The following is a 56,584-nucleotide window of genomic DNA, read 5'->3' on the forward strand; positions in this document are numbered from 1 at the left end:
AACAGCAGAAGTATTGATCCGCGGATTGGAACGAGGGGATTTTAAATGGAGAGACGTCGTTCATGAAAATGAAAAAAGGAACCGTTAATGTTTCGCTGTTAAAACTGGCATAGATGGTGATGATTTCATGCGGAAGTTGAAAATTGGAATTACTTGTTACCCATCCGTGGGGGGCTCGGGAGTTGTAGCGACGGAGCTTGGAAAAATGCTTGCAGAAAGAGGGCATGAAATTCATTTTATTTCCTCAAGCATGCCCTTTCGATTAAATAAAGTCTATTGCAACATTTATTTTCATGAAGTGGAAGTGAATCAATATTCAGTGTTTAAATATCCGCCGTATGATTTGGCGCTGTCAAGCAAAATGGCGGAAGTGATCGAAAGGGAAAAATTAGATATTTTGCATGTCCATTACGCTGTTCCACATGCTGTTTGCGCTTACTTGGCCAAACAGATGGTGGGCGGAAAAATTAAAATTGTCACAACTCTGCACGGAACAGATATTACAGTTTTAGGATATGATCCGACATTGTCCATCGCCATAAAATTTGGAATTGATGCTTCCGACAGGGTAACAGCCGTATCGAAAGCGCTGGTAGAGCAAACGTATGAACTTTTAGAGACTGAAAAAAAAATTGAGACTGTTTATAATTTTATTGATGAACGGGTTTATCAAAAAAAACATTTGCCATCATTGAAAAAAGAATTCGGCATTCAGGCCGATGAGAAAGTGATCATTCACGTTTCCAATTTTCGCAAAGTGAAACGTGTCCCGGATGTTGTAAAAGCTTTTCATCTTATTCAGCAAAAAATCCCCGCAAAGCTTTTGCTTGTAGGGGATGGGCCTGAAGTAACAGTCGTGTCAAAACTTGTCAAAAGTCTGGAACTTGAAGACAAAGTGCTGTTTCTCGGCAAGCAAGACAACTTGGATCAATTATATTCCATCAGCGATCTATTGTTTTTGCTGTCACAAAAAGAGAGCTTCGGGTTGGTCTTATTGGAAGCAATGGCTTGCGGTGTGCCGTGTATCGGAACGAGAGTCGGCGGCATTCCTGAGGTGATTGAAGATGGAAAAACCGGCTACATCGTGGAAATCGGTGATATTGAAGAAATTTCCAAAAAATCAATTCAACTGCTTGAAGATCAATCCCTTCATAATGAAATGTCGGAAAATGCTATAATGATTGCCCGGGAAAAGTTCCATTCGGAAAACATTGTGTCAAAATACGAACGTATGTATTATGAACTGCTTAGTGAAGGTGTTTAGACATGAAAGGTGAGTTCTTGCAAGCTCTTCCGATAATTGAAACAATCCAAGAGAATGGATATGAAGCTTATTTTGTCGGGGGCTCCGTCCGCGATTTCCTCTTGGGTCGTAAAATAGGCGATGTAGACATTGCAACGTCGGCAACTCCGGATGAAGTGCAAAAAATGTTTCCAAAAACGATTGATGTCGGTAAAAAACACGGAACCGTCATTGTACTTTTGAATGGCAAATCGTATGAAGTGACAACATTCAGGACGGAAGGACAATATGTCGATTACCGGAAGCCGCAATATGTTCGTTTTATCCGCTCATTAAAAGAAGATTTAAGACGGCGCGATTTCACCATCAATGCCATGGCGATGGATAAAACAGGGGAAATCATTGACTATTTTGGCGGAAAGAATGATTTAAAAAATCGGGTCATCCGAACGGTTGGCAATCCTTATGAACGCTTTTCCGAAGATGCGTTGAGAATGTTAAGAGCGCTGAGATTTGTCAGCCAGCTTTCATTTCAATTAGAGGAAGAAACAAAAAATGCCATCATCCGCTGGAACCCATTGCTAAAGGAAATTTCCATTGAGCGGATCACAAACGAGATGGAAAAACTTTTCGCCGGACAGTCATCCAATCAGGCCATCCGCTTGTTGGCAGAAACGGATGTATACCGTCATCTGCCAGGAATAAGCCATTTGCAAGATCGATTGTTAAAGATAACCGACTATCCTTTGCAGCAATTAACAGAACGGGAAGATTATTGGCTTTTTTTAACCTATATGTTGAAGATAGAAGATGTCCGCATGTTTTTACAGCAATGGAAACTTCCAAAAAAGCTTATTCAAAACGTTGCTTTGCAGCGTGAACGTCTTTCTGTTTTGTTGGAAAAAGGGTGGACGAACTATTTATTGTATCAAGCAGGGATTGATTCAGCTCTTCAATTGGAAAGAGTCAAACAAGTTTTGCAAAAAGAAAAAAATGTTTCTGCTTTTCAAACACTCAAAGATCAATATATCAATCTTCCGATTCGCTCTAGGACGGATTTAGCCATAACAGGAAAAGATATTCTTGACATCATTGAAAAAAAACCAGGGCAGTGGGTATCTAAATATTTACAAATAATTGAAGAGCACGTACTAAATAGGAAATTAGAAAATGACAGCGGAAACATAAAGGAGTGGCTGATCCATTGCAATCAGAAATTAGACGAAAATTGCTAGAAGCTTTTTCTAAAGCGGAGGGCGGATTTGTTTCTGGACAAAAAATTAGCGATCTGTTAGGTTGCTCCCGAACGGCTGTATGGAAGCATATAGAAGAGCTTAGAAAAGAGGGGTTTGAACTCGAAGCAGTTCGAAAAAAAGGATACCGCATTCTCAAGACGCCTGATAAAATCACCGCAAATGAAATTCAATTAGGGCTTGAAACAAAAACGTTTGGCCGCCAAATTGTTTATTACGATTCAGTTGTTTCGACTCAAAAAATAGCTCATGAACTGTCACAGAACGGAGAAAAAGAAGGGACAATTGTTGTGGCTGACGAACAAACAGGCGGAAAAGGGCGAATGGCGAGATCGTGGCACTCCCCAAAAGAAAAAGGGATTTGGATGAGCATGATCGTCCGTCCGAAAATTCCGATCCACAAAACGCCGCAGTTGACGTTGCTGACGGCTGTTGCTTTAGTGGAAGGGATTGAAGAAGCAACTGGACTTCAAGCCAGCATTAAATGGCCAAATGATGTATTGATCAACGGAAAAAAGGTTGCCGGTATTTTGACGGAACTGGTCGCCGAAGCGGATCAGGTGCATTCCGTCATCATCGGCATCGGCATAAACGTGAATCAAAGGTCAGAAGATTTTCCTGATGCTATTCGTTCTACAGCTTCTTCAATGGCTTTGCAAAAGGGGGAGCCGATTCATCGCGCTACCGTCATTCAAAAGTTTTTGAAGGCGTTTGAAAAATGGTATGAAACATATTTAAAACATGGCTTCAAACCGTTAAAACTCATGTGGGAAAGCTATACAATCAGCCTGCATAAAGAGATTCGCGCCAGAACATTAGCGGGAACAATTGTTGGCAAGGCGCTCGGCATCAATGAGGAAGGGGCGCTTTTAATTGAAACTCCCGAAGGAACCATTGAAAAAGTATATTCGGCGGATATCGATTTAAAATAAACATGATCGGATCGAAAATTTTTGTTATACTTAACATGAGCAAAAGGGCAGTATCTTCAATGAACTGCACCAAAAATCTTTGTGATATTTTGACAGTTTAATCTGCCTTGATCCAATCGGACTGGGACAGAGGGAGAATGAAACCGATAAATGGATACGTTTTTTCATCCTTCTTTCCTGGAGAAAGAAGGATTTTTCACATCGGTCAATCCTTCCCTCTGAAAAAAAAACGGGAGGGGATTTTTATGAAAACAAAAACTGATTTTCTGCAAATGAAAAAAAAACGTGAGCCTATTGTCATGTTGACTGCCTACGACTATCCATCGGCAAAGCTTGCCCAACAAGCTAATGTTGATATGATTTTAGTCGGTGATTCCCTTGGAATGGTTGTTTTAGGATATGATTCGACTGTCCCGGTGACGGTCGAAGATATGATTCATCATACAAAAGCCGTGAAGCGGGGGGCTCCCAACACGTTTATTGTGACGGATATGCCGTTTATGTCCTACCACATTTCTAAAGAAGATGCGTTAACAAATGCCAAAAGAATCGTGCAAGAAAGCGGAGCGGATGCATTAAAGCTGGAAGGTGCTGTTTTCGATATTATCTCCCTTCTTACCAATGCGGGCATCCCTGTTGTCGCTCATCTTGGATTAACCCCGCAGTCTGTTGGCGTGTTAGGTGGCTATAAAGTGCAAGGAAAAGATTTGAAAAGCGCGCAAAGGCTGCTGGAAGATGCCAAAAAATGCGAGGAAGCGGGCGCCCTCGCGGTTGTTTTGGAGTGTGTGCCTTCTCAACTGTCAGCAAAAATAACAAATGAGCTGTCAATTCCAACCATTGGGATAGGAGCTGGAAAAGATACGGACGGGCAAGTTCTTGTGTTTCATGATGTGATAGGTTACGGCGTCGAAAGAGTCCCGAAATTTGTCAAACAATATGCTGTGATCAATGATGACATCAGCCGGGCGATTAATCAATATAAAGATGATGTAAAAGCGCGCCGTTTTCCAACGGAGGAACACTCATTCCATATGGACGAGAATGTCGTTTCAGGATTGTATGGAGGAAGAACAGAATGAATATCATCACAACAATTGAACAAATGAAACAAGAAATCCGCAGCTTGAAAAAAGCAGGGAAAACGGTGGGTTTTGTCCCAACGATGGGCTATTTGCACGAAGGACATTTAAAATTGGTGGAGCGGGCAAAACAGGAAAATGATTTTGTGGTCTTAAGCGTTTTTGTCAACCCATTGCAGTTTGGACCTAGCGAAGATTTTGCCACATATCCCCGAGATTTGAAGCGGGATGAATCGTTGGCAAAGGAGAAAGGTGTCGATTTCCTTTTTGCGCCAACAACAGAAGAAATGTATCCAAAAGAGCCTGCTGCAACTGTTAAAGTGTCTAAGCGGGTTGATGTTTTATGCGGGAAATCACGCAAAGGCCATTTTGACGGGGTAGCGACTGTTTTAACAAAGCTTTTTCATATTGTTTCACCAGATCGTGCATATTTCGGCTTGAAGGATGCCCAGCAAGTTGCTGTCGTATCAGCTTTAATTGAAGATTTGAATTTTCCTGTCGAACTGGTGGCCGTTGAAACCGTAAGAGAAGAGGACGGCTTGGCGAAAAGCTCGAGAAATATCAGGCTTGACGAACAGGAGCGAAAAGAAGCGCCCCATTTATATCAATCGTTGTTAATCGCTAGAGACATGATTGAAAAAAATGATTACCAGCCAAAGGAAATCATGGAAAAAATGAGAGCGTATTTGGAGAAAAATACAAGTGGTGAAATTGATTATATAGATATTTTAACGTATCCTGATCTGGAACCGGTCAGCTCGTTTCATGGCAAAATCATCGTTGCGCTTGCCGTCAAATTTAAACAGGCACGATTGATTGATAATATTATCATCGATTTGGATTAAAAAGGAGGGTCTTCGATGTATCGGATTATGATGAATGGGAAAATTCACCGGGCAAGAGTAACGGAAGCGAATTTACATTATGTTGGATCCGTCACGATTGATCAAGACATATTAGATGCCGTTGGAATCCTGCCGAACGAAAAGGTGCAAATTGTCAATAATAATAACGGAGAACGGTTTGAAACGTATGTCATTCCCGGTGAAAGAGGCAGCGGAGTCATTTGTTTAAACGGTGCGGCGGCAAGACTTGTCCAAGTCGGTGATGTGGTCATTATCATTTCTTATAAAATCGTTCCGGAAGATACATTGGACAAACATAAACCGACTATTGCCATCATGAATGAAAAAAACGAAATCGTTGACTTGATTCAAGATGAGCCGGCAAAGACGGTTCTGTAAAGGTAAATGGGCCAGGTCCTGATACCCGCCTCCAACCAAAAAGGGCCTTGGCCTTGTTTCTTTCTTGCCTTCATTACGTTTTTCTTATCGAAAAAAAGAGGAGCAAATGAGCGATTCACTCCTCATAAAAAAGGTGTGGACTAGGAGAAATTTTATTTAGAGAAAGCTGCAAAAGCTGTTATAATGGGAACTGAGTACAACAAAAAATTGTTGTGATTTTATTGTTTCCGCACATGTTTGAACTATGAGTTACAATTTTTGCTTGATGAAGGAGGATTTCTGCCATGGATAACAAGATTGAGGTCATCTCATCTGTAAAAATAGAACACTCAGATGAATTATATAAAATTGTCGATCTTCTCAATCGCACATTGAAAAGAGAGCATTTAATGTTTGGGCTGGCTCTCGATCACGAAGATGCAACAAAAGCGGTTTTTACGATATACCGTACGTAACGGTGATCGAAAATGAAAGGAAAATTTATCATTTCAATCATTTGTTTTCTTCTTTTGGCAACAGCTTTCGTGACACACATTTATACAAGCGCTGAAGAAGATAAACGAAAAGGACATCATACCGCAAGCGAGATCGCCCAAAACAACGGCTTCGAAAAAGTTGACAATATTTCGACTTATCACAGCAGGCATACGTATTATGTCGTACAAGGAAAAAATAAAAACGGAGAAAAAATCATTGGCTGGATGAAAAAAGGAAATGACAACATACTTGTGAAAAAAGCAGATGAAGGCTTGTCAAAAAAAGAAGTCCTGCAGCTTGTACAAGAAGTGGCGGGTGAAAAGCCGAAAGAAATCAGGAAAATAATGTTAGGTTTCGATGATTCAAAACAGCCGACATGGGATATACCGGTTTGGGAGGTACAATTTATTGACCAACAAAACCGTTATACATATTTAATCGTAAGTTTTACAGACGAAAGAGTTTATAAAATTTACAGCATTAAGCAGTAAGAAAGGGGCACTTTGACATGAAATTAGCAAAACGCGTTTCCACTTTAACACCATCATCGACACTGGCCATCACTGCCAAAGCGAAAGCTTTAAAAGCGGAGGGGCACGATGTGATTGGTCTTGGCGCGGGGGAGCCTGATTTTAACACACCTGAGCATATTTTAGAGGCTGCGATCAAAGCAATGAAGGAAGGACATACAAAATATACGCCGTCCGGCGGGCTGGCGTCGCTAAAAAAAGCCATTATTAAAAAATTTCAGCAAGATCAAGGATTGGATTATCAACCGTCGGAAATTATCGTCTGTACAGGAGCCAAACACGCTTTATATACATTGTTCCAAGTCATTCTTGATGAAGGGGATGAAGTGATCATTCCGACTCCTTACTGGGTAAGCTATCCGGAACAGGTAAAACTTGCCGGGGGCGTGCCTGTCTTCGTAGAAGGACGGGAAGAAAACCAATTTAAAGTGGCGCCTGAACAATTAAAAGAAGCGATTACAGATAAAACGAAAGCCGTTATAATTAATTCCCCGAGCAACCCGACAGGCATGATTTATACAAAAGAAGAATTGCAAGCATTAGGAGAGGTTTGCCTTGAACGAAATGTGCTGATTATATCGGATGAAATTTATGAAAAATTAACATACGATGGCCATCAGCATGTATCAATCGCCGAAATTTCGCCGCAATTGAAAGAAAATACGATTATTATTAATGGAGTCTCGAAATCGCATTCGATGACCGGATGGAGAATCGGCTATGCGGCTGGTGATGAATGCATTATTAAAGCGATGACAAATTTGGCAAGCCACAGCACTTCCAATCCGACGTCTATTGCTCAATATGCTGCGATCGCTGCCTATGAAGGGTCGCAGGAACCGGTGGAAACGATGAGAAAGGCCTTTGAAGATCGTCTGAACATCATTTATGAAAAACTTGTAAATATTCCAGGTTTTTCATGTATTAAGCCGCAAGGGGCTTTCTATTTATTTCCAAATGCGAAAGAAGCAGCGGCTAAAACAGGTTTTGATCATGTTGATGATTTTGTGAAAGCGATACTTGAAGAAGAAAAAGTAGCCCTTGTTCCCGGGAGCGGCTTTGGCGCTCCGGATAATGTAAGACTGTCTTACGCTACATCACTCGAGTTGCTCGATAAAGCGATAGAACGCATCAAACGATTTGTCTTCAATCATCAAAAATAAAACGGCAAAAAGCCGGGCTGCAACCGGCTTTTTGTCATTTGTTGAAATGAAATGATTATTCCCTGTATAATAATAGGCATCTGGGAGTTAGGCTTATGGAGGGAAAAACAGTGAAAACAACCATTTCAAATGTTCGGCAATATGTCGACAAAGAAATAACGATCGGCTGTTGGCTTGCGAATAAAAGGTCGAGCGGAAAAATTGCTTTTTTGCAGCTTCGTGACGGAACCGGTTTTATCCAAGCGGTTGTCGAGAAGTCCACTGTCGGTGAAGAAGTGTTTAAACTGGCAAAGCAGCTTACCCAGGAAACTTCTTTATATGTTACTGGAGTTGTCCGCGAAGATGAGCGCTCACCCTTCGGTTACGAGCTTGGGGTTTCTGACATTGAAATCATTTCCGAATCAGTCGATTATCCGATTACGCCAAAAGAACACGGCACCGATTTTTTAATGGATCATCGCCATTTATGGCTTCGATCAAAACGGCAGCATGCGATCATGAAAATTCGCAATGAGTTGATTCGGGCTACATATGAATTTTTCAATGACCATGGGTTTGTCAAAATTGATCCGCCCATTTTAACAGGAAGTGCCCCTGAAGGAACGACCGAATTGTTTCATACGAAATATTTTGATGAAGATGCCTACCTTTCGCAAAGCGGTCAACTTTACATGGAAGCAGCTGCAATGGCTTTCGGAAAGGTGTTTTCCTTTGGACCGACGTTTCGGGCAGAAAAATCCAAAACCCGCCGCCATTTGATTGAATTTTGGATGATTGAACCGGAGATGGCATTTTACCAGTTTGAGGACAACCTCAAATTGCAGGAACAATACGTGTCCTTTATCGTTCAGTCCGTGTTGGATCATTGTTCGCTTGAGCTGTCGACGCTCGGAAGGGATACGGAAAAACTTGAAAAAGTGAAAGCTCCTTTTCCGCGCATTACGTATGATGAAGCGGTAAAACTGCTCCATGAAAAAGGGTTCAGTGACATTTCGTGGGGGGATGATTTCGGTTCTCCTCATGAAACAGCAATTGCCGAAAGCTTTGACAAACCGGTGTTTATCACCCATTATCCGGCAAACTTAAAACCTTTTTATATGCAGCCTGACCCTAACAGGGATGAAGTTGTCTTATGTGCGGATTTAATTGCGCCTGAAGGGTACGGTGAAATTATCGGCGGTTCAGAACGAATCCATGATTATCAACTGTTGAAAAAACGCCTTGAGGAACACAATCTTGACAAAAAAGCATATCAATGGTATTTGGACCTTCGAAAATATGGTTCTGTACCCCATTCAGGATTTGGTTTGGGGCTTGAACGCACTGTTGCATGGATATGCGGGATTGAACATGTCAGGGAAACGATCCCATTCCCTCGTTTATTGAATCGTTTATACCCGTAATAAAATAAAAGCCTCCTACGTGCAGGAGGCTTCAATTTTTTGAAAAACACATGGTATACTTATGATGGAGGTGTCGAAAAATGAAAAAAGAGCAGTTTACCGCTTTACTAGAACAAGGATCGTTATCGATTCCCAACCTCCTGTTAACAACTTATTCCCGACTCGGCCTGAAAGAGGAGGAGTTTTTGCTCCTTTTGCATGTCTATGCGAATATTCAGAAAGGCCATTTTTTTCCCACTCCTAATGAACTTTCCAATCATATGTCGATTTCGGCTGCGGAATGCACAAAGCTGTTAAGAAATTTAATTCAAAGAGGGTTTTTATATATAGAAGAATCTGAACAAAACGGAATTATGTATGAAAAATATTCTTTAAAACCGCTTTGGGAAAAGCTGTATGAATTTACATTGATAACGCAGGAAGAAGAAAAAGAAAAAAATTTGTATACGATTTTTGAACAGGAATTTGGTCGTCCGCTATCGCCAATTGAATGTGAAACACTGGCCTATTGGATTGATCAAGATCATCATGATCCGGACATCATCCTTTCTGCTTTAAAGGAAGCGGTCATTTCCGGAAAGCTGAATTTTCGATACATTGATCGGATTTTATTCGAATGGAAGAAAAATGGAATTAAAACATTGGAACAAGCAAAAAAACATGCACAAAAATTTCGGGAATATCAAGTACGGCAAAAACATGCCCAGAAGGCGGAACAGGAATATAAAAGAAAAGTTCCATTTTATAACTGGCTCGAAAACCATTGAGCCAATATCTTTTTGCCTTTGCATGGAAAGGAGATGAAAAATGCTATCAAAAAAACAAGTCCGGGAATGTTTAGACCGAATTGGCGAAATGTTTCCAGATGCCCACTGCGAACTTGTTCATGACAATCCTTTTGAGCTTGTCATTGCCGTTGTATTATCGGCGCAATGTACAGATGCTCTTGTAAACAAAGTGACAAAGAAGTTGTTTCAAAAATATAAGACACCTGATGATTATTTGTCCGTGCCATTAGAAGAATTAGAGCAAGATATACGCTCCATAGGCCTTTATCGGAACAAAGCGAAAAATATTCAAAAGCTTTGCAGGATGTTAATTGATGAATTTGATCGGAAAGTTCCTGAAACGAGGGAAGAATTAATGAAGCTCCCCGGGGTGGGCAGGAAAACGGCAAATGTTGTGTTGTCTGTCGCTTTTGGCAAACCGGCAATTGCTGTCGATACTCATGTAGAACGTGTATCAAAACGGCTTGGCATTTGCCGCTTAAAAGATTCCGTCTTGGAAGTAGAGAAAACGTTGATGGAGAAAGTACCGGAAGATGAATGGGGGATTACCCATCACCGGCTGATTTTTTTTGGCCGCTATCACTGCAAAGCCCAATCACCGAAATGCGGAGAATGCCCACTCCTTCATTTATGCCGGGAGGGAAAAAAACGCATGAAAGGAAAAGAGGCAAATGCATGAGGAAAAAGAATTTCATTTGCCCACACCATTTCAAAATCCAGCCTTTTTTGACCGAGAGATCGTACGCTTAAGCCCGGACGATTTCTTTTATTTTGATCTTGTCTACTTGTCAGGGATGAATGGAAAAAAGCCTTGGGAAATGTGCGAAAAGGAATTGCCGCCGCTTTTTGTAAGATGGAAGGAAATGGCTCATGAGATCGAAAACACGATGAAAAAACCGTTTAAAACGGATCAAAAGAAAATGATGGCAGGGCTAGGACTTTTTATGGAAATTCTTTATTGGATGAACGGACAGCCGGTTCATTCTTTGCAACTGGACGAAGTAAAGAAGCTGGAAATGACTCCTGCCAATATTGCCGATCGGCTCGAGTTTATTTTGGCAAGGCCAACTCAATATCATGCATTTATTCAATTGAAGGAATTGTTTGCAGAAGCTGAAAAAATGTTTTATAAACAGCTGGCCATGAAAAAAGCCAAAAAAAAGCGGTCGCCTTAAAAAGGCGATCGCTTTTTTATGAGTGAGGTTGAGATTGCGGCTTTATTTGCCTGTTATCTTGATTACCAGGCTGCTGTCCCTGACCGTTTGAAGGTTTTCCCTTTTGGTCATTACCGGCAGGACTTTCAGGTATTTCTTCGTTCGGATTTTGCGGCTGTCCACTTTGCGGTGGGGTCGCTCCTCCTTGTTCACGTTCATCATCAGATGGCTCGGCATTTTGATTATCCTCGGCTTGACCATTGTCTTTATTGTTGTTTTCATTGCTTTCTTGGTCTTCCGGGCTCATTTCATCTGTTTGATTTTGTTCGTCATCTTGCCCATCATTTTCTACTTCTTCCTCCGCCGGAATTTGGATCATGGCGCTTGCCGGGTCGCTGCGCATATCGTCATTGAGTGCCACGACAGTGAACTGATAGACGGATCCCGGTTTGACATTTGTATAGGTATAGGATGTTTCATTCGTTGTCGTCAACACTTGACTGTTGCCACCGTCAACCGCCACGCTCAGTTCGAATGAAACGTCGGAATCGCTGTGGCTCCAGTTCAATTGAATGGCGTTCGCTTCTTGATCATATTGGATGGATAAGCCGGATGGTTTATCCAATTTATCATATTTTGTCGAAACTTTTGTCGGTTCTTCTCCGCGGACAAAGTATTCATATGTGATCATGTTTTCCGGCGTATATTTGCTTGCCAATCTCGGCGGATTGGAGCCTTTTTCAATCGCTTTTTTCACAACGCTTTTCGGCTGTTTGAAATCGGAAGAATCGCCGTTAGAAACATGTCTGATCAGTTTTCGGAATATATCTCTGGCAATTTTTTGCTCTTCTCTCGTAATGAACATTTTCTCTTCATTTTGCTCATAACCTGTCCAAACAGCCGCTGTATATTTCGGTGTATAGCCGACAAACCAGTTATCTTTCGCTGACCCTTTCGTTGGGTGATATTTTTCCTTTTCTTCTTCAGTAAAGTTAGTAGATCCTGTTTTGCCGGCAATGTTTAAACCGGGTACACGCGCTCTTGTTCCTGTTCCGCTTTCAACAACGGTTTTCAACATATCGGTGATCATAAAGGCGGTATAATCGCTCATCGCTTCAACTGGATCCGGAGATAAATCAGCCTCAGTCCCATCATGAAAGACAACCTTTGTCACTGTATGCGGCTCAATGTAGATGCCGTTGTTGCCAAACGCGCTGTATGCGCCAGCCAATTGCATCGGCGAAATGCCGTATTTAAAGCCGCCGATCGCATAGGCTTCAGAGATTTCATCAATTTTTATGCCCAATCCAGCCGCAAACGCTTTTGCTCTTTCCGGGCCAACCTCTTGGAACGCTTTTAATGCCGGGATATTTCGTGAATCGGCCAGTGCTTCGCGGATTGACATTTGTCCTTTATATTTGCGGTCATAATTGTTGATTGGCTTTCCGCTTGAGTACGTATAAGGTTCATCAACAATTTGATGGTAGGTCGACCATTTTAAATGTTCAATGGCCGGTCCATAATCCAGTATCGGTTTGATAGTAGAACCGGGCTGGCGTTTAAGGTCAACCGCATAGTTAAACCCGCCGACAGGCTGGTTTCGGCCCCCTCCGATAGCCCGCACTTCGCCAGTTGTCGTATCAATAAGAGCAACGCCGGCCTGGAAATATTGGCTAGGATAATACATTTCGTCTCCATTTAAAAGATCGTTGACATAATCTTGCGCATCCGTATCAAGAGTTGTATAAATTTTTAATCCGGCCGTGCTCGGATCGACACCGAGCTTTTTCCGCACTTCTTCAATGGATTGCTCGATGAAAGCATAATACTTATTTTGTTGTTTTTTCGGCTTTACTAATGATTCCGTCACGGACATCTGTTTTGCTTTTTCTGCTTCTTCATTCGTGATGAAGCCGTGCTTAGCCATTAAATTCAAAACAACATTGCGGCGCTTTTCGGCTTCTTCCGGATTTTTTCTTGGATTGTAAAGATCAGGATTTTTGATCATTCCGGCAAGCATTGCCGCCTCAGGAAGCGTAATGTCTTTCAAATCTTTTCCATAGAAGGCTTCTGTTGCTCTTGCGACGCCGTAGTAATTGCCCGGATAATAAATTCTATTTAAATACATTTCTAAAATTTCATCTTTTGAGTATTTCTGTTCGACCTGTAAAGCAAGCCAAGCTTCTTGAGCTTTCCTTTTTACCGTTTTATCGAGTGATAAGAATGATAGTTTTACAAGCTGCTGTGTGATCGTACTTGCACCCTCCGCCCCAAATCCTTCTTTAAAGTTGGCGATGACGGCGCCGCCAATGCGGATGGGATCAATACCGTGATGTTTGTAAAATCGAACGTCTTCTGTCGCGATAAAAGCGTCTTTTACCACTTTCGGGATGTCGTTGATTTTCACATATTCCCTTTTTTCGGAACCGACTTCACCTATTTCTTTTCCGTTCATGTCATAGATGGTCGATGACATGTTGCCTTTTAACAAATCATCATTTAATGGAGGAGCGGTGGCAGCAAAATAGGCGAAGGTGCCTGTCCCCCCGATGATGGCTGCAAGCGCCAGCAAAAGAACAGTTAATAAGAGTTTATGGAAAAATCCTCTTTTTTTCCCTTTTTTCTTCTTCTGTTGATAGGCTTTCCGTCTTTCTGCTCGAGATTTATATTGTTCACTCATGGATTTTCCAACCTTTCATTATAATGAAAAAGGCATTAATGAAAATATAATTGATCTATTATACTAATATAATCAATTCTTGGACGATAGCCAAGGGGAATGCGATATCCGTTTTCTTCTATTTCCTGCAATGATATCGATTTTCTTCCTCCATTTTTTTGCCTTTCCCAAAATGTCATTAATTTTTCTGCTTCTAAAAAAAAGATTTTATGGAGCTTGGTGAAATAAATGATCACAAAACATAACCCTTCCTGTTGAAGAACTGCTTTCATATGCTCAATTTGATGATTGTGAAAATTTTTTAAAGGAAATGACTTATTTTGCGTTTCCTTAGCTTCAAAATCAATATATCTTCCTTTGTACACCCCGTTATAATCGGTTGTGGAAGCTTGTTTAAAATAGGCCTCTTTTATGACGGCAGCGCTTCTTTTCGGATAATCGACCGAAACAATCTGCACGGGAGTTGGCTTTTTATGAATAACTGCAATACCCTGTTCCCGATAATATCTGTTTGTTTCGTTTAAATCTTCCTCTAAGGTCATTCCACGGTTTGAATGTTGCATTTCGATCGGCTTGTTCGTTTTTAATTTTGGCTGAAAAGCTTTTCCGTTCGGATAACGAATGGCCAAGCTGATCTCCTCCTTTATCTGGATGTTTCTATCTTATCAAAAAATAGATCTCTTTTCTTGAATGGAATGCCTTTCTTTTTTATAAAATTCATTCCGTATAATTTTATTAGACAGGCACACTGTCAACATTGCATCAAAAAGAAATGGAAAATGTTTTGATTGTGCTGTTTCAAACGATATAGACGAAAAAAAACAAGATAGGTTTCATTGATAGTGAAGAGAAGTTGTTTTCGCAGCCAAAAACATTGAAATGAATCGGGGATGAGGGAGAAAACAATGATAAAACGCCAGGTGGAATGCCCGGCGATGTTTAAGTGGATGGTCTATTTGGCCCTTTTAATTTTTTGTCTCCAAAACCGGTTTTTTTATCTTGCACCTGCTCCTTTTGTTTTGTTTTGGCATCTTTTTTCATTCCGCTTTCACCTCCTTCCGTTAGTTTTTCAAAACAGAAAACATTGCATACGTCAAAAATCATTGTCGAATGCTTATAAAAAAATGAATGAATTTCAACTTTCTCTGCCGAAAAGAAACTAGTTTTGTCGCCTTGGAAGGATTCAGAAAAAGGAGAAAGAATTGGTTAGCAAAGAACTTGAAAAGAGGGATGATTTATGAATTCTTTTATTGGCTCACAAGAAGTATTGAAAAAATTAATGGAAATGGAGCTACAAATCGAACGATTGGAGAACGAGTTGAAACAGAAAATTGAAAAAAAAATTGACAAGGAAGCTGAAAAAATTTCCCGAACCATGGCTGAACATACGGAAGACTTGAAACGTTTTCAAGCACAGCTTATTAAGTGGCAACATGAAAGCAATCGAGAGAAAAAAGCGGCATCATACTGATTGGGAGGGAATGTTCGAATTGGTGCTGACGAGGCAGATTTGTTATGATGGTATCGGGGTGAACAACCTTGAAGGAAGATCAAATGAAAATTCTCACCGAACAGCTGTTATCTGTCATCCGAGAAAGCGCCAATCGAATGGCAAAAACAAAAAAAGAAGAAAAAACTTTTGATTTCTATGCGGAGGTGAAACCTTATGTTGATGAAATCTCTGCTTTGTTAGATGAATGGGAAGTGTTAGCGAAAAAATGGATCAGTACTTGCCGCCCGAAATATCTATATCCCCAGCAGATTGAAACAGCAAAAGACCACATTGAAAACATTGCGATTCAATCTTTTTTTCACGATACGAGCCAAACAAGATTTAATAATAGGAAGCAATCAGCAGAATATACGCTGAAACACTTGCTTAGCGAAGTTCAAAACAAGGTTGCGGAAAAAAAAGAAAAAGCAGAGAAATGAAAGCCTCTCTGCTTTATTTTCATGAATCATTTATGAAATCGTATATTCTGGTGCAACGGCGCCTTCCTGCTCCAACGCTTTCATGATATGTCGATAATCTTTAATATTGATGGTTCCGTAGATGTAAAGTTTGCGAGCAAAATCCAACAGTTCGTTGGCGCATTCAGCATCGTAATTTTTTTCCCGTTTAAATTTCTCCCTTAACAATTGCACTGTCATAAAACATTCCCCCTTATTCCCTTATATTAATATGTTATCATCTATTAGACAATAATCAATTGTAAAAAAATGAGAACTTCCGACATGATTTGACAGAGCACTTTTTGGCCGGAAAAATCATAAAATAAGATTAAGAGCCAGCAAATGAAGAATCGATTTAAAGGGGGGATTCACAATGTATTATGATGCAAGATATGGGTGGATGAGGCCTCTTCCTTACAACCAGTATTCAACGGTGGAACCATTTTATTTTTCCTCCTTTCCAACCCCATTTTTTTCGCCGCAGCTTCCAATTATGACGCCATATCCAAAGCCTATGCCCATTATTATTCCAAATGGAGGGAATTCACCTTTTATGACTTCTTTTAAAAAGGAAGATGGGCAGCTCGATTTCAATAAAATGATGGATACGGCTGGACAGGTTGTAAGTGCAATGAACCAGATGTCATCTTTGTTAAAAGGTGTTTCGCAAATATTTAAAACGTAATGCCGGAGGGGAAAGATGGGTGGACTTGAACTCGTTTTGCGCGACATTGTCATCGATCCGCAGCTTGTCATTGTCGTACCGGCTTTAATGATTTTAGGATATGCCCTAAAGAGAACGCCGTTTATTCCGAATTGGCTCATTGTATGGATCATCATTTTCGGCGGAGTCGTTGCGAGCGTTTTTACATTAGGGTTTACGGTAAACGGTGTGGCGAATGGAATTATCGCAGGAGGGTTTGCCATAACGTCTCACCAAATGATAAAGCAGACGAAAGAAGGCAACAAAAGAAAAGACTGTTAAAGGGTTCAGAGCAATGATTCTGAACCCTTTAAAATGAATCTGCAATCGGTATGTTCTTTTTTCGGGAAGGAATGACAATGACGAGTTTCTCATTCTCAAAAGACGCTTTCATTTTTGTTGTATCTGCATAAGGAGGAAGATAAAAAGATTTTGAACATGTTCCCTGAGATGCGAACATCTCGACGATCTGCTTTTGATCGTTTGCCTGTTCGTATTGCTGGCGATGTTGAACGGAAACAGTTAATACATTGTCAAACAACCCAATCTGTATTTGCTCTTTTTTGACTCCAGGGAGCTTGCCCTCCACAATCAATTCTTTGTCCGATTCAAAGGCTTCTAATTGAAATAATGGGAGAGACATTGTCTTTTCAAACAAATCTTGAAAAGGTTTTAAAAGCGATTGGAAATAGGAAGGTTCAAAAAAGTGATGAAGATAATTGGGAAAGTGAGCAGACTGTGAAGATGGCAAGATGTCTCCTTTTTCCTTCTTGTCCCTATCCATCGTTTCGCCTCCTTTCTTCACCATTTATATGCAAAAGATTTTCAAAAGGTTTTTCCATCATGGCAAAGTCGATGAAACTACCTTTATTGACGAACGTTTATTCGTTACAATAGACGTAGAAACAGAGGAGGAATGACAGATGTTTCGGAGGAAATCATTAGAGGAAGTTATCGAGAATTTTAGAAATGATGAACGTTTTCGCAGCCAAATTGTTTACTGGCATACAATAGAGGGAAAAGAAGCAACCTCCGTCCCCTTTCCTGATGAAATGGACGGCCGGCTGAAACAGGCTTTGTTGAAAAGAGGAATCAATTCTTTATACAGCCATCAGAAAGAAGCGTTTGAACTGGCGTTAAAAGGAAACAATATCGTAGCCGTGACGCCGACGGCTTCCGGAAAGACGTTGTGCTACAATTTGCCGGTTTTAAACGAAATTTTAAAAAACAGAAATGCAAGAGCGTTGTACCTTTTTCCGACAAAAGCATTGGCTCAAGATCAAAAAAGCGAATTGAACGAATGGATTGAAGAGTTTGGGGGTGAAGCCATCCATTGTTATACATATGACGGGGATACATCTCCTTCCATACGGCAAAAGGTAAGAAAAGCAGGGCACATTGTCATGACAAACCCTGATATGCTCCATTCGGCGATCTTGCCTCATCATACAAAATGGGTGGCTCTATTTGAAAACTTAAAATATGTCGTGATCGATGAATTGCACACGTACCGCGGTGTTTTTGGCAGCCATGTTGCAAATGTGATCAGACGTTTAAAACGAATTTGCCGTTTTTACGGAACTGACGTTCAATTTATTTGCACCTCTGCAACGATTGCCAATCCGAAAGATTTTGCAGAGACGTTGTTAGGAGAAGAAGTTTTCCTGGTTAACAAAAACGGTGCGCCAAGAAGCAGAAAGCATTTTATTTTTTATAATCCGCCCGTCATCAATAAACCGCTTAACATTCGCAGAAGCGCAACACTGGAAGTGAAAGAAATTGCAAAACAATTTTTGCAAAACGATATTCAAACGATTGTTTTTGCCAAAAGTCGTATGCGGGTGGAAATCATTTTGACATATCTTCAGGAGCTTTCGAAAAAGGAAATCGGCATGAAAAAAATTCGCGGCTACCGCGGCGGCTATTTGCCAAAACAACGAAGGGAGATCGAAAAAGGCTTGCGGGAAGGGGAGATCAAAGGAGTAGTCAGCACAAATGCTCTTGAGCTGGGAGTCGATATCGGCCAGCTGCAAGTATGCATTATGACAGGATATCCCGGAACGATTGCAAGCGCTTGGCAGCAGGCGGGGCGCGCCGGCCGGAGGGAAGAAGAATCGGCCGTTATCCTTGTCGGCGGATCGAATCCGTTGGATCAATACATTTTGCAGCATCCGGAATATTTCTTGGAAAAAAATCCGGAAAGCGCGATTGTCCATCCAGACAATTTAATTATTCTTGTTGACCATTTGAAATGCGCGGCGTTCGAACTTCCTTTCCAAACAGGGGAAACATTCGATGGAGTGGAAATCAACGAAATACTTGATTTTCTAAAAGAAGAAGGATTGCTTTATAGAAATGGAAACAAATGGTATTGGATGAGTGATTCATTTCCGGCTCATGATATTAGTTTAAGATCAGCCTCTAAGGAAAATGTTGTCATCATCGACAGGTCTGAAGGTGCACGAGTGATAGGTGAGATGGACCGTTTCAGCGCAATGACGATGCTGCATGAGGAAGCCATTTATTTGCATGAAGGCAAGCAATTTCAAGTGGAAAAGCTTGACTGGGAAGAGAAAAAAGCATACGTTACGGAAGTAAATGTTGATTATTATACAGATGCCAATCTTGCCGTCCAATTGAAAGTGCTGGAAGTGGATGAGGAACATAAGCGAAAAAATTTTGAAGCCGGATTCGGCGATGTCATGGTGCTTGGAAAAGCGACGATTTTTAAAAAAATAAAATTTGGAACGCATGAAAATATCGGGTCGGGGCCGATTCATCTGCCTGAAGAAGAACTCCATACAACGGGTGCTTGGATCAGCTTCAATGAAGAAATTTCCGATCGTTTTTCAAAGGAACAGATGGAAAAAGGCTTGATCGGCCTCAGCCATGCTTTGAAATATGTCAGTTCGCTGGCGGCCATGTGCGATCCGAACGACCTTCATGTCGTCGTCCAAGTAAAGTCGGTTCATAACGCGAAGCCGACGATCTTTTTGTATGACCGCTACCCCGGGGGAGTCGGGTTGTCAAAAAAAGTATTTGAAGAAATCGATGAACTGCTTTTAAAAGCGGAAGAGATGATTTCAAGCTGCACTTGTGAGGACGGCTGCCCATCATGCATTGGACTTGACATTGCGATGAACGGCCGCAAAAAAACCGCTGTCCAGTTACTGCAATTTGTCAGAAAGGACGAATCATATGTCCATAAAACATAAGTTAAACCGTTTGAAAAAACATCTTGTTGATGAGGACAAGAAATCCGATGCTCAAAATCTGGAAATTCCTTATTTGGAAAAGTGGCAAGAAAGCGGTGTAAGACCTTTTTTCTATGATGGCCAATACATCCTTATTCGCGAAGTGGAATATCCTGTACATGTTCGCCACGGATTATATGAACTGCGGGAAGTGCTTGATGCCGTTTCTTCCTGGAACGATTCTGATTTGGTGCATCCTTTATCGGCAAAAGGGCACAAACCATCCGAATTGTTTTTTTTCGATACGGAAACGACAGGCTTAAAAGGCGGTGTCGGTCACATGATTTTTTTGTTAGGTTATGCCCGAGTCTTTGCCGACAAAGTGGTGCTAAAGCAGCTTTTTTTGCCTAAGCCGGGGAATGAAGTCGCGTTTTATCAATATTTTTTAAGCGAAGTCAACATTAAAACGCTAGTCACTTATAACGGAAAAGCGTTCGATTGGCCTCAAGTGAAAACGAGACATACGTTAATACGTGATATGCTCCCGCAATTGCCGGATTATGGCCATTTCGATTTATACCATGCGGCAAGACGGCTATGGAAGAAAGGGATGGATTCTGTAAAGCTGGCAAATGTCGAGAAAAAAATTTTGCAAGTTGAACGGACGGAAGATACACCCGGGTATTTAGCGCCTATTCTTTATTATCAATTTTTGCAGAATCCCAATCCTGATCTTGTTCTTAGCGTTTTCAAACATAATGAATGGGATATTCTTTCCTTAATTACACTTTATACTCATTTGTCAAAAAAACTGCTGTTTCCCGAGAACATACTTTACGAAGAAGAACTGTTTGAGGTGGCAAAATGGTTTCAGGCGGTTGGAAACGATGAACGCGCTTTTGATTTTTATGCCAAGGTAAATGAAAAGACGAACGGAGAGCATTTGCAAGCAAAATTTGAAATGGCGATGATGGAAAAGCGGAACGGACGATTGTCCGAAGCAAACCGCCTGTTTTATGAGATTAAAGAACAGGGTAGAGGTTCATTAAAAATCAAAGCTTTAATCGAACTAGCCAAATATTACGAGCATTATGAAAAAAATTTTGCTGCCGCGCTGATGATGACCAATGAAGCAATCGAAACCATTAAAATGGTGGAACGTCTGAAAGTCTCAACCAGTGCAGAAAAAGAAGCGCTGTTAAAAAGGAAACGAAGACTTGAAAAAAAGAAAAGCACAAATATGAAGTTAGACAAGTGAAACGTTTCCTAAACCGAATTCGTCTAGATTCATTGAGGAAAATAAATATTGAAAATGCGAAGATGTGAAGAAGCATGGACGTGAACATTTATTTAAATTTACGAATATTGGCAGGACCTTCTATATCTTGAAGGTCTTTCGTATTGTCATGAAGAATTGGAAATGATTTGATAAAAATTATGAAGGAGGAATAGGATAGGATGTATAAAGGGATGCTTTATTTATTTTTTCTTGTCCTATGTGTCATTTTTTTTGTTTTTACCACCTTTCAAGATGCTTTATACGCACTGCTGTAAAAAATAGGTGTTTCAATTAGTACATGTACACCTTCCTGTTCATAGGCTGTTATTGAAAACAACTTATGATTAGGAAGGGGAAATGAAGATTGATGATGAGGCCGAATGTATTTTCGCCGATTGTTCATCCGACGAAGTGTTGTGTCAACCACACCTTTTCGAAAACAATAGTTCCACATATTCATCCAATTCATACAACGAATGTCAATCACCATATGTATCAGCATATGCACTATTACCCGCACACTCAATCGATGGCCAATGAAGTATTCCATCAACATTTTCAATGCGGCAGACCATATTGCTGATGAAGCGGAGGGAGCTGTTTCCATCGGCTCCTTTCTTCTAACAAAAGCAAAGTTCATGCTAGAAAAAAGGGTTTGACAAAGATTAAATTGACATTAATCAGGAAGTTTGAAAAAATAGAAATTAAGATTTCCCACAAGTTGAGGTGAATCGAAATGATTTCAGATAAAATCAGATTAACGGCAAAAGAAATTTTGGAAAAAGAATTTAAAACATCCATGCGGGGCTACAAACAAGAAGAAGTCGATAAATTTTTAGATGTGATTATTAAAGATTACGAAACGTTCCACCAAGAAATTGAACAGCTTAGGCAGGAAAATATGCGGTTGAAAAAACAACTTGATGAAGCTTTGAAAAAACAACCAACGATTCAAGCGAACACAACCAATTTCGATATTTTGAAACGCTTGTCAAATTTAGAAAAACATGTTTTTGGCAGCAAACTATACGAGTAATGCCAGTTTTCTTCACTTGAATTTTTTCGGCATTTTCACTATACTACATAGTGCGGTTTGAGGATAACGTTCGGGTAATCGCTGCAACGGTTTTCCGTTGTAGAGGAAAGTCCATGCTCGCACGGTGCTGAGATGCCCGTAGTGTTCGTGCCTAGCGAAACCATAAGCTAGGGCAGCTTCAAAAGCTGACGGCGGGGAAAGTGCCTAAACCTCTTGGAGGCATGGCATGATTACCCTGAAAGTGCCACAGTGACGAAGTCTTGCGAGAAATCGCAAGAGTGGAACGCGGTAAACCCCACGAGCGAGAAACCCAAATGATGGTAGGGGCACCTTCTCTGAGGAAATGAACGAGGAGAAGGACAGAAGCAAAAGCTTCTGTAGATAGATGATTACCACCCATATTTTTCAATATGGGTACAAAACATGGCTTACAGAACGTTATGGATGAAACCGCAATACTTGCTCTCCAGACGGGGAGCTTTTATTTTACATAAAAGACGGGTGAAAAAATGGCTAAACCGTTTACCATCGTTGCAACAGCCGCTATGGGAATCGAAGCTTTGGTCGCCAAAGAAGTCCGCAATTTAGGATACGACTGCAAAGTGGAGAACGGAAAAGTTGTGTTTGAAGGGGATGAACTGGCAATTTGCCGGGCAAATTTATGGCTGAGAACAGCTGACAGGGTAAAACTGAAAGTGGCCGAATTTCCCGCCGCCACTTTTGAACAATTGTTTGCAGAGACGAATACTGTTGATTGGGCCGCTTTTTTGCCTGAAAACGTCCAGTTTCCAGTTATCGGAAAGTCTGTTAAATCAAAGCTTGCCAGCGTATCGGATTGTCAAAAAATTGTCAAAAAAGCGATCGTCGAAAAATTGAAGAGGCAATATCATAAAACTTCTGATTGGCTTGAAGAGAGTGGACCAGTCTATAAAATTGAGGTCGCTTTGCATAAAGATATTGCAACGATCACGATTGATACAAGCGGCAGCGGATTGCACAAGCGGGGATACCGAATCCGCCAAGGGGAAGCTCCGTTGAAAGAGACGCTGGCTGCCGCGCTCGTTCTGCTGACGAACTGGAACCCAAACAGAACGTTAATCGATCCGTTTTGCGGCTCTGGCACCATCCCGATCGAAGCGGCATTAATCGGACAAAATATAGCCCCTGGCTTTAACAGGGACTTTGCTTCGGAAGATTGGGAATGGCTTGGGGCAAAATATTGGAAAATGGCAAGAGAAGAAGCGGAAGATTTGGCGCGCTATGATGAGAAGCTTGATATCATCGGAGCAGACATCGACCATAAAATGGTTGAAGCGGCAAAAGAAAATGCCATGGAGGCGGGACTTTCCGATGTCATTGCATTTAAGCAAATGCAGGTAAAAGATTTTCGCTCAAAAAAAGAATTTGGAGTGATTATCGGCAATCCTCCATACGGCGAGCGGCTTGGCGAAAAGAAGCATGTTGAAGAACTGTATCAACAGATGGGAAAAACGTTCTCTCTTTTAGACACTTGGTCTGTCTATATTTTAACGAGCCATCCAAATTTTGAACGGTTATACGGGAAAAAAGCAACTAAAAAACGCAAGCTTTTTAACGGGTTTATTCAAACAAACTATTACCAATTTTGGGGTCCTCCCCTTCCAAAAGCGTATAGAAATGATCCACCCCGCATATACTGAAATGTATGCAATTTTTCATTGGGGTTGGTTAATTGATATGACAAGGGAAGAATTTTTGTTAATTTCGCAAGCATTAAAAAATACATATGAAATTCTTTCTCAAAGCGAAATGAATGAAAAAGCGATTCATCAGCTTTATGAAGCGGAAGGGCTCTTGAAAATGGCTGTTTTGCACGAATCGTCTGCTCCGTTTTCGCTTCAGGCTAAAAGGCTTTCCTGAAAATAGGAAAGTCTTTTTTCTGTAAATTTTTGACGCCATATATCTTGACGTTGCAAGATAAAAATGAAATAATATCTACTTTATGGACTGCGTTTTTCAAAACAAAAGATTTCTAGGAATGATGCATGGGGGTTAAGTGGATGGCATTAAATGGGTTGCCTTTTCATATCTCAAAGGATGAAAATTTTTACGATGCTTTAAGCGGCTGGATTGGAGACGTATTGTATGACATTTTGCCGGAAAAAGGTTTTGAATTGCGCGATGAACAAGTTTACATGGCGTTTCAGCTTGATCGTGCTTTTAAAGACAAGAAAGTAATGTTTGCTGAAGCCGGTGTCGGAACGGGAAAAACGATTGTTTATCTGCTATATGCGGTTGCTTATGCAAGGTACACTGGGAAACCTGCTGTCATTGCCTGCGCAGATGAAGCATTAATTGAGCAGCTTGTCAAAGCAGAAGGAGATATAGATAAGATTGAGAAAGCGCTTGGATTAAACATTGACGTCCGTTTGGCAAAATCGATGCACCAATATTTATGTTTGGACAAGCTCGAAAATGCACTTGGCGCGCTTGAAGATGATATGTATTATGAGCTATATGAATCATTGCCTACATTTGTTCATGACACAAGCGGGATGCAGGAGTTCCATCGGTACGGAGACCGAAAACAATATCCGCATTTTTCAGATGAACAGTGGCGGAAAGTGGCGTGGGATCCGTTTCAAAATTGCTTTTCATGCGAAAAACGTCATCGGTGCGGGATGATGCTTTCTCGGGATTACTATCGAAGAGCAAAAGATTTAATTGTTTGCTCCCACGATTTTTATATGGAACACGTTTGGACAAAAGAATCGCGGAAAAGAGAAGGCCAGCTACCCCTTCTTCCTGATCATTCATGCGTGATTTTTGATGAAGGGCATTTATTGGAATTTGCGGCTCAAAAAGCGCTCGCCTATCGCATAAAAAAAGACACATTAGAAGCGCTGTTGGAAAAAATTTTGCAAAATGATATACGTGAAGAACTTGCAGAGTTGGTTGAGAAGACACTTGAAATGAATGAACGGTTTTTTCATAACTTGAAACAGCATGCTGAAAAAACGGCTGGATCCAATCGGTTGACAATTAGAAAAACGAAAGCATTGATGGAAGAAACGGAGCAATTTTATCAGAAGCTAACACAATTGTCCGAAGAGCTTGTTTTCGAAAGTGAACTGTATACGATCAATGAATATGAACGGAGAATTGTTGAGGAATATCTAGATCAAATGGAATTTTCTTTTGGCCTATTTTTACAAAACAAAGAAACGATCTATTGGCTCGAAAATGAAAACCATTTAACATTTGTCATCATGCCGCTTTCCGTTGAAAAAATTTTGCGGGAAAAGGTATTTTCTAAAAAAATACCTTATATTTTTTCTTCGGCAACGATGTCGGATCAAAACGGGTCTTTTGCCTATTTAGCGAAAAGCCTTGGAATTATGGATTATTATTCATTTTCTGTGGACTCACCGTTCGATTATGAAAAAAACATGAAAATTACGATCAAACAAGGGGATGAAGAGGAAAAGCTTGAACGGGTGCGGTCGGTCATCCAAAAATATAAAGGCCGGACGCTAATTTTAACTAGAACGGAAGATGAACTGACGTTTTTGAAAAACCATTTGCCTGCTCTTTGGGATCATTGCTTGTTTGAAGGAGACAAGGAAATTAGTGAACTAGTGAAATCTTTTCAACATGATGAAGCAGCTGTTCTGTGCGCTCTTCATCTTTGGGAGGGACTTGATATACCCGGTTCATCACTTGAGCACGTCGCCATTTGGTCTTTGCCGTTCCCGCCCAATGATCCTGTTTTTGAAGCAAAGCGGAAATCTGCGGAAGATCCGATCTTGGAAGTTGATTTGCCTTATATGATTTTGCGGTTAAAGCAAGGGGTGGGACGCCTTATTCGGACGAAGGAGGATCACGGTGAAGTGACCATTTTGATTAACAAAGAAACAGATGAATATATCTTAAAAGAGGTTCTCAAAGCATTGCCGGTACAACCTGAAGTGGAAAAATAAGGCTTTGTTCTTTGTAATTTTTTTATTTTTTAGTAATTGGGGTGATGGCGATGGATGTCAAACAGAAGGAACGCGATTTTTTGCAATATGTCAGAAAGATGGAAAGTTATCAAGAAGCGTTGAATTTGATGTACTGGGATTTGCGGACGAAAGCACCGAAAAACGGGATGGATCACCGCGCCGAGACCATCGGTGTACTGTCGGCCGAATGGTTTCAAATGTCCGTTTCTGACGAAATGAAGAAATTTCTTGATGAATTATCAGAAAGCGATGTTTTTGTGAAGCTCTCTAGGGTGGCGCAAAAAACTGTCCAACTTTGCAAAGAAGATTATGTTAAAAATGTCAAGATTCCAAAAGAGGAATACCAGGCATATGCCGTGCTTCAATCAAAAAGCGAAACTGCTTGGGAAGAAGCGAAAGAAAAGGCGGATTTTGAAAGGTTTGCTCCTTATTTAAAAAAACTGATTGAGTTTAACAAAAAATTTATTTCGTATTGGGGATTCAAAGATCATCCTTATAACACACTATTAGACCATTATGAACCGGGCGTCACAGTCGAAATGCTTGATAAAGTGTTTAACCAACTGAAAGAGCGGTTTATACCGTTTGTCGGCCAAATTGTCGAATCGGAACATAAACCGGACACCTCATTTCTTTATCAAAAGTTTCAAAAGAAACAACAAAGGGAGTTTTCCAAGTTTTTATTGAAAGAAATCGGCTATAATTTTGATGCAGGCCGTCTTGATGATACCGTTCACCCGTTTGAGATTAAAATTCATCACGGCGATGTTAGAATTACTGCAAAATACGACGAATATGATTTCCGCACCGCTGTTTTTGGCACAATCCATGAAGGCGGGCATGCGATATATGAACAAAATATTGCCGGTCATTTGGCAGGGACGCCGCTTGATGAAGGAGCTTCCATGGGCATCCACGAATCGCAATCTTTATTTTATGAAAATATGATTGGGAGAAACTATTCCTTTTGGAAACGATATTATGAAAAGCTGAAGCAATATTCGCCAGGCCAATTCGAACATGTGGCGCTCGATGATTTTTATCGAGCCGTCAATGAGGTGAAACCGTCCCTCATTCGCATTGAAGCCGATGAATTAACTTACAGCCTCCACATCATAGTCAGATATGAAATGGAAAAATTATTGTTTGAAGGGGCTCTTAGTGTTGAGGAGCTTCCGCACGTATGGAATGAAAAATATAAGCAATATCTGGGAATTGCTCCTGATCATGACGGCAACGGCATTTTGCAGGATGTGCACTGGGCTGGAGGGAGTTTCGGCTACTTCCCTTCATATGCACTTGGATACATGTATGCAGCTCAATTCAAACAGAAAATCGAGACGGATCTCTCCGATCTTGATCAGTTGATCGAAAATGGCGAATTTGCAGCAATACGAAGCTGGCTTTCAAAGCATATTCATCAATACGGCAAGATGAAGAAGCCTTTGGAAATTGTAATGGAGGCCACAGGAGAGCCGCTCAATCCCACTTATTTTATCCAATATTTAGAACAAAAGTATAAAGACATTTATCGGCTGAAATAAAAAAACTCGCGAAACACGCGAGTTTTTTTAACCCTTTTTTGCCCTTCCGGCAAGGAGAACAAAATAACATAAAAGACCGAACAAGCACGATATGATGAGTGCATGAGTCAATGCAAAATAAAGATTTAAGTTGGACAGGATAATGGAAATACCCGTGACGGCTTGCAGAATAATAAGAAGAAAGGCGATGATCCATCCCCAATAGATGACTTTTTGTCCACGGTAATGTTTCATAGCGTGAATCATGGCGATGGCGATCCAAATAAAAAGCAAACCAGCAGCCAAGCGGTGACTCATCTGCACCCATTCATGTATGGTTTGCGGTGCAAGGCGGTTATCGCTGCAAAACGGAATGCTTGGACAGGCAAGGCTTGCCCCTTTATGGCGCACATAAGCTCCCGTATAAATGACAATATAACTGTAAATAATGATTCCGTAAATATGGAAGCGCATTGTTTTTCCTATAACAAGTGAATCTGCATCGAACTTGTTGTCAACTTCAAAAATCAACAATGTTAATAGCAGCACCGCAGCGAACGAGATGAGCGAAATGCCGAAATGAAGCGCAAGAACGGCTTTTGATTGTCCCCAAACAACAGCAGCTGCGCCAATGAGAGCCTGTAAAATAATGAAAAAGATGGCGAGAAAACAAAGCAGCTTTGTCTCCCTTTTATGTCCGATTGCCTTCCAGGCCCAAATGACAAGAGCCAATACAAGCACCCCCGCTACGCCGCTTACAAGACGGTGGGAAAGTTCAATAATCGTCTCAATTGTAAGCGGATCCGGGAGAATTTGTCCGTGGCAAAGAGGCCATGACCGGCCGCATCCCATGGATGATCCAGTTTTCGTCACCAATGCACCGCCGATTAAAACAAAAAGCATAACGATCGTTGTCAATACCGCAAGCCATTTTAATAAATGTCGCATATGCTTCACCTGCTTTCAAAATAATATGTTTTTTTGATAAGGGCATTTTAAGATAAAATTTCCCCCTGCACGAGAAAAAGCTTGAATATTAAATTGGAGTTTGCTAGAAATATAAAGGGAAGGTTTTTTGTCGAACATCGCACTTATTTATTATAATAAGAATAACATTTGATTTACATTGCTTCACAATTTCGACAAACTTTATTCGCAAAATGTACACAAAAGTTTGACGAATTATGGTTAAATACTATATGTACGTTTCTTTCACTCCTTTTTTTTCTTAAGATGGAGGTAAATGCTTTTCAGCTGCAGTTTTGTGCAGTTGATTCAGAGGAGGTAATATGTATGGCCAATACAAGGGGTGAAGTTGTTTACAAAGAGCCGTTAGAAGAGACGACCTCTTCTTTCAAAGACTTTTTGGCTCTTATAAAAGTTGGGATTGTCAATTCGAACTTAATCACCACTTTTACTGGTTTATGGCTGGCATTATATTTCAGCGGAAAAAGTTTTTTAGATTATATAGATATCATTTGTTATACGATTATTGGCTCAGGCTTGATCATTGCCGGGTCGTGTGTAATCAACAATTTTTATGATAAAGATATTGATCAAATAATGGAAAGAACGAAAACACGGCCTACTGTAACCGGAAAAGTTACAATGTTCCAAGCATTATCCTTGGGCATTGGCTTCATAGCTTTGGGAACCATCATGCTTTTGATGGCATCTGTGACAGCCGCGGTAATCGGATTGATTGGTGTGTTTTCTTATATTGTATTATATACAATGTGGACTAAACGCCAATACACTTTAAATACAGTTGTTGGCAGCATTGCCGGAGCTGTACCGCCATTGATTGGATGGACGGCGATTGAAGAGTTGAATCTTATTCCATGGATTTTGTTTTTGATCATGTTCATCTGGCAGCCGCCCCATTTTTTGGCTTTGGCGATGAAACGTGTAGATGATTACCGGAAAGCCGGTGTTCCGATGCTTCCGGTTGTACACGGATTTAATATTACAAAAAGACAGATCATCGTTTGGGTTGCGTGTTTGCTGCCGCTTCCATTTTATCTGTTCAGTTTAGGCATTGGCTTCGTCGTTTTGGCGACCATTTTAAATGTAGCATGGCTCATTTTGGCGCTCATTGGACTGAAAATGAAAAATGATATAAAATGGGCTAAATGGATGTTTGTTTATTCCATAAATTATTTGACGATATTATTTGTAGCAATGGTTGCGTTTTCCATTATTTAAGATCGGTTGCAATTCTTTCTAAAGTTTATGTATAGAAGGAATTCTTCATTTTTTTAGGAGTTTGAGACATTTAACAATGAAAGAGGGGTTGTTTAGCAATGAAAAAGCTGAAATGGCGTCTTTTTTTACTTTTTGCAATCATGGCGCTCGTTCTATCCGGCTGCGGCGAACCGTTTATTTCCACGTTGACGCCAGCGGGAACTGTTGCCGATGAACAATTTTCGCTCATGATGTTGAGTACGGCAATCATGGTGATCGTCGTGGCGGTTGTCACCATTATTTTCATTTACGTGTTGTTAAAATTCCGCCGGAAAAAAGTGGGTGAGAAAATACCAGTACAAGTGGAAGGCAACCATAAACTTGAAATCATTTGGACTGTTATTCCTATTTTATTATTGGTTGTCTTGGCAGTACCTGTGGTAGCTTCCACTTTCCATTTGGCGGATGTTGATCCAATGGAAAAGGCGTTGGCCGATGAGAAAAACAAAGGGAAAGATCCACTTGTTGTCAATGTAAGAGCCAACCTTTACTGGTGGGAGTTTGAATACCCTGGATATGGTGTGATTACAAGCCAAGATCTCGTTCTTCCCACTGATGAAAAAGTGTATTTCAATGTAAAGGCTTCTGACGTTAAGCACTCATTTTGGATTCCTTCAGTTGGAGGGAAAACAGATACAAACACTGAAAACGAAAATAAGTTTTGGTTAAAAATTGATTCAAAACGTGCTGAAGAAGCCGGAAACATTTTCTACGGAAAATGTGCTGAACTATGCGGACCTTCGCACGCATTAATGGACTTTAAAGTTAAAGCCGTTTCCCGTGATGAATTTAATTCATGGATCGATAAAATGAAAAACGTTAAGGCAGAAGCAATTGCACAAACAGAATCAGCCAAAAAAGGCGAGCAAATATTCCAAGATAAAGGGTGCATCGGCTGTCATGCAGTTACACCTGCGGATAATCGCCCTGAACAAGCACGCACCGCTCCAAATTTAGGGAATTTTGCTGATCGTGAGCGCGTTGCCGGTATCTTGGAACATAACGAAGAAAATATTAAAAATTGGCTGAGAGATCCTGAACAATATAAACCTGGAAATAAAATGACAGGAACTTACGATAAACTTACAGAAGAAGAAATCAATGCATTAACGGATTATTTGGAAAGCCTTTCAGTTGAAAAGTAATGGATGACTAATGAAAAAGGAGGTTACATCGTGAGTACGTTAGCTCGAAAAAAAGGGTTCTGGCCAACAGTTTGGGACTATTTAACAACTGTTGACCATAAAAAAATTGCCATATTATATTTAATAGCCGGGGGACTCTTTTTTGCCATTGGTGGTCTTGAGGCGCTGTTGATGCGTATTCAATTGGCGGTACCGGAAAATGACTTTGTCAGTGCCGGAACGTTTAATGAACTTATGACAATGCACGGGACAACAATGATTTTCCTTGCGGCAACTCCGCTTTTGTTCGCTTATATGAATGCTGTTGTTCCGCTGCAAATCGGAGCTCGTGACGTGGCATTTCCGTTTTTGAATGCATTAGGCTTTTGGCTGTTTTTCTTCGGGGGTGTTTTCTTAAATTTAAGCTGGTTTTTAGGGGGAGCTCCCGATTCAGGTTGGACGGCATATCCTTCAATCTCTTTAGACTCTCCTGGACACGGAGTTGATTTTTACATACTCGGTTTGCAAATTTCAGGGATTGGAACATTAATTGCCGGGATCAACTTTATCGTCACGATTATTAACATGCGTGCACCCGGAATGACTTATATGCGCATGCCGTTGTTTACGTGGACGACATTTGTTTCATCAGCGCTCATTTTGTTTGCTTTTCCTCCTTTAACGGTGGGCATTACATTGTTGATGTTCGACCGACTGTTCGGAGCAAACTTTTTCAATCCGGAATTGGGCGGAAATACAATCATTTATGAACACATTTTCTGGATCTTCGGACATCCTGAAGTGTATATCCTAGTATTGCCGGCATTCGGAATATTTTCGGAAATCATTCCTACATTTTCACGGAAGCGTTTGTTCGGATATACATCAATGGTGTTTGCAACGGTTTTAATCGGATTTTTAGGATTCATGGTTTGGGCTCACCACATGTTTACGACAGGTCTCGGCCCAATTGCGAACGCAATTTTTGCGGTTGCTACCATGACAATTGGTGTACCGACCGGAATTAAAGTTTTTAACTGGCTGTTTACGATGTGGGGAGGAAGTATTCGCTTTACAACGCCAATGCTTTATGCAGTAGGTTTTATCCCTTCTTTTGTCATGGGTGGCGTGACTGGTGTCATGCTTGCAGCAGCCCCGGCGGACTATCAATACCATGACACATATTTTGTCGTTGCACACTTCCATTATGTTATCGTAGGCGGAATTGTCACTGCAATCTTGGCTGCTGCACATTATTGGTGGCCGAAAATGTTTGGAAAAGTACTGAATGAAACGCTCGGCAAAATTACGTGGTTGCTATTTTTCGTCGGTTTCCATTTAACTTTCTTTATCCAACACTTCTTAGGGCTAATGGGAATGCCGAGACGTGTATTTACGTTCCTGTCAGGACAAGGATTTGACACAGGCAACTTAATCAGCACGATCGGTGCCATTTTAATGGCAGTTGCGGTTGTTCTCCTGTTGTTCAACGTAGTAATGACTTCTATTAAAGGTGAAAAAGTTGGAGCAGATCCTTGGGAAGACGGCCGTTCTTTAGAGTGGGCTGTAGCTTCGCCTCCACCTGAATACAACTTTAAACAAACACCGCTTATTCGCGGATTAGATCCTTTATGGATTGAAAAAATGGAAGGAAAGAAAGGCTTTACGCCGGCTGAACCGATCAGCGATATTCATATGCCGAATTCTTCCATTCTGCCATTCTTTATCTCATTAGGATTGTTTATTGCAGCATTCGGGCTCATGTATCACAATGACTATTCATGGGGCGTACCGGTGGCCATCTTCGGCTTCATCGTCACGTTCTTTACAATGCTTTTGCGTTCGGTCATTGATGATCACGGCTATCATATCCATAAAGAAGATCTTTTAAAAGATGATGAAGATGGGGGGGTTCGGGCATAATGCATGTTGAAGAAAAATTGACGGCTGAAACGTTTCCGGCTGAGCCGGAAAAAGCAACCCTCGAAGGAAAAAACAAATTTATTGGATTTTGGGTATTTCTTGGTGGTGAAACTGTTTTATTTGCCACATTATTTGCAACATTCCTTGCTTTGAGAAACTCTAATGCGGGCGGTGCCACAACACAGGAATTGTTTGACATTCGCCTAGTGTTTGTGGCGACCATGCTATTGTTAACAAGCAGTTTGACGAGCGTATATGCAATTTATCACATGAAAAATTTCCAATTTGGAAAAATGCAGTTTTGGTTGGGCATCACCGTGTTATTAGGCGCTGGATTCCTTGCATTGGAAATTTATGAGTTTTACCATTATGTGCATGAGTACGAATTTAAAATGACAAGCAGTGCTTTAGGTTCTGCCTTTTACACGCTTGTAGGCACACATGGGGCACACGTTGCATTTGGTCTTATGTGGATCTTGGCGCTTATGATTCGCAACGCGAAACGCGGATTAAACCTATACAATGCACCTAAATTTTATGTTGCAAGCCTCTATTGGCATTTTATCGACGTTGTTTGGGTATTCATTTTCACAGTTGTATACTTAATGGGAATGGTGGGATAGGCAATGGTAAGTGAAAATTCACGAAGCCCAAAAGTTGATTTAGCGTATCGCCGCAAAAAAAATGCGGAAGAAATGAAATATCAAGTAGTTTCATTTGCATTAATGATCTTTTTAACAATTGTTGCATTTATTACAGTAGGTTATGACGGCATCAGTGAATGGTTGAAGGTGCCGTTCATCGTCCTCTTGGCATGTGTACAAGTAATTTTCCAATTATATTATTTTATGCATATGAATCACAGAGGACATGAAGGACCGCAATTTTTCATTTGGTCAGGCATTTTCGTTACGTTTCTGACAGTTCTTGCTTTTACAACAATTGTTTGGTGGTAAAAACGGAAAGAAGCAGCTGGATGTAAACCGGCTGCTTCTTTTTATGTGTCATAAAACGTTCATTGAAATGTAAAAAAAAGAACAGGTATAATAAAATGAACAATAGATGTTTTGAGGGATATTGGTAAGGAGCTGATTTGCATGGATTTAGAAATTTTCGGGTTTAGAGCATTGTGGAGTCCTGTTTTTTTTGTTTTTTGTTTCGCTTTAGTCGTTCTATATTACGTTATGATAAGTTCTTTACGGCAATATTTTCATCATTCCCGACCAGTGAGCAGAAAACAGCAGCTGGCATTTTTGGCAGCAATTGTTCTTCTGTATATTAGCAGAGGGAGCCCGCTTGATTTATTGGGACACATTACGTTTACGGGTCACATGGCATCAATGGCCATTTTGTTTTTAATGGTTCCACCGCTCATCATTATTGGATTGCCAGACTGGTTTTGGAAAACGATTTTAGAAAAACCGATAATCAAACCGATCATGAATTTATTTACAAAACCGATTGTAGCAATGCTATTCTTCAACATGACTTTTTCTTTCTATCATGTTCCTTTTATCTTTGATATTGTTAAGACGAATTCCTTTTACCATGAGACCGTAACGGCTGTCATTTTCTTTGCCGCCTTTTGCATGTACTGGCCGTTAATCGGCAAAGGCCAACTTTTTCATTCCATTGGCGGACTTAAAAAGATTGTTTACATTTTAGGAAACAGTGTATTAATTACACCCGCTTGCGGCTTGATTATTTTTGCAAATGCTCCGCTCTTTGAAACATACTCAAATCCCGAAGCTTGGGTGCAAACGCTAAGCTTATGCGTTCCGGCTGACACATTGTCGCAATTATCTTTGTCAGGTCCTGAAATGTTCACCGGCATGCCGCTTCTTGAAGACCAACAACTTGGCGGTGTGATCATGAAAATATTGCAGGAAATTGTTTATGGAACGTTTTTGGCTCACGTTTTTTTTGAATGGGCAAAGAAAGAACGGGAAAAAGAAGAGGTTGACATTCGCTCATATTCTCCAGAACCTACAAAATAAAAAAACTGCAGATATTTCTGCAGTTTTTTATTTTTCTTGCAAGCTTTCAATTGCTTCCTTGGCTTTTTTCAGCAATTCTTCACATGTTGAAACAATAGTGGATGGGAAATGTTCATCCTCGCCATATTCGACGCCGTGTGGATAGTAATGTTTTCCAAGGATTGGCGTCAACAGTTTGATAAGTGCATAGCGGCTGCCTACATCACCTTCGATCGCATAGCCTTGAATTCTTAAATAGTACACATCGCCTTTATGTTCGAATTTTCTGTCGAAGGTGACGCGTTCGTAATCCCATTGTCCGGCAAGAACAAACCCCAAGTCTTCCAAAATATCTTTTAGCCTTGACAATTCAGCTGTCAGCCCTCCAAGACCAATCTGTTCAAATTTCATATGTATTCCCTCCTAAGCGCTTTCACCAAAACTTTATTATTATACTGTTTTAATAATAGTATGAATGACCAAATCTTGCAATGTTCTATATGAATCATTTGTTTCTGAATGTTGAACAATGCCGAATAATTTGTATGCGAAAGCATCATAATAGAGCAATAAAAAAGGTTAACGAGAGGTGTCCGTTTTGAAAAAAGTGAAAGACATCATGTCAAAAAAATTCAGTTATTGCACCCCGCTTGACAATGTATATGAAGCAGCCGTCAAAATGAAAAAATTCAATGTCGATGTCATTCCGATCATAGAAAATGAGCAGCTCATTGGAATGGTCACAAATCGGGATATCGTCATAAAAGGAATTGCTGAAAAACACCCGGGATCCACAAAAATAACCGACATCATGACAAAGGAAGTCGTGGAAATCGCACCTGAAGCAACAGTTGAAGAAGCAGCACAATTATTTGCAGTCCATCCAATACAGCAATTGCCAGTTGTCGAAAACGGTCAGATGATCGGAATGGTGAATAGGACTGATGTAAAACAGCAGGCATGAATGTTTTTGTTTTTCCGAACTGCTTTGCTTCTTCTGAAAATCGAACTGATAGAAGCGGAAAAAAAGCTCTATTGATGAAATATTTGCAAACCACCTTCATTTTTGATTAAAATTTTATTATAGAAGCAATGACAGAAAAGGGGAATTGAACTGAGAAGAATTGGAAGAGTTTTATTTTTGCTTGTGGTGATTACGTTAACGTATATTGCCTACATCACCTTTTATGAAAAACCTGAACATAAAACAGATGAGACGATTGTTTCTGAAAAAGAACAAAAGAAACTTGCTGTAGATTCAGGAATAATTTCGTTTGTCGGCAAATCGTCTAAAGCGGTGATAGATGCGTTCGGAAAACCTGATCGCATCGACCCGTCAAGATATGATTATGAATGGTGGATATATAATAAAGATTTGAATCACTATAAACAGTTTGGCATTTTGGACGGCAAAGTTGTTACGGTTTATGGCATCGGCAAGGACGTGAATTTAAGCCCATTTAAAATCGGCCAAACATCTGATCAAATTTTTCACCTGATTTCTCCTGTTCCTTATATTTCTGTCAAAATCGGATTAAATTCTTACCGGTTTGAACTGTCGGAAAGCGATATGAATGTCAGGCCAACCGTTCCGTTTACCCGAGACGTATATGTACAGCTGTATATCGATAAATATAACGGAGCACTTTCAAGTGTAAGAGCATTTAACGCACATACTTTTGTCAAACAACGTCCCTATGAAATGGCCTATAGAGGAAATTTGCTTGAAGCAGAACCGATACCGGAGGCAAAATGGCGGAAAATTGAGCAAGGAGAAGAGCGGCAAATATTTGATATCACCAATGTGATCCGGAAAAGAACCGGACTTGCAACTTTAAAATGGAACGGAAAAGCTGCAGGAGCCGCTTATTTGCATAGTAAAGAAATGAGCGATAAAGGATATTTTTCACATGAATCCCCCGAAAAGGGCACATTGTTGGATAGATTAACGTTAGCGGAGGTCAGCTTTGAACTGGCAGGTGAAAATATAGCTCAAGGCTACATGGATGGAATTGATGCCGTAGAAGGCTGGTTAAATAGCCCCGGCCATCGGAAAAACCTTCTTGAAAACCGCTTTACGCAATTAGGGGTCGGCGTATACAGAAATTTTTACACACAAAATTTTATTAAATAATCACGAGGCAGCTAGCCTCGTTTTTTATTGAACTCACAAATTTTCCAATCTTTTATATATTGATAATAGAAAAAGAATACGAGGTGGTTACATGAAAGGGATTACGTCCTCGGAAGCGTTCAATCAATTTAAAAGTTTTATAAAAAAACATCCTGCACTCATTAAAGAAGTCCGCAAACAAAATAAAAGCTGGCGGGAAATTTATGAAGAATGGAAAATACTAGGGGATGATGATCCGGTTTGGCAGAAATACAGGCAGGAAAATCAAAATATTATAAAGAACAATCAGCCGCAAGATGTCCTAAAAAAAATGGTAACTGTATTTTCCCGTTTAGATGCCGAGAAGGTGAACGAGCATTTAGAGCGAATGAATGAAGCGATATCGACATTGCAGTCCATTTTGTATGAACTGGATGACATGAAACAACACAATCACAACCCACCTCTTTTTATCGATCGGAAGGATTAGTAAAAATGTGAAAAGATCTATATGCATACATTGAAGACAATTCTCTTTTCGCAAAAAACCTTACTGGAATCGGGCGTTGTCTAGGAGACCGGAAGTTCTTGAAATGGAAATGAATAACGATTATGAAAAGACAATCCGCACAAAATAGAAAAATTCTCCAATTCCCTGGCGATGTTGTTGATGGTTATGTCCCCGTTGCGGCTTTCAATCTGGAGGATGAGAGTGGAACTTGGCAGTTTGCCAAGTTTTTTGTTTTTTATGCTCATGTTTTCATCGATTTTGTTAAAAAATACATGTAAAAAAGGAGTTTTCGATCATGAACCATCGATGGGTTACGATGTTGCTGTTTTTGCTGATCACGGCTTGTACAAATGATAAACCTGAACCGGAAGGATTTAAATTCCATCAAAAGGAAAACAAGCAAGCAAAAATGGTTGTGGGAGCAATGAAGAATGAATCTAGAAATTTTCAAGTCCGCCATCATGTCAACGGAAATAATGTTTATGTGGAATGTTACATCCCGAATTTTACCTTCAACGGACAAAAGCAAAGCAAAAAAGAAGGAGAGGGGCATTTAATGGTGTTCGTTGATGGAAAGAAAATGAGCGACATTTATTCAGCAGCATTTGTGATTAAAGGATTGGCAAAGGGGAATCACCTCATTAAAGTTGAATTAGCTTATAATGATTCCACCAGCTACAAATTAAGCAAAGAATGGAAAGTAAACATAACGGGGGCGTCATGATCTTTCAAAGTCAAGAGTGAAAATGCATTCGCATTGTAAAGGAAAACACGTTCATGATAAAATGAATTTGGAGGTGTCCACTCTATGGTAGCTTCATTGGAGAGCGTACGCGTTTTGGATCAAGCCGAAGATTTGGCAAAAATGATCTTGGAATCTGATCTCGCAGATGAATACCGGCGTTCATTGGATCATTTAAAAAAAGATCGAGAAGCGCAAAAAATCATTCAACAATTTGTAAAAACAAAAGAGCTTTATGAAGATGTTAGAAGATTTGGGAAATATCACCCTGATTATAAATCGATTTCAAAGAATATGCGCGAAATTAAGCGAAAACTTGATTTAAATGACAGTGTAGCAGCTTTTAAGAGAGCGGAAAAAAACTTGCAAAGTTTGTTGGATGAAATCAGCATTTACATCGGCAAAGCTGTTTCAGAACAAATTAAAGTTCCGACTGGGAACCCTTATTTTGAAATGGCCGGTTGCGGCTGTGCTTCAGGAGGGGCATGCGGCTGTTCGGTTTCATAATATTGCACCAGCTAAAAGGGGAATTGGTATGTTTGAACGGAGGCAAGGATTGATCGTTTGGCTATATTCATTAAAACATGTGAAAAACTTAAGGAAGTTTGGGAATATCCATTATGTTTCCAAAAAAATGAAGTATATTGTGCTTTACTGTGAAATGGACAGAATGGAACAATTAATGGAAAAAATTTCTTCGTTCTCTTTTGTGAAGCGAGTAGAACCATCGTACAAACCTTTTCTGAAGTTGGAATTTGAATCAAAAGTTGATAAAGCGAAAGAATATGATTATAAAATGGGGTTATAAAAAGGGCAGCCTTGAAGTCTTGGCTGCCCTTCGTTTTTAAAAAGAAGGAATATATCGATTCATTCTCAAAATCCCGATTAAATGTTGATAATATAAAGCAACTTCAGAAAAACTGTTGGATGGTTTGACGAATAATTCAATGATCTCTTTGCCTGTTTCGTTTGCCAAGCTTTGAAAAAGTTCAAATCGTTTATTTGGCTTCTTCGTTGGATTAGGGATTCCTTCCCGGCAAATATAAATCGGCTGGAAATCTCCCGGATCAGTAGGTTTCAAAACAACGGCAAAAGAACATACCTCCTGCTGATCTTTAACTGTATAAAAAACCATGAGATGCATAAGACGGTCTTGATTTCTTTTGGCAATTTCAATCAGTTCATAAATATCCGAATAACCTTCTCCTATTTCGATAAAACGTTGAATCATTTGCCACTTTTCCTCCACATGCCAAAACAATGTATTGAATTTATCCGTAACTTAATGTAACACAAAAACGAATTCAATAAAATAAAAAATAAAAAAAACCTGCAGATTCGCTCTGCAGGCACCTTCCGATCTTTGAAGCAATGCTTCAAAGAAGAAGGGAAAGGGAGAGGAGAAACCGGAGGAAGAACTTATGGGGAAACGTAAGTCTTCTCCGCGGTTGGCAACAACACCATCACTGTTGATGTTGTCATTCATCAGTATGGCCATCTTTTCTTTCGTTATACATAGATTTTTCAAAATAGGAAGTCGAAAATTGCCACAACACCTGTCCTATGATAAGATTATTGCGAAAAAACGCAATTTAGAAAAACAGTGGTGAAAACGATGAGAGTGGTTTCCGGTGCTTTAAAAGGCAGAGCATTGAAAGCTGTGCCAGGGACGACGACCAGACCGACAACCGATAAAGTAAAGGAGGCAATGTTTAATATCATCGGACCTTATTTCCGCAGCGGAATGGCTTTAGATCTGTTTGCTGGAAGCGGAGCTTTAGGGATTGAAGCATTATCAAGGGGAATCGAGCGTTCAATTTTCGTAGACCATGACATCAAGGCGGTTCAAACAATTCGGGCCAATTTAGAAAATTTAAAACTTACAGATCGGTCTGAGGTCTATCGGACTGATGCTCATCGAGCATTGAATGCCGTCAAAAAAAGGGGGCTTACGTTTCAAATCATATTTCTAGACCCGCCTTACAAAAAACAAAAATTGGAATCATTATTAAATTTCATCGATCAATATCAACTTTTGGCAGCTGGCGGGGTAGTTGTTTGCGAACATAGCGATGATGTTATGTTGCCGGAAAAAATCGGAAGACTAATGAAAGCGAAAGGTGCTGCATATGGTATAACAGCTGTTTCTTTTTATGAAAATGGTTAAAGCGGATGGGGGTATACAATTTGGCAAGCATAGCAGTATGTCCAGGGAGCTTCGATCCCGTGACACTAGGGCATTTAGACATTATTAAACGGGGAGCAAACGTGTTCGATAAAGTATATGTTTGTGTATTGAACAATTCTGCCAAACAGCCGTTATTTACAGTAGAAGAACGGTGTGAACTGTTGAAAGAGGTCACACATGATTTAACAAACGTTTTTATTGAGTCCTTTCAAGGGCTGCTGGTTGATTATGCCAGAAGCAAGAAAGCGAACGCCATCTTAAGAGGGCTTCGTGCAGTCTCCGACTTTGAATATGAAATGCAAATTACTTCCATGAACAGATTGCTGGAAGAAAACATTGAAACTTTTTTTATGATGACAAATAATCAGTACTCTTTTTTAAGCTCAAGTATTGTAAAAGAAGTGGCAAAGTACGGGGGCAATGTTTCCGAGCTTGTCCCCTCTGTCGTGGAAATGGCGTTGAAGAAAAAATTTCAAAACGATTGAAAGAAGGGGCTGTTTGAAAAGCCCGATTTAGTGTCACATGTTTCCAAATAAAAGACCAAAGAATGTTGATTTAATAGCATTCTTTGGTCTTACTTTTTTCATGATTGGGCTGAAAAATCATTTTTCGGACTACCCCTTTTTCTAATGTTTTATCATACTCTGCCAACGAAGGAAATAGAGGATTGTATATAAAGCCAGCGTGAAAATGGTGATGACAGGACCGGCCTCAAAGAGAGCATTCCAATAATTTGAAACGAACATCGGCGTTTTTTCAATAATAAAGGCAGGTATAAATGCTTCGTTATGGCCTTTTAAGTCAGCAAGGAGAGGTTTGAATAAGAAAACAACAGCAAGGCTGGAAAAGATTCCTTGCAGAAAGCGGGCGAGAAAAAAAGGTTTGAAGCGAATATCCGTTTCTGCCAAAATGCTGGCCACTTGCGCCTGAACAGAAAAACCGCTGAAAGCCAAAATAAAACTTGTGATGATGGCTTTGTCCAATAAGCCAGCTTGTGCTTGGCTCGTTAATCGGCTCCCAAGCGTAATTTCAAATAGACCTGATACAAACGGAGCACAAAGTGTTGTCGGAATGTGAAGCACCAGAAACAAGCCGGAAAATATGGAAGCGGCAATCGTTGTGGCATGGACAATGTTTAAGATTTGATTGAGCACAGAAAATAAAATAATAAACCCTCCGATACTGAGCAATGTTTGAACTGAATGGAGAACGGCGTCGCCCAACATTTCCCCAAGCGGCTTTTCGTTTTTCATTCTTGTTTCATGCATAAGCTGAAAGGCTTTAGTGATTGAAGGATGTTGAAGCTGCGTTTTTTTCTCCATTGCTTCTTCACTATTCCCCCAAAATCTCATGACCAGCCCGACGCAAATGTTGCCGACATAATGGGAAGCTGCTAAGAGCACCCCGAGTTGTTCATTTTGAAAAAATCCGACAGATACCGCTCCAAAGATAAATAAAGGGTTTGAAGAATTCGTAAATGATACAAGCCTCTCAGCTTCCGTTCTCGAAATTTGTTTTTCTTGTCTTAGCCTGGCAGTTAATTTGGCGCCAGCCGGAAAACCGGAAGCCATTCCCATTGCCCAAACGAAACCGCCAACTCCAGGCACCTTAAAAACAGGCCTCATAAGCGGTTCTAAAAAGACACCGATAAAACGGACAACACCGATTGAAATCAAAATCTCCGAAACAATGAAAAAAGGAAGCAAGGAAGGGAAAACTATATTCCACCACATTTGCAATCCGCGCTCGGAAGCTTCAAGAGATGCCTCGGGAAAAAAAAGAAGCGAACAGCTTAAAAACAATACTGCCACTGCATATAGAGCAGTTTTGACTTTTGCGCCTTTCAATGGTCTGCCCCCTATAGCTTTAAAACTGCTAACATTTCACAAGCATGATAAAATGAATTTGATGTTTGTACCATCTTCACTTCATATATACGTGTATGGGGTCGCCTTTTAGACCATAAGATTAAGTAACAAAATAACTAGGGGGCGGCACCGATGTTGAAAAGGCCTCGTATTGGGTTGGCATTAGGTTCAGGGGGGGCAAGAGGCTTTGCTCATCTTGGTATTTTGAAAATATTGCAAGAGCATCATATTCCAATCGATATAATAGCAGGTTCAAGCATGGGAGCTTTAATCGGAAGCTTCTACGCAGCCGGTCTGCCCATTGACCAAATGTATAAATTGGCAACGGCTTTTCGACGAAAATATTATATCGACTTGACGGTTCCGAAAATGGGTTTTATTTTAGGAGAACGAATTAAACATTTCGTCCAAGTTTTTACCCGCAATCAATTGATTGAAGAATTGCCGATTCCATTAGCCGTTGTCGCAACGAATTTGAATAATGGAAAAAAAGTTGTGTTTAAAAGCGGACCGGTCGCAGAAGCTGTCAGAGCAAGCATTTCCATTCCCGGGATTTTCGTTCCTGTTTCCTTGAACGGGTCGCTGTTAATTGATGGAGGTGTGATAGAACGGGTACCGGTTGCGGATGTGAAAGAAATGGGGGCAGATCTTGTGATTGCGGTAGATGTTTCCTATGTTGAGGAGGAAGAACGGATCGAGTCGATTTTTGATTGCATCATTCGCAGCATGGACATCATGCAAAATGAGTTGGTCCGCTATCGCACCATTGATTGTGATGTAATGATCCGGCCGCGCGTCGAGCAATTCAGCACTGGAGCGTTTGCGAAAGTCGAAGAAATCATAAAGATCGGTGAAGATGCGGCATTAACGAAAATCAAGGAGATCAAAAAAAGGATTGAGAAATGGGAAGGAGACGTGTCATGAAACGGAAACAATGGATTTTTTCTCTTTTCATCACAATTGTCCTTGCCTCTATACTTTCTTTTATCAAGCTTCCCTATTTTATAACGAAACCCGGAATCGTTGGGAATCTTTCCGATATGATTCAAGTGGAAAATGGTTTTCAAGAAAAAGGCAGTTTTTCTTTAACAACGATCCGTATTGCGAGAGCAACCCCCGCTACATTTTTGTGGGCGAAAATGCGCAGCGATTACGAGATTTTACCGATCAATACTGTCCATGGGGAAAATGAATCAGACGAAGAATATTTAAGCAGGCAAATTTATATGATGGAAGATGCGCAAGAAAATGCCATCATGACAGCGTATAAAAAGGCAAGAAAAAAAATCAGCATCCGCTATAACGGTGTCTATGTGTATGCACTGATGAAAGGCATGCCGGCTTATAAAACATTAAAGGTGGGTGACCGCATCGAAAAAGTGGATGGAATTGCAATCCACAATGCCGAACAATTTACCAATTACATTCAAAAAAAGAAAAGAGGGGATCAAGTTTCTTTCAAAATCAATAGAAATGGAAAAATAATTAACGCTAAAATCGCGCTGACAAGCTTTCCAAATGAACAAGATAAAGCGGGGGTCGGCGTCAGTATTGTGACAGACAAAAAAGTGGACACGTCGCCTGACATTACTTTCAACACAAAAGATATCGGCGGTCCTTCAGCCGGATTGATGATGTCGTTAGAAATATACAACCAATTGACTGCTGGAGATTTAACGAAAGGTTTGGACATTGCCGGAACAGGAACCGTAAACGAAAATGGCGAAGTTGGGCCGATCGGGGGAATCGCGCAAAAGGTGATTGCAGCTGATCAAGCGGAGATGGACATCTTTTTTGCTCCAAATGAACATGGCAAAAGGAATTCAGATTATCAACAGGCGTTGAAAACGGCGGATCGCATCCATTCAAAAATGAAAATTGTGCCTGTTGACACATTTGATGATGCAGTCCGCTATTTGCAAAATTTGCGGACTTCCGGTTAAGAAAGTCCGCTGCGGAGAGGTGGATTGGCATATTCTTGTTTGATGAAATGCGTTGCGAGCGGTTCCTTTAAAGCAAGGGCATAAATGCTGGTTGCTTTCAGATCCATTGCCAGCATGCTTTCTGGGAAGGATGAGATTTTCGAGACGAGCGGAAGAGGCAAATCTTTTTTGATTGCTTGCAAATATTGCCGGCCTTTCTTTGACATTCCGAGCAGCCGCAAATAAGAAGCTTTTTTTGTTTTGAGCACGTGTTCCATCTCTTTTTTTTTCGTATTGGTCAAAAGATAAACACATAATCTTTGCAATCTTGTCCATGTGTATCTTTTCGTTTTTAAACGGCGGAGAAACTCTTGAAAAGAGGACGCTTTTTTCATTTGCTCGACGATTCTATTTTCCAATCCTTCTTCCATTTCATATATGTCGTTGAGCTCTTGGCGAGATTTGGACAAAACAGCGTATTTTAAAAAGGGGAAGTACGTTTCCCAATCATGAAAGGTGGAATACTCTTGATGATAGGTCATTAAAATGTCATATGAACTTTCCGGTAAATAGTTTTTTACGTTTTGCGACCGAAAATCATTGAAAAGTTCTTTTCTGACGCTTGTTGCGCTGGCAATGTGAGCATGGCGGTATGTTTGGTCATGGTAGCCCGCACCGATTCTCGGAATCGTCAGCGGTTTCATGGAGCTGTTTTGCTGAAAAATCGCTTTCACATATTGAAACCCTAAAATATTGTTCGGCTGTGTTAAATTTAACAAATGATTTTGACCGTCGGCAACGTGCTGAAAGGCAATGGACATTGCTTTTGGATAGCTGTTGCCTTCAGAAATTGCCGTTTTCAATTGTTTTTGGAACTCGTCATATCGTTTCTCCAACCATTCATATGTTTTTAAAAAAGCTTCAATTTCTCCTTCTTCACTTCCGAAACAGAGTGAATGGCAGCCGAGAGCATCTAAAATGGAAACCGCGCCATTGGCAAAAACGTCGGCATTTTGGGATGAGAAGGCGAAAGGAAGTTCAAAAACAAGGTCAACACCGGATTGCAATGCCATTTTCGTTCTCGCCCATTTCGAGACGATCGCGGGTTCGCCCCTTTGTAAAAAATGGCCGCTCATGACAGCGATGACAACATCTGCGTTCGCTGTTTTTTTTGATTGGATGAGATGATGATAATGTCCATTGTGAAACGGATTATATTCAACAATGATCCCAACTGCTTTCAAATTCAGCACCTACTTTTCAATTTATCGCAAATGGATGAGATCGCAGTTTCTTGCCTATATTATAGAGTATAGACTGTAAAGAAAAAATATTGACAAATATGCAGATGGAATATTATAATAACTTTTGTTGTCTTGAGGTGATATATTTGAAATGGTTCATCCATCAATTAACTAAATATCGGCAAAAAGGGCTTGAAATTAACGAATATGTGGACTTACATGAACTTGTTCAAGTTCACCAAGATTTGCGGGCGATCACGCCAGTTCATGTTGTCGGCCGTGCGGACATCGGTTCTGCAAGAGTTGTTTTTCATCTGTCATTATCAGGTGAGATGACGCTTCCGTGCGCCCGTACGCTTGTCGATGTGAAATATCCGTTTCATATTCAAACCTCTGAAACGTTTTTACTGAATGACTATGATCAGGAAACAGACGAATCCACCCATGTTGTTCATGGCGACGTAATCGATTTAAGACCGATCATTCGCGAACTGGTTCTATTGGAGATTCCGCAGCAAGTATTCAGCGATGAAGTGGAACCAGCTCGGAATGGAGCGCCTCAAGAGGGGAAAGGGTGGAAAATCGTGACGGAAGAAGAACAAAAAAACAAAGTGGATCCGAGAATGGCGAAATTAGCTCAATTATTGGAAAAAAATAAAAATGATTGATAAAAAGAAACGCTCTGTAAGGAGGTGGGAAAAAGTGGCTGTACCTTTTAGAAGAACATCCAAAACGAAAAAAAGATTGCGCCGCACTCATTTTAAACTTCAAGTTCCAGGTATGGTAGAATGCCCGAACTGCGGAGAAATGAAATTGGCACACCGTGTATGCAAATCTTGCGGTACTTACAAGGGAAGAGAAGTCGTAAACAAATAATGGATCAAAAGAAAAGTGCAAATTCCATGCACTTTTCTTTTTTTATCTATAAACCCTCCAAAAATGGTGGCAATTTTTCTTTTACCCATCTTCTATCTTTTCTATTAGCCGCATATGTATAAATAAAAAACATGGAGGGAAGAAAGGATGGCTACGACACGACAAGACGCTTGGACAGAAGATGAAGATTTGTTGTTGGCGGAAGTGGTTTTAACGTATATTCGCGAAGGCGGGACACAGCTCAAAGCTTTCGAGGAGGTAGGCAGAAAGCTTTCAAGGACGCCGGCTGCTTGCGGTTTCCGCTGGAATTCCTATTTGCGCAAACAATACTCCGAACAAATTGAACTTGCCAAAAAAGAGCGGAAAGAACGAAGGAAAAAAAGAGAAAAAAAACTATCAGGAGAGTTAGCGGATCAAAAAACCGCTGCTCACAATATAGAATTAACATTGGGAGATGTGATTTCCTATTTGCAAACAATCAATCAGCAATCTGAAAACAAAGAACTGTTGGAAGAAAACCGAAAGATGGCTGAAAAAATTGCGGAAAATGAAAAAAAGATTGCCATGTTAGTAAATGAAAATAAAACTTTACGCAAGAAACTTGAGGATATGGAAAAAGAATACTATTCTGTTATTCATATTATGGATAAAGCACGGACAATCGTAGAACGCAAAAACGAACTCGATGGTTTGGAGAAAATTATGTATTCAGATAATGAAAAAAATGGAAAATAACGATAGACCGCAAGCAAGCGGTCTATTTCTTCATATTAGGAGGCATCTTGTTCTTTAACGCCTTCAGGATACCAGACAAGCGGGTTTTCTCCTCGGTCGCGCTGCATATCATATTTGACAGGAACAAAGCCCATTTTTTCCCAAAAACCGGCTGATTTCATCCGAGCATTTGTTTTGATTGGCATTCCAAAGGATTTGGCAAAATCGACCAATGTTTTTCCAAACCCTTTCCTTTGATAATCCGGTAAAACTTCTAATTTCCATAATTCGAGAAAGTCCTGTTTCGGATCAAAATATTGATCATATTTTTGATCTACTTTGTATAAGCTCATTCGGGCGACGAGCTTGCCGCCGTAATAAATTCCATAAAAAGGCGAATCGCTGTTGTTTTCGATGATGTTTGCTTCCAGATCTTCCAGCATTGACAACTCCTGCAAGCCGTATTCTTTAAATTTTTTGAATTCCTCCAACGTTTTGTAATTCACCAACAATTTTTCAACCTTTATCATCAATATCCCCCTTATGACAGCTAATCGGAAGCGCTTTTACTATTATTATACTAAAAAAAGAAGAAAAGAAGCATATGAAAAGAGAATGATTGATAAAAAAATGAGATCATATCGAATTTTTTATGATTGACAGTAAAATGCAGCAATTTTTTATTGAGTTTGTTATCATACAAATGAAAGAGGTGAATGGCTGGTGAAAATTGGAGTGGTCGGCGGGGGGGCAATCGGTCTATTATGCTCCGCCTACTTGAGCGAAAAACATGAGGTCACCCTCTATACGAGAGGAAAAGAGCAGGCCGATATCATCCAAAAAAATGGAGTCAAGGTGTTCGGTTCGAGAAATTGGACAGCTAAAATAACTGCTGAATGGACGCCGTCATATAAAGAGGAAATCATCCTTATAGCTGTTAAGCAACATCATTTGCCAACCGTATTTGAAAAGCTAAAAGAACTTCCGCCCAAAAGAATAGTGTTTTTGCAAAACGGTTTGGGGCACATCGACAGGCTGAAAGAAATCCCTCACCATGAAGCATACATCGGGATCGTTGAGCACGGCGCTTTAAAATTGTCTTTCAATACCGTACGCCATACAGGCATCGGTAAAATCAGCATCAGTCCGTTTCGAGAGGGGAAAAGACAGATTGTAGAGGATCTTGACATCAACGATCCTTTGTTTCCTATTTCATTTACAGAAGATTGGAAGCCGATTGTGATGAAAAAACTCGTTGCTAATGCGGTGATAAATCCTTTAACAGCACTTTTCGGCGTCCGAAATGGCCAACTTGTGGAAAATAGCGAATTGTTGTTCATTGCTCAAAAGCTTTTTCTTGAAATATGCGCAGTTTTAGATCTAAAAAAGAAAGAAGAGTTATGGGAATATGTGGCCGAGATCGCCAAAAAGACAAGGCATAACCGTTCATCGATGCTAATCGATCGGGACAACAAGAAAAAAACCGAAATTGACGCAATTTTGGGGGTTCTTTTGCAAAAAGGACAGCAAAAAGGGATTCCAATCCATTTGATTGAATTTTTATACAAAGCCATAAAAGGATTGGAAAACTTGGAGGAGTGAACATATGTCCATTTTGCTTGGATTGATTTCTTTTATGGTCACATTCCCTATAGCCGGTTTCATTGTCGTCTTCTTTTTCCTTTCTTCCCTGATGAAAAACAGGAAAAAATCTTTTCTTTTAGCTGCTGATTCGGTTACAATATTTTTTGTCTTGTCATGTTGGATAAAGTTTACAATCATCTGGAAGGAATTTTCTTTTTATTGGTTCGTGATCGCTTTTTTTATTCTTTTTCTTTTGTTTTTGTTGCTTCAATATGTTTTGACAGGAAAAATAGCCGTTGTCCGATCTTTTAAACGGTTGTGGAGATGTTCTTTTTTACTTTTTTTTGTTTTGTCTATCTTGTTAACCTGCGTCGGTCTGTTTATTTATATAGTTGACAATATGTAAAAAGCGAAAGCATATTTTTTTGGATTGAGTTATTTCCGTGCTATACTCTTTTCGAAAAACATTTTCAACCAAGAAAGGAAGTTAAATTTTTATGGAGGCATTCGAAATCTTCCTTCCTCTGTCCAATCGTTTTGTGAACGACTACCTCAATAATAGATTAGAAGTTGAAAAATATTTTGATTATGATCCTTTTCAAAAATCTGCGTTTCAAAAACGGTACGAGGAATTATTGACGAAATCATACAACAGGGAAGAATTAGCGCAATTTTTATACGAGTATCACAAAAAGCTGAACGCATCTGAAAAAACAATGGAAAATATCGAAAAATTAAAAAAACCGAATAGCGTTGTTGTGATTGGAGGCCAACAGGCCGGATTGTTGACTGGGCCGTTGTATACCATACATAAAATTATTTCCATCCTGGCTTTGGCAAAAGAGCAAGAGCGTTTATTGAATGTTCCGGTCATTCCGGTGTTTTGGGTTGCGGGAGAGGATCATGATTTTGAAGAAATCAATCATGTTTACGTTTTAAATGAAAAACGTCCTCACAAGAAAAAAATTTTGCAAATAAACGGAAAAAAAACAATGATGTCCCGCTTGGCAATTGATCAAAAAGCGTGCCGCCAATGGATGGAAGAGGTTTTTGCTACATACGGGGAAACGGAGCATACGAAACAGTTGTTATCGTCGCTCCATCATCAGTTGGAACAATCGTCAACATATGTTGAATTTTTTGAAAGATTGGTGATGGAATTGTTTGGGGATGAAGGAATCGTCCTCATCAATTCAGGGGCAAGAGAACTGCGGGAGCTTGAAAAATCTTTTTTTGAACAAATGATCAAACAAAGCGGTCCTATTTATCAAGAAGTTGTTCGCCAACAGCAGTTCTTAAAAGAGAATGGTTATCTCCATCAGGCGATTGTCATGAAAAAAAACAGCTCAAATTTATTTTATGAAGTGGATGAGGAACGGCACCTGCTGATAGAAGAGGAAAAAGGACAATACTTCATTCCGGGAATCAATTTGCGCTTGTCTTTACATGAAATAGTGGCTGAAATACAGACAGCTCCTTGGAAATTCAGCAACAATGTTGTGACTAGGCCGATCATGCAGGAATGTTTGTTCCCGACGCTCGCATTTATTGCCGGTCCGGGGGAAATTGCTTATTGGGCTGAATTAAAAAGGGCATTTCATCTATTTTCAATGAATGTTCCGCCGGTTGTTCCGCGTTTGAACATCACGTTTTTGGAACGCAATATCGAATCGGATTTAAAAGAACTCAAGCTTTCTATAGAAGATGTATTATTCAAGGGGCTGGAACTTGTAAAGGAAGAATGGCTGGGAAAAAAAGAACCGTTTGATGTTTCAGAAATCATTTTCAAAGCAAAAGAAGAGATTGAACAGATTCATCGGAATTTAAGACAAAAAGTGCTTGAGCTGGATCCAAGCCTTGCCCCATTATTAAGAAAAAATGCTCATTTTATTGAAAAGCAGATTGATTTTGTGGAAAAAGCGGTTCATCAGAGGATTCATGAAAAATATGAAGCGGAACTCAACAAAATCTTGAGAATAGGGCTTTCATTAAAGCCGGAAGACCAGCTGCAGGAAAGAGTATGGAATATTTATTACTATTTAAATAAATATGGCTTTGATTTTTTGCAAGAATTGAAGCAGTTGACATATCATTTTAACGGCCGACATAAGATTGTCAAAATATGAAAAGATTTTTTGAAAAATCCTGTATCATACAGGGTTTTTTTTTATGCCCGATATATAGTAAAATAAATTTGTGGTGGAAAGTGGGGGAAAGTGGTGAAGCCGGCATGAAAGTGGGGCAAACGTAAATGTTCATGGGAGAATACCATCATACGATCGATTCAAAAGGAAGAATGATCATACCGTCCAAGTTTAGAGAAGGGCTTGGCGAAAAATTTATTCTCACTCGGGGTCTCGATCAATGCTTGTTCGGATATCCTCTAAGTGAATGGAAAATCATTGAAGAAAAATTAAAGGCTCTCCCATTGACAAAAAAAGACGCCCGTGCTTTCACCCGTTTTTTCTTTTCAGGTGCGATTGAATGTGAAATGGACAAACAAGGCCGCATTCTTATTGCTGCACCGCTTCTCTCCTATGCGAAATTGGAAAAAGAATGTGTTGTCATCGGTGTTTCCAATCGGATCGAAGTTTGGAGCAAACCGAAATGGGAGCAATATGTAGCTGAACAGGAAGAATCTTTTGAAGAAATCGCCGAAAGCATGATTGGTTTTGACATTTAAAGTTCATTCTATCAAATAAATGAATCGTCCGATGGAAACGAAAAGGTGGTTGTCAATGTTTGTTCATAAAACAGTATTGCTTCAAGAAGCAATTGAAGGGTTAAAAATAAAAGAAGATGGAAAATACGTTGATTGCACTTTAGGCGGCGCCGGCCACAGCGAAGAAATCGCCAAAAGGCTTACCAGCGGTCATTTATTCGCATTTGATCAGGATGAAACCGCCATTTCCTTTGCGAAACAAAAACTTGCACCTTATAAAGAAAACGTCACGATCATTAAAAGCAATTTTAAATTTTTAAAAGAAGAGCTTGCGCTTCGGGGGATCGGTCAGGTTGACGGCATTTTGTTTGATCTTGGTGTTTCCTCTCCCCAGCTGGATACGCCCGAACGGGGATTCAGCTATCTTCATGATGCTCCGCTCGATATGAGAATGGACAAGGATCAGGAGTTGTCGGCTTACACGATCATCAATACATGGCCTTACGAAAAACTTGTGAAAATATTTTTTCGGTATGGGGAAGAGAAATTTTCCAAGCAAATCGCCCGAAAAATTGAGCAGATGCGCAAAAAAAAGGCGATCGAAACGACAGGCGAACTTGTCGAAATCATTAAAGAGGCAATACCTTCACCGGCGAGAAGAAAAGGAGGCCATCCCGCCAAACGAATATTTCAAGCCATTCGGATTGCCGTCAACGATGAGCTGAACGCATTTGAAGAGGCGATCGGACAAGCCATTGACCTTTTGAATCCGGGCGGCAGAATTTGCGTCATTACTTTTCATTCGCTGGAAGACAGAATTTGCAAGCTTGCCTTTAAAAAAGCCCAGCAAACGATGGAAGTTCCGAAAAACATTCCGATCCTTCCAGATGATGCAAAGCCGAAAATCAAAGTGATCACAAAAAAACCGATCACTCCTACGGATCGGGAACTTGAAGAAAATCATCGCGCCAGATCAGCCAAACTTCGCATTGCAGAAAAGATTTAATAATGAGGAGGTTTTTTATGAGCAATGTAGCTGTTAAAATTTTAGAAAAGCGCCAGGAAGAAACAAAAAGTGCGAAGCGAGTCGTCAAGCAAAAAAGGTCTCCGATCACTTTAGGAGAAAAGCTGCTGTTCACAGTTTTTCTTCTCATCATGCTGCTGGCTTCCATTTGGGTTATTTCCAATGCTGTAGCAATGTACCATGCAAATATTGAAATTCAAAAAATCGAGGCGAAAATCAATGATCAGGAAAAAATCAATAGTGATTTAAGCGTCCAAGTTGAGGAATTAAGCCGGCCGGAGAGAATATACAAAATTGCAAAAGATCTCGGCCTCACATTGAATCCGAATAATGTGAAAGGCGTACAGGACTGATTGCGCGATGAAAAAAAGCAGACAGATGAATCGGGGAGCAGCAATATTATCTGTAATATTTGCCATGCTCTTTTTTGTCCTATTCGGAAGATTTTTTTATATTCAGGCGACAGGAAAGGTGGATGGGCAAGTTTTAGCTGTAAAAGCAAAGGAAAAATATGAGAAAAAAAGGACAATTGAAGCGGAGCGCGGCAAAATTTTTGATCGCAAAGGAAATGTGCTTGCCGAGGACACGTCTACATACACGCTGATTGCCGTTTTGGATGAAAAAATGACAACAGATCCGGATCATCCCAACCATGTTGTTGATCCGGAGGAAACGGCAAGAAAATTGGCGCCGATTATCGGCATGAAAGCGGAAGAAATGGAAAGGATTTTGAAAAAAGACCGTTTTCAAGTTGAGTTTGGGGAAAAAGGCCGAAACATTAGTTTTTCTAAAAAACAGGAAATAGAAAAGCTCGGCTTGCCCGGAATCGGATTTATCCGCGATAAGAAGCGTTTTTATCCTAATGGAACTTTCGCCTCCTATGTCATAGGATATGCGCAAAAAAATGATAAAACAGGGCAAACAGAAGGAAAACTTGGCATTGAAAAAAGTTTAAACGATTATTTGCAAGAAAAAGATGGTTATGTCATATATGAAAGCGACCAAAGCGGGTATCAGCTTCCTAATAGTGATGAAAAAATTGTTGCGCCCAAAAATGGCGCCAATGTTTATTTAACGATTGACCAAAAAATCCAAACATTTTTGGAAGATGCCTTAAATGAGGCGGAAAAACAGTATCAGCCTTCCAAAATGATCGGCATTGTGGCAGATCCAAAGACGGGAAAAATTTTAGCGTTGTCGCAGAGACCGAGTTTTGACCCAAACAAACGAGATATCACGAATTTTTACAATGATGCGATCTCATACCGGTATGAACCGGGATCGACGATGAAAGTTTTTACACTTGCAGCAGCAATAAATGAAGGTGTCTACAACGGGAATGAGCAATACAGATCTGGAATTTATAAAGTGAAAGGCGCCAGCCCGATTTACGACCACAATCATCACGGCTGGGGCACCATCACTTTTAATGAAGCAGTCCAGCGTTCTTCAAACGTCGGTTTTGCCATATTGGCCAATGAAAAACTAGGCCTTGATCGGTTTTACCAATATTTGCATAAATTCGGATTTTTTAAAAAAACCGGAGTTGATTTGCCGAATGAAGTGAATAGCAAAATTAATTACAAGTGGGAGCGGGATAAAATTTCGACTGCTTTCGGACAGGCATCCGCTGTTACTCCCATTCAGCTCATTCAAGCGGCAACAGCCGTTGCGAATGAAGGGAAAATGATGAAGCCGTATATCATTGATAAAATCGTCGATTCTCAAACGAATAAAGTTTTAAAAGAAACGGAGCCGACAGTTGCCGGTCAGCCGATCACAAAAGAAACTTCGAAAAAAGTGCTGGATCTGCTTGAAACGGTAATCACGTCGGAACACGGAACAGGCAAACCTTTTCAAATACCGGGGTATCAAATTGCCGGAAAAACTGGAACTGCTCAAATAGCGGGGAAAGATGGTCGCTATTTAACGGGAAGGGAAAATTACATGTTCTCATTTTTAGGGATGGCTCCTAAAGAAGATCCCGAATTGGTTGTGTATATTGCCGTCCAGCAGCCGAACCTAAAAGAAACAGAGACGGGCGCAGCTCCTGTCTCCATGATTTTTAAAGCGGTGATGAAAAACAGTCTTGAATATTTGCGGATTGAACCAAATATGGAAAATCATGAAAAGGAACTGAAAACGGAAACGGACATCGGCCTGCCTCTCCCCGATTATCGAGGCAAAAATGCGGATGAAGCAGTGAAAGAGTTAAAGGCAAATAAAATGGAAGCCGTCAAAATCGGCAGCGGCAAAACGATTGTATCGCAATCCCCGATTCCAAGCACGAACATGATTGCTGGCGAAAAAGTAATTTTGCTGACCGATGGCGTTGTTAAAATGCCAAATCTTTCTGATTGGTCACTGCGAGATTGTCTGAAGCTTTCGTCGATGATGAATCTTCAATTGTCAGTTGAAGGAAACGGCTATGTGGTTTCTCAAAGCATTAAAACGGGAAAAGAACTGCGAAAAGGAGATTCGTTGACGATCAAGTTGAAGAAGCCTGAAACGCAAGACCGTTAAATTAAAACTCGCTTTTGGAAAGGAAACTGATCCATAATCAAAAGCGGGTTTCTTCTTTTTTAGTTTATGGCATAGCAATTCTCCCTTTTATTTTGTGTTGGTTGCATTCGCTGCGGCTGCTTGTTCTACCTTTCGTTGGCCAGGCATATATTTTGATAACGAACCTAGACAGAGGGGAGTTTATGACATATATGCGTGTGTCAAACGTAACGGTGAGAAAGCGGCTTGTTATCGTGCTGATCGTCGGGTTTCTCATATTTGCAGTCATTGATGCAAGGCTTGGGTATGTACAGTTCATATTAGGAGGCAATTTAACATCGCTTGCAAAAGATTTATGGAGCCGAAACATTCCGTTCGAACCGAAGCGGGGCGAAATTGTCGACCGTAATGGGGAAAAGCTGGCGGCAAATATTAGCGCTCCGAGTGTGTTTGTAGTGCCGCGCCAAGTGGAAAATCCTTCCGAAACCGCTCAAAAGCTCTCCGCCGTTTTAAATATGCCGGTGGAAAAAGCGTATCAGTATGTTACCCAAAATGAAATGATCGTCCGTCTTCATCCGGAAGGACGAAAAATATCCGAGGAAAAAGCGGATGAAATCAGCCGATTAAACTTAAAAGGCGTTTACATTGCAGAAGATTCAAAGAGGTTTTACCCGTTCGGAAGTTATTTATCGCATGTGTTAGGTTTTACCGGTATTGACAATCAAGGATTAAACGGTCTTGAATTATCATATGACGAGCAATTGAGAGGCGAAAAGGGTTATGTTAAATTTTATTCGGACGCAAAAGGGAAAAGAATGCCTAATGATGTGGAAGAATATAAACCGCCAAAAGACGGTTTAAATTTAAAATTAACGATTGATTCTAGAATTCAAACCATTATGGAACGTGAGCTAGACATTGCCGAAACGAAATACAATCCAGATGGAATCATGGCGATAGCCATGAATCCAAACAACGGCGAAATATTAGGAATGGCATCAAGACCAACATTTGATCCGGCAAAATATCAACAGGTGGATCCGAAAATATATAACCGGAATTTGCCGATCTGGAGCACATATGAACCGGGATCGACTTTTAAAATCATTACGCTGGCAGCAGCTCTTGAAGAGAAAAAAGTCGACCTTGCAAAAGATCACTTTCACGATCCCGGCTATGTGAAAGTAGCGGGGGCGACATTGAGATGCTGGAAGAAAGGCGGACATGGTGGCCAATCATTTCTCGAGGTAGTTGAAAATTCTTGCAACCCCGGTTTTGTTGAACTCGGACAAAGATTAGGCAAATCAACATTATTTGATTACATTAAAAAGTTTGGTTTCGGTGAAAAAACCGGAATTGATTTGTCGGGGGAAGGAAGCGGCATATTGTTCCGGGAGGATCGGGTCGGACCTGTTGAACTTGCGACGACCGCTTTTGGGCAAGGTGTGTCCGTTACACCTATTCAACAAGTGGCGGCTGTATCGGCGGCTGTAAACGGAGGAATTTTGTATACCCCATATATTGCAAAAGAATGGATTGACCCTGAAACCAAAAAGGTAGTAGCCAAAAATACTCCTAAAGCCAAAAGGCGGGTCATTTCCGAGCAGACGTCCAAGCAAATCCGTTATGCACTTGAAAGTGTCGTAGCAAATGGCACCGGAAAAGGGGCGTTTGTGGAAGGATATCGAGTCGGAGGAAAAACTGGAACTGCGCAAAAAGCGGCTCCCGGGGGAGGCTATTTGGCCAACAACCA

General features: G+C 40.4%; 65 protein-coding genes and 1 other RNA gene (1 of these 66 only partly in view). 55 read left to right on the forward strand and 11 right to left on the reverse strand.

Features of this window, described 5'->3' with window-relative positions:
• The first annotated feature begins 127 nt into the window (after window positions 1–127).
• From bshA to AC0KTX_RS00120, 13 genes are all read left to right on the forward strand, one after another.
• Complete coding sequence (bshA, locus tag AC0KTX_RS00060; RefSeq protein ID WP_474250186.1) at window positions 128–1,264, forward strand: N-acetyl-alpha-D-glucosaminyl L-malate synthase BshA; 1,137 nt, start codon at window positions 128–130, stop codon at window positions 1,262–1,264.
• A 2-nt stretch (window positions 1,265–1,266) separates the two neighbouring features.
• Entirely contained in the window at window positions 1,267–2,478 is a 1,212-nt protein-coding gene (locus tag AC0KTX_RS00065) for a CCA tRNA nucleotidyltransferase (protein WP_474250187.1), read from the forward strand.
• Window positions 2,448–3,428, forward strand: a complete 981-nt coding sequence (locus tag AC0KTX_RS00070) for a biotin--[acetyl-CoA-carboxylase] ligase (RefSeq protein ID WP_474250188.1) — start codon at window positions 2,448–2,450, stop codon at window positions 3,426–3,428. Before AC0KTX_RS00065 ends, AC0KTX_RS00070 begins: the two co-directional genes overlap by 31 nt.
• A 245-nt stretch (window positions 3,429–3,673) precedes the next feature.
• Window positions 3,674–4,507 carry a 3-methyl-2-oxobutanoate hydroxymethyltransferase gene (gene panB, locus AC0KTX_RS00075; protein WP_474250189.1) on the forward strand — a complete coding sequence of 278 codons (834 nt, stop codon included), beginning with the start codon at window positions 3,674–3,676 and terminating at the stop codon, window positions 4,505–4,507.
• Window positions 4,504–5,352 carry a pantoate--beta-alanine ligase gene (gene panC, locus AC0KTX_RS00080; protein ID WP_474250190.1) on the forward strand — a complete coding sequence of 283 codons (849 nt, stop codon included), beginning with the start codon at window positions 4,504–4,506 and terminating at the stop codon, window positions 5,350–5,352. Before panB ends, panC begins: the two co-directional genes overlap by 4 nt.
• Before the next feature lie 15 nt (window positions 5,353–5,367).
• Window positions 5,368–5,751 (forward strand): aspartate 1-decarboxylase, encoded by a 384-nt coding sequence (gene panD, locus AC0KTX_RS00085; protein WP_474250191.1) that lies wholly within the window; start codon window positions 5,368–5,370, stop codon window positions 5,749–5,751.
• A 284-nt stretch (window positions 5,752–6,035) separates the two neighbouring features.
• On the forward strand, window positions 6,036–6,206 hold the full coding sequence (locus tag AC0KTX_RS00090) for a YpmA family protein (protein ID WP_474250192.1): 171 nt from the start codon (window positions 6,036–6,038) through the stop codon (window positions 6,204–6,206).
• 12 nt (window positions 6,207–6,218) lie between these two features.
• Window positions 6,219–6,719: a cell wall elongation regulator TseB-like domain-containing protein gene (locus tag AC0KTX_RS00095; RefSeq protein WP_474250193.1), complete on the forward strand. Its 501-nt coding sequence runs from the start codon at window positions 6,219–6,221 to the stop codon at window positions 6,717–6,719.
• A 17-nt stretch (window positions 6,720–6,736) separates the two neighbouring features.
• Complete coding sequence (locus AC0KTX_RS00100; RefSeq protein ID WP_474250194.1) at window positions 6,737–7,921, forward strand: pyridoxal phosphate-dependent aminotransferase; 1,185 nt, start codon at window positions 6,737–6,739, stop codon at window positions 7,919–7,921.
• A 110-nt stretch (window positions 7,922–8,031) separates the two neighbouring features.
• Window positions 8,032–9,324: an asparagine--tRNA ligase gene (gene asnS, locus AC0KTX_RS00105; RefSeq protein WP_474250421.1), complete on the forward strand. Its 1,293-nt coding sequence runs from the start codon at window positions 8,032–8,034 to the stop codon at window positions 9,322–9,324.
• Window positions 9,325–9,404: 80 nt separating this feature from the next.
• Window positions 9,405–10,091, forward strand: coding sequence for a DnaD domain-containing protein (locus AC0KTX_RS00110; protein WP_474250195.1), 687 nt, complete (start codon window positions 9,405–9,407; stop codon window positions 10,089–10,091).
• Between the two features lie 40 nt (window positions 10,092–10,131).
• Window positions 10,132–10,791, forward strand: coding sequence for an endonuclease III (gene nth / locus AC0KTX_RS00115; RefSeq protein ID WP_474250196.1), 660 nt, complete (start codon window positions 10,132–10,134; stop codon window positions 10,789–10,791).
• Window positions 10,784–11,287: a YpoC family protein gene (locus AC0KTX_RS00120; RefSeq protein ID WP_474250197.1), complete on the forward strand. Its 504-nt coding sequence runs from the start codon at window positions 10,784–10,786 to the stop codon at window positions 11,285–11,287. The genes nth and AC0KTX_RS00120 overlap by 8 nt, the downstream gene beginning before the upstream one ends.
• A 16-nt stretch (window positions 11,288–11,303) precedes the next feature.
• On the opposite strand, the gene AC0KTX_RS00125 is transcribed toward AC0KTX_RS00120, so the two are convergent.
• Window positions 11,304–13,946 (reverse strand): transglycosylase domain-containing protein, encoded by a 2,643-nt coding sequence (locus AC0KTX_RS00125; protein ID WP_474250198.1) that lies wholly within the window; start codon window positions 13,944–13,946, stop codon window positions 11,304–11,306.
• Between the two features lie 35 nt (window positions 13,947–13,981).
• Window positions 13,982–14,575 carry a Holliday junction resolvase RecU gene (recU, locus tag AC0KTX_RS00130; protein ID WP_474250199.1) on the reverse strand — a complete coding sequence of 198 codons (594 nt, stop codon included), beginning with the start codon at window positions 14,573–14,575 and terminating at the stop codon, window positions 13,982–13,984.
• Between the two features lie 608 nt (window positions 14,576–15,183).
• On the opposite strand from recU, the gene AC0KTX_RS00135 reads away from it, so the two are divergent.
• Window positions 15,184–15,417, forward strand: coding sequence for a hypothetical protein (locus AC0KTX_RS00135; RefSeq protein WP_474250200.1), 234 nt, complete (start codon window positions 15,184–15,186; stop codon window positions 15,415–15,417).
• Window positions 15,418–15,485: 68 nt separating this feature from the next.
• A complete protein-coding gene (locus AC0KTX_RS00140; protein ID WP_474250201.1) occupies window positions 15,486–15,878 on the forward strand; it encodes a YppE family protein in 393 nt (130 codons plus the stop codon).
• 30 nt (window positions 15,879–15,908) lie between these two features.
• Here the strand turns inward: AC0KTX_RS00140 and yppF are convergent, their stop codons facing one another.
• A complete protein-coding gene (gene yppF / locus AC0KTX_RS00145; protein WP_474250202.1) occupies window positions 15,909–16,097 on the reverse strand; it encodes a YppF family protein in 189 nt (62 codons plus the stop codon).
• Between the two features lie 175 nt (window positions 16,098–16,272).
• Between yppF and AC0KTX_RS00150 the strand changes: the two genes are divergently transcribed.
• Both AC0KTX_RS00150 and AC0KTX_RS00155 read left to right on the forward strand, forming a co-directional pair.
• Window positions 16,273–16,584, forward strand: a complete 312-nt coding sequence (locus AC0KTX_RS00150; RefSeq protein WP_474250203.1) for a YppG family protein — start codon at window positions 16,273–16,275, stop codon at window positions 16,582–16,584.
• 15 nt (window positions 16,585–16,599) lie between these two features.
• Complete coding sequence (locus tag AC0KTX_RS00155; protein WP_474250204.1) at window positions 16,600–16,884, forward strand: phage holin family protein; 285 nt, start codon at window positions 16,600–16,602, stop codon at window positions 16,882–16,884.
• Between the two features lie 28 nt (window positions 16,885–16,912).
• Here AC0KTX_RS00155 and AC0KTX_RS00160 read toward each other — a convergent pair whose 3' ends face one another.
• Complete coding sequence (locus AC0KTX_RS00160) at window positions 16,913–17,386, reverse strand: Hsp20/alpha crystallin family protein (RefSeq protein ID WP_474250205.1); 474 nt, start codon at window positions 17,384–17,386, stop codon at window positions 16,913–16,915.
• A gap of 139 nt (window positions 17,387–17,525) precedes the next feature.
• Between AC0KTX_RS00160 and AC0KTX_RS00165 the strand changes: the two genes are divergently transcribed.
• The 9 genes from AC0KTX_RS00165 (at window position 17,526) to AC0KTX_RS00205 (ending at window position 27,635) form a co-directional block, all read left to right on the forward strand.
• Window positions 17,526–19,817, forward strand: a complete 2,292-nt coding sequence (locus tag AC0KTX_RS00165; RefSeq protein WP_474250206.1) for a DEAD/DEAH box helicase — start codon at window positions 17,526–17,528, stop codon at window positions 19,815–19,817.
• Window positions 19,801–21,054: a ribonuclease H-like domain-containing protein gene (locus tag AC0KTX_RS00170; protein ID WP_474250207.1), complete on the forward strand. Its 1,254-nt coding sequence runs from the start codon at window positions 19,801–19,803 to the stop codon at window positions 21,052–21,054. Before AC0KTX_RS00165 ends, AC0KTX_RS00170 begins: the two co-directional genes overlap by 17 nt.
• A gap of 388 nt (window positions 21,055–21,442) precedes the next feature.
• Window positions 21,443–21,658 (forward strand): CotD family spore coat protein, encoded by a 216-nt coding sequence (locus AC0KTX_RS00175; protein WP_474250422.1) that lies wholly within the window; start codon window positions 21,443–21,445, stop codon window positions 21,656–21,658.
• Window positions 21,659–21,811: 153 nt separating this feature from the next.
• The gene (gene gpsB, locus AC0KTX_RS00180; RefSeq protein ID WP_474250208.1) at window positions 21,812–22,111 is read left to right on the forward strand and encodes a cell division regulator GpsB; all 300 of its coding nucleotides are present in this window, start codon (window positions 21,812–21,814) and stop codon (window positions 22,109–22,111) included.
• Window positions 22,112–22,177: 66 nt separating this feature from the next.
• Window positions 22,178–22,547: RNase P RNA component class B (gene rnpB, locus AC0KTX_RS00185), an RNA gene on the forward strand.
• Between the two features lie 73 nt (window positions 22,548–22,620).
• Window positions 22,621–23,790 carry a THUMP domain-containing class I SAM-dependent RNA methyltransferase gene (locus tag AC0KTX_RS00190; RefSeq protein ID WP_474250209.1) on the forward strand — a complete coding sequence of 390 codons (1,170 nt, stop codon included), beginning with the start codon at window positions 22,621–22,623 and terminating at the stop codon, window positions 23,788–23,790.
• 55 nt (window positions 23,791–23,845) lie between these two features.
• Window positions 23,846–24,010 carry a hypothetical protein gene (locus tag AC0KTX_RS00195; protein ID WP_474250210.1) on the forward strand — a complete coding sequence of 55 codons (165 nt, stop codon included), beginning with the start codon at window positions 23,846–23,848 and terminating at the stop codon, window positions 24,008–24,010.
• Between the two features lie 140 nt (window positions 24,011–24,150).
• Window positions 24,151–26,070 carry an ATP-dependent DNA helicase gene (locus AC0KTX_RS00200; protein ID WP_474250211.1) on the forward strand — a complete coding sequence of 640 codons (1,920 nt, stop codon included), beginning with the start codon at window positions 24,151–24,153 and terminating at the stop codon, window positions 26,068–26,070.
• 44 nt (window positions 26,071–26,114) lie between these two features.
• Entirely contained in the window at window positions 26,115–27,635 is a 1,521-nt protein-coding gene (locus AC0KTX_RS00205) for a carboxypeptidase M32 (protein WP_474250212.1), read from the forward strand.
• A 27-nt stretch (window positions 27,636–27,662) separates the two neighbouring features.
• On the opposite strand, the gene AC0KTX_RS00210 is transcribed toward AC0KTX_RS00205, so the two are convergent.
• Window positions 27,663–28,562, reverse strand: a complete 900-nt coding sequence (locus AC0KTX_RS00210; RefSeq protein WP_474250213.1) for a COX15/CtaA family protein — start codon at window positions 28,560–28,562, stop codon at window positions 27,663–27,665.
• A 345-nt stretch (window positions 28,563–28,907) separates the two neighbouring features.
• Between AC0KTX_RS00210 and cyoE the strand changes: the two genes are divergently transcribed.
• The 6 genes from cyoE to ctaG all read left to right on the forward strand — a co-directional run bounded on the left by cyoE (window position 28,908) and on the right by ctaG (window position 34,902).
• Window positions 28,908–29,819, forward strand: a complete 912-nt coding sequence (gene cyoE / locus AC0KTX_RS00215; RefSeq protein WP_474250214.1) for a heme o synthase — start codon at window positions 28,908–28,910, stop codon at window positions 29,817–29,819.
• A 98-nt stretch (window positions 29,820–29,917) separates the two neighbouring features.
• Entirely contained in the window at window positions 29,918–31,003 is a 1,086-nt protein-coding gene (gene coxB / locus AC0KTX_RS00220; RefSeq protein ID WP_474250215.1) for a cytochrome c oxidase subunit II, read from the forward strand.
• A gap of 30 nt (window positions 31,004–31,033) precedes the next feature.
• Complete coding sequence (ctaD, locus tag AC0KTX_RS00225; RefSeq protein WP_474250216.1) at window positions 31,034–32,905, forward strand: cytochrome c oxidase subunit I; 1,872 nt, start codon at window positions 31,034–31,036, stop codon at window positions 32,903–32,905.
• Window positions 32,905–33,528 (forward strand): cytochrome c oxidase subunit III, encoded by a 624-nt coding sequence (ctaE, locus tag AC0KTX_RS00230; RefSeq protein WP_474250217.1) that lies wholly within the window; start codon window positions 32,905–32,907, stop codon window positions 33,526–33,528. The genes ctaD and ctaE overlap by 1 nt, the downstream gene beginning before the upstream one ends.
• 3 nt (window positions 33,529–33,531) lie before the next feature.
• A complete protein-coding gene (ctaF, locus tag AC0KTX_RS00235) occupies window positions 33,532–33,861 on the forward strand; it encodes a cytochrome c oxidase subunit IVB (protein WP_474250218.1) in 330 nt (109 codons plus the stop codon).
• 141 nt (window positions 33,862–34,002) lie between these two features.
• Window positions 34,003–34,902 (forward strand): cytochrome c oxidase assembly factor CtaG, encoded by a 900-nt coding sequence (ctaG, locus tag AC0KTX_RS00240; RefSeq protein ID WP_474250219.1) that lies wholly within the window; start codon window positions 34,003–34,005, stop codon window positions 34,900–34,902.
• A gap of 27 nt (window positions 34,903–34,929) precedes the next feature.
• On the opposite strand, the gene AC0KTX_RS00245 is transcribed toward ctaG, so the two are convergent.
• On the reverse strand, window positions 34,930–35,292 hold the full coding sequence (locus AC0KTX_RS00245; RefSeq protein WP_474250220.1) for a YugN family protein: 363 nt from the start codon (window positions 35,290–35,292) through the stop codon (window positions 34,930–34,932).
• A gap of 196 nt (window positions 35,293–35,488) precedes the next feature.
• Here AC0KTX_RS00245 and AC0KTX_RS00250 point away from each other — a divergent pair, with 196 nt between their 5' ends.
• From AC0KTX_RS00250 to AC0KTX_RS00285, 8 genes are all read left to right on the forward strand, one after another.
• Entirely contained in the window at window positions 35,489–35,845 is a 357-nt protein-coding gene (locus AC0KTX_RS00250; protein WP_474250423.1) for a CBS domain-containing protein, read from the forward strand.
• A 150-nt stretch (window positions 35,846–35,995) separates the two neighbouring features.
• Entirely contained in the window at window positions 35,996–37,015 is a 1,020-nt protein-coding gene (locus AC0KTX_RS00255) for a CAP domain-containing protein (RefSeq protein ID WP_474250424.1), read from the forward strand.
• Between the two features lie 91 nt (window positions 37,016–37,106).
• Complete coding sequence (gene ylbD, locus AC0KTX_RS00260) at window positions 37,107–37,484, forward strand: spore coat protein YlbD (RefSeq protein WP_474250221.1); 378 nt, start codon at window positions 37,107–37,109, stop codon at window positions 37,482–37,484.
• A 76-nt stretch (window positions 37,485–37,560) separates the two neighbouring features.
• A complete protein-coding gene (locus tag AC0KTX_RS00265; protein WP_474250425.1) occupies window positions 37,561–37,632 on the forward strand; it encodes a hypothetical protein in 72 nt (23 codons plus the stop codon).
• Window positions 37,607–37,783, forward strand: a complete 177-nt coding sequence (locus AC0KTX_RS00270) for a hypothetical protein (RefSeq protein WP_474250222.1) — start codon at window positions 37,607–37,609, stop codon at window positions 37,781–37,783. Before AC0KTX_RS00265 ends, AC0KTX_RS00270 begins: the two co-directional genes overlap by 26 nt.
• 17 nt (window positions 37,784–37,800) lie before the next feature.
• Complete coding sequence (locus tag AC0KTX_RS00275; RefSeq protein ID WP_474250223.1) at window positions 37,801–38,229, forward strand: hypothetical protein; 429 nt, start codon at window positions 37,801–37,803, stop codon at window positions 38,227–38,229.
• A gap of 84 nt (window positions 38,230–38,313) precedes the next feature.
• Window positions 38,314–38,754 carry a YlbF/YmcA family competence regulator gene (locus AC0KTX_RS00280; protein WP_474250224.1) on the forward strand — a complete coding sequence of 147 codons (441 nt, stop codon included), beginning with the start codon at window positions 38,314–38,316 and terminating at the stop codon, window positions 38,752–38,754.
• A 28-nt stretch (window positions 38,755–38,782) separates the two neighbouring features.
• Window positions 38,783–39,055 (forward strand): YlbG family protein, encoded by a 273-nt coding sequence (locus AC0KTX_RS00285; protein WP_474250225.1) that lies wholly within the window; start codon window positions 38,783–38,785, stop codon window positions 39,053–39,055.
• 36 nt (window positions 39,056–39,091) lie between these two features.
• Here the strand turns inward: AC0KTX_RS00285 and AC0KTX_RS00290 are convergent, their stop codons facing one another.
• Together AC0KTX_RS00290 and AC0KTX_RS00295 are read right to left on the reverse strand one after the other, a co-directional pair.
• Window positions 39,092–39,478 (reverse strand): DUF7147 family protein, encoded by a 387-nt coding sequence (locus AC0KTX_RS00290; RefSeq protein WP_474250226.1) that lies wholly within the window; start codon window positions 39,476–39,478, stop codon window positions 39,092–39,094.
• A 51-nt stretch (window positions 39,479–39,529) separates the two neighbouring features.
• Entirely contained in the window at window positions 39,530–39,733 is a 204-nt protein-coding gene (locus AC0KTX_RS00295) for a hypothetical protein (protein ID WP_474250227.1), read from the reverse strand.
• Window positions 39,734–39,862: 129 nt separating this feature from the next.
• Between AC0KTX_RS00295 and rsmD the strand changes: the two genes are divergently transcribed.
• Window positions 39,863–40,414, forward strand: coding sequence for a 16S rRNA (guanine(966)-N(2))-methyltransferase RsmD (gene rsmD / locus AC0KTX_RS00300; RefSeq protein WP_474250228.1), 552 nt, complete (start codon window positions 39,863–39,865; stop codon window positions 40,412–40,414).
• 20 nt (window positions 40,415–40,434) lie between these two features.
• The gene (gene coaD / locus AC0KTX_RS00305) at window positions 40,435–40,920 is read left to right on the forward strand and encodes a pantetheine-phosphate adenylyltransferase (RefSeq protein ID WP_474250229.1); all 486 of its coding nucleotides are present in this window, start codon (window positions 40,435–40,437) and stop codon (window positions 40,918–40,920) included.
• Between the two features lie 141 nt (window positions 40,921–41,061).
• Here the strand turns inward: coaD and ylbJ are convergent, their stop codons facing one another.
• Window positions 41,062–42,282, reverse strand: a complete 1,221-nt coding sequence (gene ylbJ / locus AC0KTX_RS00310; protein ID WP_474250230.1) for a sporulation integral membrane protein YlbJ — start codon at window positions 42,280–42,282, stop codon at window positions 41,062–41,064.
• A 156-nt stretch (window positions 42,283–42,438) separates the two neighbouring features.
• Between ylbJ and AC0KTX_RS00315 the strand changes: the two genes are divergently transcribed.
• Both AC0KTX_RS00315 and AC0KTX_RS00320 read left to right on the forward strand, forming a co-directional pair.
• On the forward strand, window positions 42,439–43,227 hold the full coding sequence (locus tag AC0KTX_RS00315) for a patatin-like phospholipase family protein (protein ID WP_474250426.1): 789 nt from the start codon (window positions 42,439–42,441) through the stop codon (window positions 43,225–43,227).
• A complete protein-coding gene (locus AC0KTX_RS00320; RefSeq protein WP_474250231.1) occupies window positions 43,224–44,246 on the forward strand; it encodes a SepM family pheromone-processing serine protease in 1,023 nt (340 codons plus the stop codon). The genes AC0KTX_RS00315 and AC0KTX_RS00320 overlap by 4 nt, the downstream gene beginning before the upstream one ends.
• Here the strand turns inward: AC0KTX_RS00320 and AC0KTX_RS00325 are convergent.
• Complete coding sequence (locus AC0KTX_RS00325; protein ID WP_474250232.1) at window positions 44,243–45,469, reverse strand: nucleotidyltransferase; 1,227 nt, start codon at window positions 45,467–45,469, stop codon at window positions 44,243–44,245. The genes AC0KTX_RS00320 and AC0KTX_RS00325 overlap by 4 nt on opposite strands.
• 146 nt (window positions 45,470–45,615) lie before the next feature.
• Between AC0KTX_RS00325 and AC0KTX_RS00330 the strand changes: the two genes are divergently transcribed.
• The 3 genes from AC0KTX_RS00330 to AC0KTX_RS00340 all read left to right on the forward strand — a co-directional run bounded on the left by AC0KTX_RS00330 (window position 45,616) and on the right by AC0KTX_RS00340 (window position 47,080).
• A complete protein-coding gene (locus AC0KTX_RS00330) occupies window positions 45,616–46,137 on the forward strand; it encodes a YceD family protein (RefSeq protein WP_474250233.1) in 522 nt (173 codons plus the stop codon).
• A 34-nt stretch (window positions 46,138–46,171) separates the two neighbouring features.
• Window positions 46,172–46,345, forward strand: a complete 174-nt coding sequence (rpmF, locus tag AC0KTX_RS00335) for a 50S ribosomal protein L32 (protein WP_063388509.1) — start codon at window positions 46,172–46,174, stop codon at window positions 46,343–46,345.
• 147 nt (window positions 46,346–46,492) lie between these two features.
• Entirely contained in the window at window positions 46,493–47,080 is a 588-nt protein-coding gene (locus tag AC0KTX_RS00340; protein ID WP_474250234.1) for an RsfA family transcriptional regulator, read from the forward strand.
• A 35-nt stretch (window positions 47,081–47,115) separates the two neighbouring features.
• Here the strand turns inward: AC0KTX_RS00340 and AC0KTX_RS00345 are convergent, their stop codons facing one another.
• Entirely contained in the window at window positions 47,116–47,589 is a 474-nt protein-coding gene (locus tag AC0KTX_RS00345) for an N-acetyltransferase (protein ID WP_474250235.1), read from the reverse strand.
• 193 nt (window positions 47,590–47,782) lie between these two features.
• On the opposite strand from AC0KTX_RS00345, the gene AC0KTX_RS00350 reads away from it, so the two are divergent.
• The 8 genes from AC0KTX_RS00350 to AC0KTX_RS00385 form a co-directional block, all read left to right on the forward strand.
• Complete coding sequence (locus AC0KTX_RS00350) at window positions 47,783–48,661, forward strand: 2-dehydropantoate 2-reductase (RefSeq protein WP_474250236.1); 879 nt, start codon at window positions 47,783–47,785, stop codon at window positions 48,659–48,661.
• A gap of 34 nt (window positions 48,662–48,695) precedes the next feature.
• The gene (locus AC0KTX_RS00355; protein WP_474250427.1) at window positions 48,696–49,049 is read left to right on the forward strand and encodes a DUF3397 family protein; all 354 of its coding nucleotides are present in this window, start codon (window positions 48,696–48,698) and stop codon (window positions 49,047–49,049) included.
• Window positions 49,050–49,140: 91 nt separating this feature from the next.
• Entirely contained in the window at window positions 49,141–50,769 is a 1,629-nt protein-coding gene (gene bshC, locus AC0KTX_RS00360) for a bacillithiol biosynthesis cysteine-adding enzyme BshC (RefSeq protein ID WP_474250237.1), read from the forward strand.
• A gap of 125 nt (window positions 50,770–50,894) precedes the next feature.
• Window positions 50,895–51,326, forward strand: a complete 432-nt coding sequence (gene mraZ, locus AC0KTX_RS00365) for a division/cell wall cluster transcriptional repressor MraZ (RefSeq protein ID WP_474250238.1) — start codon at window positions 50,895–50,897, stop codon at window positions 51,324–51,326.
• Window positions 51,327–51,381: 55 nt separating this feature from the next.
• A complete protein-coding gene (gene rsmH, locus AC0KTX_RS00370) occupies window positions 51,382–52,311 on the forward strand; it encodes a 16S rRNA (cytosine(1402)-N(4))-methyltransferase RsmH (protein WP_474250239.1) in 930 nt (309 codons plus the stop codon).
• Window positions 52,312–52,328: 17 nt separating this feature from the next.
• Window positions 52,329–52,682, forward strand: a complete 354-nt coding sequence (gene ftsL / locus AC0KTX_RS00375) for a cell division protein FtsL (RefSeq protein WP_474250240.1) — start codon at window positions 52,329–52,331, stop codon at window positions 52,680–52,682.
• 7 nt (window positions 52,683–52,689) lie between these two features.
• A complete protein-coding gene (locus AC0KTX_RS00380; RefSeq protein WP_474250241.1) occupies window positions 52,690–54,852 on the forward strand; it encodes a penicillin-binding protein in 2,163 nt (720 codons plus the stop codon).
• A gap of 191 nt (window positions 54,853–55,043) precedes the next feature.
• Window positions 55,044–56,584, forward strand: the 5' portion of a protein-coding gene (locus tag AC0KTX_RS00385) for a stage V sporulation protein D (protein WP_474250428.1). 382 nt of this gene lie beyond the right edge of the window; the window shows 1,541 of its 1,923 coding nt (coding positions 1–1,541); the start codon lies at window positions 55,044–55,046; the stop codon falls past the right edge of the window.

The sequence above is a fragment of the Aeribacillus sp. JST-2 genome (assembly GCF_056032925.1).

Coding starts and splice junctions, on each gene's coding strand:
- yppF (WP_474250202.1), bottom strand. CDS start 16,097: ATGACAGTGCAATTGTTAAGGGAGAAATTTAAACGGGAAAAAAATTAC.
- rsmD (WP_474250228.1), top strand. CDS start 39,863: ATGAGAGTGGTTTCCGGTGCTTTAAAAGGCAGAGCATTGAAAGCTGTG.
- AC0KTX_RS00355 (WP_474250427.1), top strand. CDS start 48,696: ATGGTCACATTCCCTATAGCCGGTTTCATTGTCGTCTTCTTTTTCCTT.
- AC0KTX_RS00320 (WP_474250231.1), top strand. CDS start 43,224: ATGAAACGGAAACAATGGATTTTTTCTCTTTTCATCACAATTGTCCTT.
- panB (WP_474250189.1), top strand. CDS start 3,674: ATGAAAACAAAAACTGATTTTCTGCAAATGAAAAAAAAACGTGAGCCT.
- AC0KTX_RS00160 (WP_474250205.1), bottom strand. CDS start 17,386: ATGGATAGGGACAAGAAGGAAAAAGGAGACATCTTGCCATCTTCACAG.
- AC0KTX_RS00340 (WP_474250234.1), top strand. CDS start 46,493: ATGGCTACGACACGACAAGACGCTTGGACAGAAGATGAAGATTTGTTG.
- AC0KTX_RS00120 (WP_474250197.1), top strand. CDS start 10,784: ATGCATGAGGAAAAAGAATTTCATTTGCCCACACCATTTCAAAATCCA.
- ctaE (WP_474250217.1), top strand. CDS start 32,905: ATGCATGTTGAAGAAAAATTGACGGCTGAAACGTTTCCGGCTGAGCCG.
- AC0KTX_RS00380 (WP_474250241.1), top strand. CDS start 52,690: ATGAAAAAAAGCAGACAGATGAATCGGGGAGCAGCAATATTATCTGTA.
- ftsL (WP_474250240.1), top strand. CDS start 52,329: ATGAGCAATGTAGCTGTTAAAATTTTAGAAAAGCGCCAGGAAGAAACA.
- bshA (WP_474250186.1), top strand. CDS start 128: ATGCGGAAGTTGAAAATTGGAATTACTTGTTACCCATCCGTGGGGGGC.
- ctaG (WP_474250219.1), top strand. CDS start 34,003: ATGGATTTAGAAATTTTCGGGTTTAGAGCATTGTGGAGTCCTGTTTTT.
- AC0KTX_RS00345 (WP_474250235.1), bottom strand. CDS start 47,589: ATGATAAAGGTTGAAAAATTGTTGGTGAATTACAAAACGTTGGAGGAA.
- nth (WP_474250196.1), top strand. CDS start 10,132: ATGCTATCAAAAAAACAAGTCCGGGAATGTTTAGACCGAATTGGCGAA.
- AC0KTX_RS00125 (WP_474250198.1), bottom strand. CDS start 13,946: ATGAGTGAACAATATAAATCTCGAGCAGAAAGACGGAAAGCCTATCAA.
- ylbD (WP_474250221.1), top strand. CDS start 37,107: ATGAAAGGGATTACGTCCTCGGAAGCGTTCAATCAATTTAAAAGTTTT.
- AC0KTX_RS00100 (WP_474250194.1), top strand. CDS start 6,737: ATGAAATTAGCAAAACGCGTTTCCACTTTAACACCATCATCGACACTG.
- ctaF (WP_474250218.1), top strand. CDS start 33,532: ATGGTAAGTGAAAATTCACGAAGCCCAAAAGTTGATTTAGCGTATCGC.
- AC0KTX_RS00095 (WP_474250193.1), top strand. CDS start 6,219: ATGAAAGGAAAATTTATCATTTCAATCATTTGTTTTCTTCTTTTGGCA.
- AC0KTX_RS00275 (WP_474250223.1), top strand. CDS start 37,801: ATGAACCATCGATGGGTTACGATGTTGCTGTTTTTGCTGATCACGGCT.
- AC0KTX_RS00190 (WP_474250209.1), top strand. CDS start 22,621: ATGGCTAAACCGTTTACCATCGTTGCAACAGCCGCTATGGGAATCGAA.
- AC0KTX_RS00135 (WP_474250200.1), top strand. CDS start 15,184: ATGAATTCTTTTATTGGCTCACAAGAAGTATTGAAAAAATTAATGGAA.
- AC0KTX_RS00245 (WP_474250220.1), bottom strand. CDS start 35,292: ATGAAATTTGAACAGATTGGTCTTGGAGGGCTGACAGCTGAATTGTCA.
- panD (WP_474250191.1), top strand. CDS start 5,368: ATGTATCGGATTATGATGAATGGGAAAATTCACCGGGCAAGAGTAACG.
- mraZ (WP_474250238.1), top strand. CDS start 50,895: ATGTTCATGGGAGAATACCATCATACGATCGATTCAAAAGGAAGAATG.
- AC0KTX_RS00280 (WP_474250224.1), top strand. CDS start 38,314: ATGGTAGCTTCATTGGAGAGCGTACGCGTTTTGGATCAAGCCGAAGAT.
- bshC (WP_474250237.1), top strand. CDS start 49,141: ATGGAGGCATTCGAAATCTTCCTTCCTCTGTCCAATCGTTTTGTGAAC.
- AC0KTX_RS00205 (WP_474250212.1), top strand. CDS start 26,115: ATGGCGATGGATGTCAAACAGAAGGAACGCGATTTTTTGCAATATGTC.
- AC0KTX_RS00170 (WP_474250207.1), top strand. CDS start 19,801: ATGTCCATAAAACATAAGTTAAACCGTTTGAAAAAACATCTTGTTGAT.
- AC0KTX_RS00210 (WP_474250213.1), bottom strand. CDS start 28,562: ATGCGACATTTATTAAAATGGCTTGCGGTATTGACAACGATCGTTATG.
- AC0KTX_RS00155 (WP_474250204.1), top strand. CDS start 16,600: ATGGGTGGACTTGAACTCGTTTTGCGCGACATTGTCATCGATCCGCAG.
- AC0KTX_RS00150 (WP_474250203.1), top strand. CDS start 16,273: ATGTATTATGATGCAAGATATGGGTGGATGAGGCCTCTTCCTTACAAC.
- AC0KTX_RS00110 (WP_474250195.1), top strand. CDS start 9,405: ATGAAAAAAGAGCAGTTTACCGCTTTACTAGAACAAGGATCGTTATCG.
- cyoE (WP_474250214.1), top strand. CDS start 28,908: ATGGCCAATACAAGGGGTGAAGTTGTTTACAAAGAGCCGTTAGAAGAG.
- coxB (WP_474250215.1), top strand. CDS start 29,918: ATGAAAAAGCTGAAATGGCGTCTTTTTTTACTTTTTGCAATCATGGCG.
- AC0KTX_RS00090 (WP_474250192.1), top strand. CDS start 6,036: ATGGATAACAAGATTGAGGTCATCTCATCTGTAAAAATAGAACACTCA.
- AC0KTX_RS00065 (WP_474250187.1), top strand. CDS start 1,267: ATGAAAGGTGAGTTCTTGCAAGCTCTTCCGATAATTGAAACAATCCAA.
- AC0KTX_RS00285 (WP_474250225.1), top strand. CDS start 38,783: ATGTTTGAACGGAGGCAAGGATTGATCGTTTGGCTATATTCATTAAAA.
- AC0KTX_RS00165 (WP_474250206.1), top strand. CDS start 17,526: ATGTTTCGGAGGAAATCATTAGAGGAAGTTATCGAGAATTTTAGAAAT.
- AC0KTX_RS00290 (WP_474250226.1), bottom strand. CDS start 39,478: ATGATTCAACGTTTTATCGAAATAGGAGAAGGTTATTCGGATATTTAT.
- AC0KTX_RS00200 (WP_474250211.1), top strand. CDS start 24,151: ATGGCATTAAATGGGTTGCCTTTTCATATCTCAAAGGATGAAAATTTT.
- AC0KTX_RS00270 (WP_474250222.1), top strand. CDS start 37,607: ATGAAAAGACAATCCGCACAAAATAGAAAAATTCTCCAATTCCCTGGC.
- AC0KTX_RS00295 (WP_474250227.1), bottom strand. CDS start 39,733: ATGAATGACAACATCAACAGTGATGGTGTTGTTGCCAACCGCGGAGAA.
- panC (WP_474250190.1), top strand. CDS start 4,504: ATGAATATCATCACAACAATTGAACAAATGAAACAAGAAATCCGCAGC.
- AC0KTX_RS00175 (WP_474250422.1), top strand. CDS start 21,443: ATGATGAGGCCGAATGTATTTTCGCCGATTGTTCATCCGACGAAGTGT.
- rsmH (WP_474250239.1), top strand. CDS start 51,382: ATGTTTGTTCATAAAACAGTATTGCTTCAAGAAGCAATTGAAGGGTTA.
- gpsB (WP_474250208.1), top strand. CDS start 21,812: ATGATTTCAGATAAAATCAGATTAACGGCAAAAGAAATTTTGGAAAAA.